Genomic DNA, 57,671 nt, shown 5'->3' with positions numbered 1-57,671 from the left:
AGAGCTTGATCACGGCTTGCGGCTTTTGGAAGACCTGCCTGCTCAGCCGGATGATCGCCGCGATCTCATGACCTGGATTCGCGGGGTGCTCGTCAAGCCCGTGGCGTTGGCTGTAACAGGCCACACACGTGAGGCAGTTGCCCTGGCCGAGGAGGCGTACGCTTTTCACCGTCGGATCGACGGGGGGTCCCCGTCCTTCGACCCGCTGATGCAGCGATGCTCTTTGGTCCTGGCTCTTACAGAGACCGGCCGTCTCGACGATGCCATCTCGATCGGTGAGCACACTTACAACAATCTGACGACCACCGACATACATGTGCGTTTCTGGGCCGCTGCTTTTCTGGCACGTGCTCTTTTTATCGCCGGCCGTCCCGCGACAGCACGGGGCTGGTGGGCCGAGGCGGCGTCCTTGGCTCGTACCGCGACCCTCAGCCGGACACTTCCGGTGGCATTGGGTGGTCTGGCAGCCTGCGCCGCGCTGCTTGGAGACCTGAGCAGTGCCAGATCCGCCATGGCCGAGTGCGAGAAACTTACACCGCTCAACGGTGAAGACCGTATGGGCGAGGCGTGGCTTCTTGTGGCCGACGGGCAGATAAGAACCGCACGTGATGTGCTTGAGCAGGGGGCCGAGGAGGCCCGTAAGGACGGCCGACTCACCAGTGAATCTTGGCTGCTTACCGAAATCGCTCGATTGGGGGGAGCGAAGGAAGTGGATCTTCGGCTCGCGGAGATCGCCGAGCAGTGCGACGGGGATATGATCCCCGCCCGAGCGCGTCTGGCGCATGCTCTTGCCACTGATAGTGCAGAGGATCTTCAGAAGGCCGGGCAGATACTGGATTCGCTTGGGTGCCGTCTGCCGGCTGCGGAGGCTGCTACAGCTGCTTCAGCAGCATGGACCCGAGCAGGCCAGTTCAACAGAGCAGCATCCGCAGCGGCACAGGCTAATGATTGGGCGACTCGTTGTCAGAACGCCCGCACTCCGCTTCTGGGCGGTCTGTACGGCGTCCCAGAACCCGTGAAGACTCCCGACATCTGGAACGCACTGACGGAACGAGAACGGGACATCGCACGACTCGTCGGCATGGGATGGACGAATCGCGAGATTGCTTCAGAGCTGTACCTCAGCGTCAAGACCGTTGAATACCACCTGGGGAACACTTTCGCAAAGTGTGGCCTAGCAAACAGGCGGCAACTGCGGGACATGCTCCAACGGGGCCCGGTCGCGCGGTGAGCGATGGCGACCTTCGTTCGGCCGACGCTCACGACGTTGACAGGGCCGGCTGGTCGGCCGCCGAAACGTGAACGGAACCGGCCCTTTGCGGGGACCTGCGGCAGCCCGGACGCCCAGCCGCACAAGTCCTGGACGCAGGCCTCGAGTGACGCCATCGTGCTCTGGACGACACGGTGCATTGATGCCACCGCTCACCAAGAGGCAGGCCGAGAGCCGACGAGGACGAATGGGACACCTTCTGGGCCGGGCGGTGATGACCGGGACGGGGCCGGACGGCCAGCAGGACGCGGCGCAGCTTCGACGGCCCTGCCCGGCGAGGCAGTCCTCGCCGGGCTGCTTCTTGAGGTCCAAGGGCGCGGTGTGGGTCAGCGCAGTTGGAAAGAGCGTTTTGAGAGCCCGACCATATAACCGTCGATGACGGTTCGCGCGGGCTGTTCGGGGTCTTGCGCGGTGCCGAGGGTGATGAAGATGGGGAGGTAGTGCTCGGGGGTGGGGTGGGCGTAGGGCATGCCGGGGGCGTGGGCGGCGTAGGAGGCGAGGGTGTCGACGTCGCCGCGGGCGAGGGCGTCGGCGGCCCAGGCGTCGAAGTCGGAGGACCAGGAGGGCACGGTGTTGCGGGTCATCATGTCGCGGGTGATGTGGGGCAGGCCGTGGACCATGAAACCGGAGCCGATGATGAGGATGCCCTCGTCGCGCAGGGGGGCCAGTCGGCGGCCGAGTGCGAGGAGGCGCTGCGGATCCTGGGTGGGCATGGACATCTGCAGGACGGGGATGTCGGCGAGGGGGTACATGGCCATGAGCGGGATCCAGGCGCCGTGGTCCAGGCCGCGGGTGGGGTGCTGGTAGAGGGATTCGGTGTCGGGCATCATCGCGGCGATGCGGGCGGTGAGGCCAGTCGCGTCCGGAGTGTCGTAGCGCATCTGGTAATAGCGGCGGTGGAAACCGCCGAAGTCGTAGACCAGGGGGGTGTGGGCTGCGGGGGCGGACAGCATGAGCGGAGCGTCCTCCCAGTGCGCGGAGACGATCACGATGGCCTTGGGCTTGGGCAGGGAGAGGGCCCAGTCGGAGAGTGCGCGCAGCCAGGGGCCGTCGTCGAAGAGGGGCGGGGCGCCGTGGCTGAGGTAGATCGCGGGCAGGGGCCCGTCGGCGGGGGTCCAGGGGCGGTGCGCGACGGCTCGGGTGAGCGCGTCGGGGAGGAAGGCGTCGTAGGCGCCGGCGGGTGTCGCGGGGTTCGGCAGGTCGGGCACGGTGGCCTCCGGAGGCGGCGGTGTGTGGGGTGGGTGCGGGGTGGACGCTGGAGGCCGGTGCGCTGCCGGTCAGGGCTTGAGCATGGGGGGGCAGGTGCGGTCGGGGTGGATGGAGTCGACGATGCGGCGGCTGATTTCGCGCAGCTGCCGGGCCTGCGCCTTGGTCAGGGGGTCGATGACCAGGCGGCGCACTTCGGCGACGTGGCCGGGAGCGGTGGTGGTGACCTTGTCCCAGCCGGCGTCGGTGAGGACGGCCAGGGTGAAGCGGCCGTCTTCGGGGTCGGGGGTGCGGGTGAGCCAGCCCTTGCTCTCCAGGCGTTTGGCGGTGTGGGACAGGCGGGAGAGGGAGGCTTCGGCGAACTCGGCCAGGTCGCTCATCCGCAGGGTGCGGCCGGGGGACATGGAGAGTCCGGCGAGGACCTGGTACTCGAAATGGGAGATGCCCGCGTCGCGCTGCAGCTGTGCGTCCAGGGCCGCGGGAAGGCTGACCAGCATGCTGATCGTGGCGAGCCAGGTCTCCTGCTCTTCGCTGTCCAGCCAGCGGGGCTCATCGGTGTTCATGCTTTCACGGTAACTTGACGGTTCAAGCTCAGTGTCCGAGGCTCCAGCGGCGCGGGCGAGCAGGGCGATGACCGCGTCGGCGATGCTCGCGGTCGCGACGCCCGCGGCCAGCCACCCCGCGACCGCAACCCGCCCGGGTGTCTGCGGTAGGGACTTCGAGGGGGCCTCGCTGGTGGGGGAGGGGGCGTGGGCATGGACGGACTCCTTGGACGAGGGACGGGCGAGGGCGGAGTTGCTCCGGGCGCGCTTGACCTGCGCCCTGGCGCCGTCGGCCCGGCGCCAGGGCGTTTCCCCAAGGGACGACAGGGTGGCTGTGGACCGGGTCTCAGTTGCCGAGTGCGGCCGCGAGGGTCGCGCGCAGGGGGGTGGTGGGCCGGCCGATGAGCCGGGACAGTCCACCGGTGGTGTCGGCGAGCTGCCCGTCGGCGGTGCCTGCGTCGATCGCGACGAGCATCTGCACGAACTCCTCGGGCACGCCCGCCTCGGTGAGGGCCTTCGCGTGGACGTCGGCAGGCAGGTCCTGGTAGACGACCGGAGTGCCCGTGACGGCGGCGGTGTCGGCGGCCAGGTCGGCCATGGTGAAGGCGGTGTCGCCGGACAGCTCGTAGACGGTGTCGGCGTGTCCGTCGCCGGTGAGGACCGCGGCCGCCGCGGCGGCGTAGTCGGCGCGAGAAGCCGCAGCGACACGGCCGTCACGGGCGCTGCCGATGATGGTGCCGACGGCCGCGCCCTGCTGGGCGGTGGGGATCTGGTTCTCGTTGTACCAGCCGTTGCGCAGCAGGCTGTAGGTCAGGCCACTGGCTTTGATCGCTTCCTCGGTGGCCCGGTGCTCGGGGGCTACGGGCAGGGTGGAGGTGTCGGCGTGCAAAACGCTGGTGTACACCAGCAGCGCGACGCCGGCCTGCCGGGCGGCGTCGATGACGGCCTGGTGCTGGGGGACACGGCGGCCGACCTCGCTGCCCGAGATCAGCAGCACCTTCTCGGCGCCGTCGAAGGCGCTCGTGAGGGTCTGGGGGCGGTCGTAGTCGGCCTCGCGGACCTGGATGCCGCGCTCGGCGAGGTCGGATGCCTTCTCCGGGGTGCGCACGGCCGCGACGATCTGATCGGCGGGGACGCGGGTGAGGAGGTCTTCGATGACGAGACGGCCGAGCTGTCCGGTGGCACCGGTGACGACGATCATGAGGATTCCTTTTTCTGAGTTCTTTCGGGGATCACTGCCGTCCTTTGCTCCATTGGGGAGCGAAGGGCGCGGATGGAGGGGTGGTCCACTGCGGGCGGGGTCAGTCGGCGACGCGTATGAGGACCTTGCCGCGGGTGTCGCCTGCGGTCAGGGCTGCGAGAGCGTCGGCGGCTTGTTCCGGGGAGAGCGTCTCGGCGATGTCGGTCTTGAGCGTGCCCGCGGCAGTCAGCGGGCGGCCAGCGGCTCGACGGCCTCGTGGACGGGAGCACCCATGATGTCGACGTCGGACAGTCCGGCAGCGGTGAGGGTCTGCTCGTCGGCGGCGTTGAGCGGGCCGGCGACCTTGACGTTTTTGCGCAGAGCGCCGAGCGGGAGAGCGTCGGGGCTGTCCTGGCCCACCATCAACGGGTAGGAGTGAGGAGGCATCTCGGTCATCACCCTCGAGACCTGAGCCTTGTCGAAGGGGGTCAGTGCCGCGTTCTTCACCCGGACCAGGACCGTGCCCTCGGCGACCTACGGGACGGGCAGGTCGGTGACGACGGGCAGGTCACCCGACTCGGGAACGTTGAAGGCTCGCATGACGATCTCTCGCGGAACGAGGGGAGTTCGAAATGATTCGAGCGAGATCAGAAGGCGTAGGGACCGAAGCGGCCCCATGCCACGACGGCGGCCAGGATCAGCAGGACGGCGTTCGCGCCGATCATCTGGTTCTCCTTGCGGCGGACGTGAACGACCGCCGCGCCGGCCATCGTGATCGCCAGCCCCGTGGCCGCCAGCGGCACCAGTACCGGCGCGATGTCCAGAGCCGCGGGCAGGATCAGGCCGAGCGCGCCGAGTACCTCCACCGCGCCGATGGCCTTCACCGCCCCCGCGGAGAAGTCACCGGTCCAGCCCATGCCGGACGCGGCCAGCTTCTGCTTCGGCTGGACGACCTTCATCAGACCGGCGAGGAAAAATGCGGCGGCCAGAAGGCTTGAGATGATCCAGAGGGTGACATTCACGGTGTCGGACCTTTCTTGATGACTTGACGCTTCAAGTGAAAGTAGAGCATGTTCGACTTGAAGCGTCAAGTGAACTGCTTCGCGGACCGCCTCCGCCTCCCATCCAGCGCCCCTGTCGAACGCCTCACCCTCGACCAAGCAGGCCTCCTCCACGAAGCCGCCGCCCGCCGGCCACCGTCCGTCGACACCGCCGCCCAGATCCCCACCACCGCCGTCGCAGCCCTTGTCGCCGCCACCGGCCGCCCCGTCAGCCCTGACCGCCAACGACCTGATCCTCAAAGGCCGCGCCCATGTCCTGCTCGACGGCGGCCCCGTCCCCCTCGACACTGAGCCCGCCGAAATCCTGTGCCGCTGGATCCACCGACGCGACGCCATCGCCACCATCTCCAGGGCAGTGACCCACGCCACCGGTGGATCACTGTCGCCCGGCCGCCCCCGCAGCGGCATCGAACCCCCCCCCCGGAACCCGCCGCCCGAACCCTGCGCGCCGCCCACCGACGCCTTGCGAGCTGGTGCATGACAGCGGTTGAAGGGTGATCGCGCGAGGAGGGGATGATCCAGCCCGTGGCGATCATGGTCGACCGGCACATCCTCGCGAATCAGCTGTTCACAAGGATCTCCCGGCGGCATCTGGCTTGCCTGCTCGAGGAGTTGGCCTGTCCGTGGCAGGCTGCGATCGAAGGAGGTCGTCACGAGGCACGCGGCCGGGCCAGGAAACGTGAGGCCGGTGCCGGGCGCCGGCTGGTGTCGGTCGACCGGCTGATCGTCACGCTGATCCACCTGCGGCACGATCTCTCGCACCCCGTCCTCGCCCTGTTGGCCGGTGCCGACCGCTCCACCGTCAGCCGCGCGATCGGGGAGATACGCGGGCTCCTGGCCGAACGCGGATGCGCGGCCCCGACCGGCCCGGCTGCGGCTGCGGACCCCGGCGGGCGTCTTCGCCCCTACCCAGGTTGAGGGCATCGAGCTGAGGCTGGACGCCACCGAGATCCAGGTCCGCCGGCCCGCAGCCGGTCGCGGTGAACGACGCGCGTTCGTCTCCGGCACGAAGAAGCAGAACACGATGAAGGCCACTGAGCCGTTTTCATCCTGAATGGCTGCAGGTCAGCAGTGTGTGGACGGCTTGGACGGCGGTGCCGACGCGGCGGGTGGAGCATCTGGCTCGCCGGAGCGGTCGCCAGGACTTCGGCACGGCGAAGGCGCGTTCGCCCGGGGCTCTCAGCCGGGCATGGTCCCGGTTGAACTGCTGGTGGTGATCGGGCTGTTCGTGGTGGCGGTGGCAGGGGGTGCGGACGGTGGGGATCAGGGTGCCGTCGAGGATGACGAAGTCGCCCTCGCCCAGCCCGGTCAGGGCCTCGTGCAGGTCCGGCGTCCAGGCTGCGAGGACGTCCGGGGTCTCGTCGACGTAGCGCCAGGCCGTCGCGGTCGGGATGCCGAATCCCGCCGCGAGCTGGGCGAACGCCTCGTTCTTCCGGAGGTGGGCCAGGACGAGTTCAGTTCGTGCCTTCGGGCGTGGATGAGCCGGGAGACATGCTCGACGAGCTCGTACGGTACGTCGAGCGTGGAAGGATGCGGAAACCTTCAGGGCCCCTTCGGTCGCCGGTGTGATGAGTGGGATCACCACGCGAACGACCAGGGGCCCTGCTCTGTCACACCCTCGCCCATCAGGCCATTTCATCCTTCCGGCACAGGCTGAAAGAGGTCCGGTGATGCCGGGATCATCGACCCCAGTACGATCCGTGCGAGCCGTCGCCGCAGGCGTCGCTGAAGTCGCCCGAAAGCCGTCGAGCCTGCTGATGGACGGAGGGCCGCCGTACTTCGGGTGCCTTGAATCGTCGAGGCCGCACCGTACTCGACGGGGCCTTGGCGACAGGGTGATGTCATCGAGAGTGCTCCCTTGTGAGAAGTGTGTCGGTGGTTCAGCAGCCGAGCCCAGCCGAGCCGGCCCGGGACCGCGTACGCGGTCGTCGTCCGTAGGTGTCGGCCGAGCCTCTGAGGGCGGTCGCTTGTGCCCCTGGTGCCCGACAGGCCGTGCCGTATCAGTCGATGGTGAGCGAGAGCAGGGCCCAGCGCATCGTGGTGCCATCGGGGTACGAGTGCGTGCCCTGCACCTCGGAGAGAGCTTCGACGATGTTCAGACCCCTGCCGTGCTCGTCAGCGGTACACGATGAGGTCCATGGCCCTTCCTGGGGTGCCGAGCCGCTGTCCGACACGCCCACCCAGATGTGTTTCCTGGCCGGGTTGCCGTGCAGGTGGAGTACGAGCGAAGGGAGTGCGTGCTCGACGGCGTTGGCCACCAGTTCGGAGACGGCGAGTATGACCGCGTCGGCGTCCGACTCCGCGATCCTCCACTGGCCGATGAATTGCCGGGCCAGGGACCGAGCGACGCGGGGTGCTTGAGCGCAATGGTCCAGAACATGCGTCGCATCCGCGGCCGTCCGATGTGCGGGCTGCGTGCCGCTCAGTGGTCCATCGCCGCTCGTATCACTACGGCTGGGATTACCAGAAGCGGTGACGTGCATGCGATCTCTCCGAGGGATGGGCTTTTATCTGTCGTTTCCGGGTCGATTCGGGCGAGTGTGCACTCCATGAGAGGTCTGGCGCACACTCCCACGTATCAGGGAGAACCCCTAGCGTCGTTGTCGACTCCTCGGTACCCGTCGCTCGGAGTGCGGCGTCGTGGGCCAGTCGGGCGCTGTGGTGCCGTCTCCGCGTCAACTCTCCAGCCGTGCAGGGAGATCGACACGATGGAGGTGAGTGAGGTGCGGGTTCAGGAGAGGCGAAGCATGCCGGCATCGGTCACTGAGGCGGCACGACGGCGTGCGCGGCCGTTTCGAACCGGAGGGACCGGTCGAGCGCGGTCTCGCTTGCCTGTCGGCCCGGCCGGAGACTCCGGCCGGCGTGTCCTGTCCGGAGCCGGATGACGCGGCCTGGAGGAGGAGTCAGTCGACGCCCAGATCGGCCCAGTGGTCGATGAGGCCGTCACCGTCGAGGTCGGTACCGGTGTCGTGGGTGAGAGCGGCGACTATGTCGGCGCCACGACCGTGTTCGTCGTCGGCACGGTTGGCCGCCCAAGTGGTGGGGGTGGTTTGCGGGCCGCCGTCGCTGACGTGGACCTGCACGTGTCCGGCGTTCTCGTGCGTGCTGCGAAGGTGAAGGATCACCGGGGGCCGGGCGTGTGTGACGGCATTGGTGACGAGTTCGGAGATGACCAGCAGGGTGATGTAGATCTGTTCGTCGTCCAGTCCCCAAGAGGTCAGTACGGGGCGGGCTTCATGCCGGGCCGTCGCCGACGCACGGGGGCTGTGCTCCAGCAGCAGTCCGAAGTCCCATGAGCACGGAGTGCGCCGCGAGGAGCGTTCGTGGCTGGTGTGGTCGCCGCCTGTCTTTCCGGCCGGGCCGGTGGAACCGTTCAGGACAGTGGCGCACATGATGATCACTTCCGGGAGAAGAGCTTCCTCGTACTGCTCACTCCATAGAAGATGAGTCGGACATTTGGGGTATCAGGGGTTTTCCCTAGACGCGGCCCCTTGCCTGCCGCCGCCCGTAGGCCCCGGGCCGGAACCGTGTGGCGTCGAGACCGTCCCCCTGTGAGGCGGGAAGTCCCGGGCGGAGGGTCGCGCCGGGGCCGGAGTGCCGGGCACCGGGTGGCGGACGAGGAGGCGGGTCCGCCGCCCGGTGGGCCACCCATGGCAAGCCCGATGACCGGCTCCGTACCGTCGATGCCGGCTGGTGCACCGGGTGCAGGCGTGCATCGAAGCGAGCCGCAGGGCAGAGCTTTTCTGGGCGCAGGGTTCCGATCGCTCGGTCACCTGCTGACAGTCCAGGAGGCATGTCCGCGCGGAGGACGTGTCGAGGGGGCGCGGAGGGCAGGAGCGTGATGCCTTCCGGGCGCGTGAGCAGGCCTCCTCGCGCCCACGAGCCCCGGACGGCTCGGACGAAGCCGTGGCGACCACCCTTGCCCGGACGGTTCCCCCACCGGGGCGCGCAATTCATTCGATGAGGCTTTCCGGACAAAGGTCAGCGGCATCGCCAGGATCGCCTGCGGCCTCAGCGACACCTTGACGCTGGATTTCGTCGAGAAAACCTCAATGGACTGGTCTCCGCCCTGGCGAACCGACGTCAAGCCGCTGTCGGGCGGCGTGTTTGTTCCCACTGGGATTCTTCAGAGTGGCCACCGATCGGGCGACGGACTGATCCGTGAGGGCCGAGTACTGCCGTAGATCAAAGGCTGGTCAACCTCGCAGGGTCATTCACTGCCTGGGGTGGCCGCTGAAGAAGCTTACTGGAGTAAAGGGCATACCCTCTCGCGGCCGCTCCTGCAGCGGGACTGGCTTTCGCAGAGTGGTCACAGCTACGGCGCACTGGCGTGGCCCGGAAATTGAGAGGCCCCGCCACGGAGGTAAGGGCGGGGCCGTGGCCTGGGCATCTACATCGCCCGGATTTCACGGACGATGCCCTCAGAGGGGACAGAAGGCAGCCGTTTCGCGAGCGGCCATGCCGAGGCACAGAGACCAGACTGCCATGTCAATCAGTCCACGCCTCCCTGAAATCCTCGATACTGCCCTTATGGGAACTCGCTGCGGCCCGGGCGTTCAGTCACTCGGACCATTCGATTTACCTGGCTCCAGGAATTCTCGGGTAGTTCCGATGAAACTACTCGGCCTTGCGTTCGCAGCGTCGGTGGAGCCGTCGGCAGGCCGGCGGCCCCGGACCTCCAGATCGGAGATTCGGGGCCGCCGTGTACGTGGTGACGTCATTCCGCTACCACGCGGGAGGAGGGAGGAGGTTCTTGCCGAACGGGGTTATCCGGCGTCACTGAATTGTGCTGCGGAAGCCCTGACGAATCCGCCGGTGGCCGCGGTGATGGACACCTTGGGTGCCTGGCCGGCCGCGAAGTCATAGGTTCCGAGGTTGATCCAACCGGTTCCCGCGGTGCTCTGGTTGATGGTCTTGGTCTGACTGCCTGTCGCAGTGTCGATCGTGTAGGTCACCGACGTCGCGCTGCTGCCGCCGGGAAGAGCGACCTCGATCTTGTAGGTCGAAGCGGCCGTCTTGGCCGGAGCCGTCCACACGACGCGGGGCGCGGGTGATGACGCGGGATCGGCGTAGACGCTGACGTATCCGTCGGGGGTGATGAGGGCACTGGGGGTCCAGGTGCCGGTGGTGGTGAAGGGGCGGATGCCGTCGCTTCCCGGAGTGGTATCGGCCGGGGCGACGACGGCACCGCAGGTGCTGGTACCTCCCACGCCCAGGGGGGCGGTGGCGGTGGACAGGATGGTTCCGGTGCCCGCCCTGACGGTGTAGGAGCCGCCGTTGTCGGCGAGGGAGAACTGCGTGGTGCCGCCGCCGGCGACCTTCGTGGTCGTGGTGGTGCCGCAGACGGTCCGGTAGACGTTGTAGAAGGCCGGTGCGGGGACCGGGGCTGTCCAGGTCAGGGTCCTGCTGCCCTGCTCGCCGGTGATTTTTGCGTCGGTCGCGGGGGCCTGGGTGGTGGTGAGGGTGCCGGACCAGGCGCCCGAGGTGCCCTTGGCGCCCACGGCCTTGATGGACACGGAGTAGCTGGTGCCGGGCTTGAGGTGGTTGATGGGGATCAGGTCGGTGGCCGAGCGGTTGACCTGGAACGGAGCGCCACCTGCGACGGAGACCTCGTAGCGGATGGTGCCGGGGGCCGGGGTGAGGGCGATGGCTCCGGAGGTGGGCCCGCCGATCGTACCCGTGGCCTCCAATGCGGGGGCCTGGTCAGTCTCGGGAACAGTGCCCTCGACCTTCTCGCTCCAGGCGGTCGACGCGGTGCCGTCGGCGTTCAGACGACGGATCTGCAACGCGTACGTGTGTCCGGGCGTCAGGTCCTCCACGCGGGTGCCGGGCCGGTTGGTGGTCTGGTAGTCCTTCACCGTGGTGCCCGTCGCGGTGTCGGTCACCTTGACCTGGAACGTGCCGTTGCGCTGAGCGCCGGCGGCGTCACTGGTCTCGGTGAATCCGAGGACCAGTCCCTGATCGACGGGGGTGACCTTCACGGGGTTCGGACCATAGGGCAGGGTGCCGCTCGGGGTGAGCTTGGTGGTGGCCGGGGTGCTGCTCCCCACCGTGTTGTCGGTGGTGACGGAAACCGTGTACTCGGTGCCGTTGGCCAGACCCGTCAGGTCGGCGAAGGGCTCCGACGTGGACTTCGTCGCGGCGACCGTGCCGTCGGGAGCGGTGGCCTTGACCGTGTGCTTCAGGCCCTCGACAGCGTCACTGAAACGGACACGTACGGAGCCGGAGGCGACAGCCGTCTCGGTGATCTCCGGCTTTGCCGGAGCCTTGAGGTCCTTGAAGGACACAGCTTCCTGGTATCCGAGCGGGGACAGCAGCGAGACACGGACTTGCGCGGCGTCGTCGCTGTGCTTCCAGGCCGCCGGCACCTGCAGCGCGGCGTCACCCGGCTCGATCTTCGGCAGATCCACCACCGCGCCGCCCACGACGGTGCCGTCGGTGTCGGTGACCTTCACCGCCAGCTTGTAACCGGACAGCGTCCACGAGGGACCGGCCGTGGCCAGCGGCCCGCGCGGAGTGACCGTGACCACCGTTTCGTCGGTGCCGTTGTCGTTCTCCACCCCGGACACCGCGATGCTCTTCACCGGAGCGTTCGCCGCCTGCATGGCCCCGTAGGAAGCCTTCGGCCGGCCCCACACGTCCACGTCGCCGTAGCCGCGCACCTTGTTCGGGCTGCTGTCCGGGTAGGTGCTTCGGTAGTCGTTGTAGGTCCACTGCGACCAGCCGAAGAGGTAGTCCTTGTTCGCGAAGTACGACTGGGCCCTGTCACCGGTGTTGGTCCTCTGGTCGACGCTCTCCTGGCTGGCCAGGTATCCGCCCTGATTCGAGAACCTCATGTCGGTGCTGTATTCCGAAACGAAGATCGGCTTCGTCGGGTAGAGCTTGTGGGCCCACTGCACGCCGCCGTCGAAGTTGCCGTAGAGGTTGATGGCGGCGAAGTCCATGTACCGCGTACCGTCCTTGAGGCCGCAGTCGGTCTCCCCGGTCGCGCAGGGGACCTGTCCCGATTCGTTGATCTTGTTGTTCACCTGGGTGACGTACCGGGTGGGGTCGATGTTCCGGGAGAACGTGGCCATCCGCCGGTCGTACGTCATACCCGCCGTGGTGTTCGAGGCCAGCTCGTTGCCTACGGACCAGGCGAAGATGCTGGGGTGGTTGAAGTCCTTCTGGACCTGCTCGGTCATCTGCTGCTTGATGTTGGGCAGAGCCGTCGTCAGGTTGGCGTTGTTACCCCAAACGGGGGTCTCGCCGATCAGGAGCATGCCGATGCGGTCGGCGTAGTCCAGCACGGCGGGCGCCTGGGCGTAGTGCATGAGCCGGGTGACGCTCATGCCCGCGGCCTTCATCATGTCCAGGTCGCGCCGGATCTTCTCGACCGGCTCGGCGCTGCCGTCGACCGGGTCGTCGGAGACGCGGTTCGCGCCCGCGACCTTCAGCTTCTTTCCGTTGAGCAGCATGTTGGTGCCGTCGATCTTGACCTGGCGGATGCCGAAGGCGTCGCTGATCGCGTTCACGACCGTGCTCGGAGCGGAGCTGTCGGCGACGGACACGCCAAACCGGTAGAGGTTGGGGTCGTCCAGCTGCCAGAGGGAGTAGGTGTCCGCGTCCAGGTTCGCGTGGAGCGTGACCGGTGCGGTCTGCCCGGCGGGGATGGTGGCGGTGGCGGTCAGCCCGGTCGCTCCGGGGACGTCTGCGCCAGTGGCGGCCGAGGTGATGGATCCCTTGACGGTCACCTGCTGGTCGGTGGCGCTGGTGTTGCGCACGAAGACCTTGCTCGTGACTGAGGCGGTGCCGTCCGTCAGATTCGGCGTGGCCGTGATCTCCTGCCGTGTGGCGGACAGCGGCTGTGTGGTCGTGAGGCTCACGTCGCGGGACAGGCCACCCCAGGGGTACCAGGCGCCCGTGGTGACAGTGTTGTCGGCCTTGACGACGACGGTGTTCGTACCGGTGGTGTTGATGACCGAGGTCACGTCCATCTGGAACGCCGTGTATCCACCGGTGTGCGTGTCGGTCTCGGACCAGACGAGGCCCGTACCGTCCTTGCCGTTGTCCGCGTCGTTCGACGCGTCGCTGAGGGCGGGCGTCTTGACCGGTTTGCCGTTCACCCACACCTGGCAGGTCCGGTAGCAGGCCTCGAAGTTGAGCCAGTATCGGGCGTTGGCGTCGCCGGCGTGGGCGACGGTGAAGGAACGCTGGTACCAGGCAACGCCGCGGTAGTCGTTGTAGGCGTCATGCACATCCCAGTTTCCGGGAACCGGCAGGGAGTCCCATCCGGCCGTGTCCGCACCGGGAGTGGACAGTTTCACCGGGTCGACTGGACTGGCAGCGTTCTCGGTCTTGAAGTTCCAGGTCCCGTTGAGGCTCTGCGTGGGATCGCCCTGCGTGACCTGGTGCCCGGGCGCGTCCTGATCGGGTGCCTTGAACGTGCAGCCATCGGCAGTGGTGGGATGACCTGCGGGAGTACTGCTGAGGGAACGGACCGTGACCGGGCCGACGGCTATCTTGCTGTGGTACGACCCCAGGGCGAACGTGCCCCCGGCCGTGGGAGAAGTCTCCGCCGCCACCAGGCGTCCGCCGAGATACACCGCCGTGATCCCGCCCGCACGCACGATCCGCACGTCGAGCCAGTTCCCGGTGGTGACGGGAGAGTCGCCCGAACACTTCACCGCTCCGGCCAGCGGAGCGGTCACCTGGATCCCCGCTCGCCCATTGGGCTTCACGCCCGTGATCTGAGCGGCGATGTTCTTCGTCGTCGGCTGGTCGGCGTCCTGCATGTCCATCACGAACGACACCGTGCCGTCCGGACGGATCTCATCGACACGAACCCTGGTCGTCAGCTCATAAGCCGCAGGCAGGCTCAGCGGACCGGAAGGACGCAGATAGCTCCCTCCCGCCGTAGTGGTCGTATCGACGGAAGCAGCTCCGTCGCGCACCGCCCAGGCGGCGCCACCGGCAGGAGCCTGAGTCTTTGTCCAGGCATCCAGACCGCCGGAGAAATCATCACTGAACACAGCGTCGGCAGCGGCCTGAACCGAAAGCATGCCGGGCAGGGCCGCCGAAGCGGCGAATACGGACGGAGCCGCGAAACCGACGACCAAAGCCGTCACAGCGGCGCATGCGCCGATCGCGGGACCTCTCATCGAAGAGAACAAGGCTGGGCCTCCTTGACAGGAAGATGACTCCCGAGTGCGATTACGCCCTCAGGTACCCGCCCAACCGGACGATTCGATCCGCATATCAGATCGACCGTGCAACAGTGGGCATTTCAGGAGCCTCTTAATGAAACCCCTGTGAATATGATGAGAAGGGTGTCCGCCGTTCGCTTGCCCGTCAAGTGTCCTTTGGGGCAACGTACGGAGCCCATCCGGCTCCCGGAGCGATCAGAACACGCTCTGCGCCGCGAGCGCTCCCACCTCGCATGACCCCAGCGGAGCAGCTGCGTTCGGACGGGCCGCAGACATGTGTCGGCGGCCGCGGATTCCTGGTGGAGATCCACGGCCGCTGGGCGGAGAGCGTTCCCTCCGCATGACATGCGGAGGGAGGCGCGGTGATATCCGGCATCGCCCCGATCGTGCTGCGGACGCCCTCAGCGAGCCGATGTTCGCGGCTGTGGCGGACCTGCTGGGGTGGCCGGTTGCCGTGATGAGGACGGAGCTGCCCTCGGGCGGCGTGCTCCAGGAGCCGGGGAGTAAGTCGCCCCGTCATGCCGTGACGGGGCGAAGCGAGGGGGGGAGGCCGGCCCGCTCCCCACATCGAGGAGGAGAGGCGGGAGCGGGCCGGCGTCGGTGCCGTGGGCGTAGGGGCCCACGGCACCGGTCTGGGGGTCAGTCCTTCAGCAGCTGCGTCGCCTGCTCGCGTGCCGTCCTCATGGCCTCCTTGGGTGAGGACTGGCCGACGAGGGCCGCCTGGACCTGCTGGGCGACGGCGCTGATGATCTGGGCGTTCTTCGCGTACGTCCAGAAGGGCCCGGGGGTCGCGGTTCCCGTGATGCGGCGCGTCCAGTCGGTGATGAAGGTGTCCGCAACGATCTCACGGGTGGCGAGCCCCTTGCCGGTGGCGGGGGGCAGACCGACGGCCTTGAAGTACTCGGTCGTGGTGGCCACGTCGGAAGTGGTCTTGAGCGCGAACTGGCTGGCCGCGTCCTGGCCGTCGCCCTTGAGCACCACGATGACGTGGCCCCACAGCTGTGCCTGCGGGGAGTCGCCGGCCTTCAGCACGGGCCGGGAGAACGGCGTCATCGCCGGACCCAGCTTCTTCGGGTCCTTCGCGTTGGCGAGCGTGCTGGCCTTGCCGACGACGGCGTCGTCGTAGAAGCCGACGGTGCCCCGGCCGAACAGGGCACGGGCGGCGTTGCGGTCCACGTCCTTGGCGATGAGCTTTTCGTCGTACAGCTTCTTGTACCAGGTGACCGCGTCGATGGAGGCGTCGTCGCCGAGGACGACCTTGCCGGCCGTGATGATCGGGGATCCGAAGGTCTGCATCCACGGGAAGATGTCACCGAGCTGCGCGATCGCGGTGGAGGCCGCGTAGGGGGTGACGCCCTTGAGCTCCTTGAGAGCGCGCAGCGCGTCCTCGAACTGGGCGATCGTGGTGGGTGCGGTCTTGACTCCGGCCTCGTTCAGCAGGTCCTGGTTGCCGATGAGTCCGATCGCGCCGGTGGTCCACGGCAGTCCGTACTGCGTTCCCTCGTACTGACCGCTGGCGAGGCCGGTGGGCGTGTAGCCACCCGAGGTCGCCAGTTTGCCGAGGTCCGCGAGGGTGCCGGTCTGGGCTATGGCGGCCAGCCAGGCGATGTCCAGCTGAACGGCGCCGGAGACCTGGCGCCCGTTGAGCTTGAGGCTCAGCTCCTGGAGGTACTGGTTGTACGGCACCGCGGTGGTGCTGATCTTCGAGCCGTGGCTGGTTTCCCAGGACTTGATGAAGCGCTCGATGATCGGCTTGATGGCGGGCTCGCTCAGCGACCACGAGGTGAACTCGAAGTCCTTGGCGGCGGTGTTGCCGCCGGAGCCACTGCCGCCGGCGGCGCAGGCGGAGAGAACACTGGATCCGGCGATGCCGACGGCGCCGATGCCGGCGGCGCGCAGCAGGCTGCGGCGGGAGAGGTCGGAGAGGGACATGGCGCCTCCAGGGCGAGTGGGTGTACGGCGGATGAGGGGCGGCCCGCGGGGGCGGCGGCTACTTCACGGAGCCGGCGGTGAGACCGCCGACCAGGAAGCGCTGGAGGAACATGAAGGCGACGACGACCGGGAGGGAGACCACCAGTGACGCGGCCATCAGCGTGGGCCAGGAGGTCTGGGTCTCGCCGATGAAGGTGTGCACCAGACCTGGTGGCAGGGTCATCGAGTTGTTGTCGGACAGGCTGAGCGCGAAGATGAAGTCGTTCCAGCCACGTACGAAGGCGAAGAGTCCCGCGGCGGCCATACCGGGTGCCGCGAGCGGTGCGATCACGGAGTGCAGCGTGCGCCAGCGCGAGGCGCCGTCGATGGCGGCGGCCTCGAGCAACGCGTCGGGAATCGTGTCGAAGATGCCCTTCAGCATCCAGACGCACAAGGGGAGCGTGAACGTGCTGAACGACAGCACGAGTGCGGTGTAACTGCCCAGCATCCCGAACTGGCGGAACAGCGCGTAGAGCGTGATCAGCAGCAGCGACTGGGGGAACATCTGCGAGGCGAGCACGAAGTTCATGAGCGAACGACGGCCGCGGTAGCGGAACTTGGAGAACGAGTAGCCCATGTACGTCGAGATCACCACGCTGAGGAACGCCGTGGTCAGCGAGACGATGACGCTGTTCTTGAGGTAGAGGAACAGCGGGCCGTTGTCCAGCACCGCCCGGAAGTTCTCGAAGGTGATGGCGCTCGGCACGAAGTCCGGAGGGAACTGGAACACCCGGTCGGCCGGGCTGAGCGCCGTGACCAGCATCCAGTACAGGGGGAACAGGGCGAACAGCCCGATCACGAGGAGCGCGGTCCAGGCCAGTGCCCGGGAGCGCAGGAGGTCCGGGCGGAGCCGGGGGCGGCGCGTGCGCTGCGGCGGGAGGGGCCGCTCTTCGGTACGGCTCGGCTCCAAGGTCGTCGCGGTCATGAGCGGTCCTCACGGTGAGACAGGAACAGGTAGCCGCCGACCAGCACGAGCAGGAGCAGCATCCACAGACCGCCGAGGGCGCTGGCCCGGCCGAGGTCGAAGCCTTGGAAGGCGTCCTGGAAGACGGCGACGGCGAAGGTCTGCGTGGAGTTGGCGGGGCCGCCTCCGGTGAGCACGTAGATGGTGTCGAAGTGCTGGAAGTTCCAGATGAACTCCAGCAGTAGGGCGAGCAGCCCGATGGAGCGCACGCTGGGCCAGGTGATGGAGCGGAAGCGCCGGAACATGCCCGCGCCGTCGACGGCCGCGGCTTCGTAGAGCTCGCCGGGCACCGTCTGCAGGCCGGCCAGCATCATGACCATCATCCAGGGGAAGCTCGCCCAGGTCTTGGTCACGATCACCGCGAGCATGGCCGTGCGCGGCTCACCGAGCCAGGACACCGCCTCGTCCATCAGGCCCAGCTTGATGAGCACCCCGTTGAGCAGTCCGTAGTTGGCGTTGAAGATCCACATCCACAGGAAGGAGGTGACGACGCCCGGGATCACCCAGGGGAAGAGGAACAGGCCCCGCATGAAGCCGCTGCCCTTCAGGCCCGCGTTGAGGGCGAGGGCGAGGGCGAAGCCGATTCCGAAGGCGGCGAGGGTGGTTCCCCCGGCGAACACGAGGGTGTGCTCGAGCGTGGGCCAGAAATCCCGTTGCAGCACGTCGGCGAAGTTCGACAGACCTACGAACTCCCGGCCGGGGAACCGGAGATCCTGGCGGAAGAAGCCGGTGGTCAGCGAGGCGAGCAGCGGGTACATGAGGATCGCTGTGAACAGCGCCAGCCCCGGCAGGACGAGCAGCACCGCGAAGGTGCTGTCGGGCAGTCTGGGGCCGTTCCGCTTGGTCTGCCCCGTACGCAGGATGGTCAATGCGGCTTCCTCTCGGGAGGGGCGGCAGATGGGCCGCTCTGGTGCGGCTGTCCGCCCGCAGCGCATGGCAGGTGGGGGCGGGGATGCTTCCCAGGGGACGTCGGGAGAATAATCTGATTCCGACGTGCAATATGCGGGATCATCAGTCACATGATGGTTGCTGTCAACCGTCATGACGAAGTGCTCCTGGGGTGATGAGTGCGAGGCCCCTGCCCTTCCGGGCAGCCCTGATTTCCCCATCGCTCCTTGTCGGAGCGGGTTCAACTCAGGCCGGATCGAGCCCTTCCGTCGCGCGCCACGGATGTCAGCCGCGCATGGTTGTGAACTTTGATCTCATTCTCTGCATCTCTGTTCCATTTAATGGTTCCTAGGTGCACACTGAACCCCGCGACGGCTCGTCATGTCGTCGCACATCGCAAGGGAGCCGCTGAGGATGCGACAGGAAGAGTTCCACCACGACATCGCGGTCATCGGCGGCGGCCTCGCCGGCGTCTGCGCCGCCATCGCCGCCGCCCGACTCGGGCGGCGCGTCGCACTCGTGCACAACCGCCCGGTACTGGGCGGCAACAGCAGCAGCGAGGTGCGCGTCTGGGTCTGCGGCGCCACAGCTCACGGCGTCCAGCGTTACGCCCGTGAAACGGGCATCATGGGCGAGCTCTACACCGAGAACCAGTACCGCAACCCGGAGGGCAACCCCTACTACTGGGACCAGGTGGTACTGGACGCCGTCCGCTCGGAACCGCTGATCGACCTGTTCCTCAACACCGACGTGCGGGAGGTCGAGGCGGACGGGCCCGACGACGAGCGCACCATACGCTCGGTCACCGGCTGGACCATGGGATCGGAGCGTCTGATCACCTTCCGTGCCCAGTTCTTCCTGGACTGCACCGGTGACGGACTACTGGGTGAACTGGCCGGGGCCCGCAGCCGCATCGGCCGCGAATCGGCCGCCGACTTCGGCGAGCCCTGGGCCCCCGAGGAGTCGGACGGAGCGCTGCTCGGCTCCACCATCCTCTTCTACACCAAGGACCTCGGCCGGCCCGTCCCCTTCGTCCCGCCCTCGTACGCGAAGGACATCTCGCAGACCCCCATCCTGCGCAACCGCGTCCTGCGCAGTGGCGACAACGGCTGCGACTACTGGTGGATCGAGTGGGGCGGCGCGATGGACACCGTCCACGACAACGAAGTCATCCGGGACGAACTCCATGCCGTGATCATGGGCATCTGGGACCACATCAAGAATTCCGGCGAGTTCGACGCCGACAACCTCACCCTGGAATGGGTCGGCAGCGTTCCCGGCAAGCGCGAGTACCGCCGCTTCATCGGTGACCACATCCTCACCCAGCAGGACATCCTCGCGCAGCGGCGCTTCGAGGACCGGATCGCCTTCGGAGGCTGGTCAATCGACCTCCACCCCGTCGAGGGCATGTACGCCGAGGGCCCCGGCGCGCTGCAGCGCTTCACGGACGGTGTATTCCACATACCCCTGCGCAGCCTCTACTCGGTGAACGTCGGCAACCTGCTCTTCGCCGGCCGGAACATCTCCGCCACCCACATCGCCTTCGGCGCCACCCGCGTGATGGCTACGTGTGCCACCCTCGGCGAGGCCGCCGGGACCGCCGCCGCGCTCTGCGTCCAGCGTGGCCAGAGCCCACGGGCCTTGGCCTCGGACGACCCCGGACTCGTCGGACAGGTCCTGCTCCTCCAGGACGGCTCCGTCATGGGGATCGCCAACGAGGATCCGGACGACCTCGCGCGCACGGCCAGGGTCAGCGCCTCCTCACACCTCACCCGTCTCGCGGCGGAACCCGGACCCGGAACACCGGCGGAGCCCTACCCTCTCGGCCGTGACTACGGCGTGCTCCTGCCCGTCGACCCCACGCTGGAAGGCGTGGAACTGCTCGTCTCCGCCGAGCAGGACACCGAACTCACCGTCGAGCTCTGGAGCACGAGGCTGCCCGAGAACGCCGTGCCTCTCGACGCACTGGGAACCGTCCAGGTCCCCGTCCCGGCCGGCGGACCCACGTGGGTCACCGCCGCCCTCCGCCACTTCCCCGACGCTCCCGAGAACGTGGTCGTCATCGTCCGCGCCAACCCGCATGTCTCCTGGCACCTGATGGCGGGGGGAACCGAAGGCGTGCTCGCCCTGCGCAGCCGCGTCGCGGGGGACCCCGGCGTCGACAAAGACATCCCCGAGCAGGAGGGGCAGCCGGTACTGGACTGGTCCGCGCGCGAGCTACGCCGCCGGTCGTTCTGCTTCCGGGCCCTACCGGCCACGGATGCCTTCGCGCCCGGCAAGGGCGTGAGCGGCTATCAGCGTCCGTTCGGCGGCCCGCAGATGTGGGTGTCCGCAGATCCCGCGCCAGGCTCCCACCTCACTCTGGAGTGGGATGCTCCGCACGAACTGCGTACGGTCCACCTGGTCATGGACGACGACGTGGACACGTACCTCATCAACCTGCACCGGGACCGCGTACCGGACGCGATCGCGCCGCAGCTGCTGCGCGACTACCGCATCGAGGTACGGGACGAGTCGGGGGAGTGGCGCACCGCGGTCACCGTGCGGGACAACCGCCGTCGCCATCGCGTCCACCAGCTGGACGGTGGGGCCCCCGTGCGAACCGATGCGCTGCGGATTACGGTGGACGCCACGCACGGCGCGCCACGAGCGCATCTCTTCACGGTCCGGGCCTACCAGGACTGATCCCGCCACCCGGGCCGGGGCGGACGCACAGGACCTCGCTCCGGCCCGTGACATGCGAAGCTTGCCGGAAGACCCGAACGCCCGGAGTGCGGAACCCGCACTCCGGGCGTTCTCCACTCTCCGGGCACCGGGCAGTCAGTACGCTCCCAGCGCCTGGCTCACGGCGTCCGCCGCCTCGATCACCTGGCCGACCAGCTCCGCCTCCGGGGCCCCGGGCCTTCCGGGCGCGGAGACTCCTCCGAGTACGGAGGCGGGACCCCACAGCGAGATCGCGGCGACCACGCCGCCCCGTGAGTCCAGCACGGGAGCCGCCAGTGAGGACCGGCCCAGTGCGCGCTCCTGCGCCTCGACGGCGTAGCCCGACCGCCGGACCGCTTCGCACTCCTCGTCCAGCGCGTCGTGCGTGGCCACGGTGTACTCCGTGTGTGCCTCCAGCTCGGGGCCGAGCAGCGCACGGCGTTCGTCCCCCGTCATGCGGGAGACCAGACACTTGCCCATCGCCGTCGCGTGCAGCGGGGCGGTACCGCCGGCCTGCGTGTACGCCTTGGGGGTGCGGACGCCCTCGAAGTTGGCGAGGAAGAGCAGTTCAGCCCCGCGCAGTATGCCGACGTTCACGCCCAGCCCGGTACGGGCGGCCAGTCCCTGCAGCACCATCCGGGAAGCCCGGTGGACGGGGTGGCCGTTCAAGGCCATGGCGGCGAGCGGCAGCGTACCCAGTCCCAGCCGGTAGAGCCCGCTGATCGGGTTGCGCTCGACCAGGTCGAACTGCTCCAGGGTCGCCAGCAAACGGGAGGTGGTGGAGGGACCCAGCTCGGCATCCACGGCGATGTCGGAGACTCGGCGCTCCGCACTCCCCGAGCCGAGGGCCCGCAGGACGGAGACGGCCCGCTCGACGCTCTGGTTGGTCCCCTGCTCAGCAGGCATGTCGGAGTCTCCTCATCTGCGTACGCAACGGTAGGGCAAAGGGTAGATCGTATCTTACATGCAGATCTTGCAATGAGGTTGCATCATGCGGGTTGTCTGTTCTCCATGGCCGCTGTCCGCTGACTCTCTCAGGGCTGGAATGCAAGTGGTGGCACGCACCCTAGCCGCAGAACAACGAGGCGTCGACGTCCTCGTGGACGAGCGCTCGCGGCGAGACAGAGGGGGAAGAGCCTCGCGGCGACCCGTACGCCAGGGCGACGTCCTGGGGGTGGGGAAACTGCCGCCACGTCTGGCGTGCGCCGTTCCATTCCCTTGAAGCGGGTGGCCCTGACGACCGCGCCTTCCGCTGGTCGATCACGGTGAAGGCGAGCGACGTGCGCCCCTCCGCTCCGTCCTGGCCCGAACGACGTGTGCACGGGTCCCGGCCCGCCCCCGGGGCACCGGGGTGAACGGGGAGGTGCCTGAAAGGGCGGCCTCCGCAAGCCCCTTCACGCGCCGCATGGCCATGGGTTCCAGACGGACCGACGTCCCACTGAGTACGGTCCCCTGCGCCATGAGCCCCTCCCGATGTGTCCGCCTCCGGCAGTGGAGGGAGCCGATTCTGGGACGGCGCGCGGATCCGCGCCATGGCCCCTCGGGCAGCGCCGAGGGCTGCCGGAGCGTCCGGAAGCAGGCCTCCGGCCGAGTGCCGGTCCGTCCGCGCTGTCCGTGTGTCAGGACTCCGTCCGCTCGAGGCCGCCCGGTCGCGTGGGCCGTCGGCCCTTCACGCCCGGTGACAAGGACTCGGGATCGACGGCTTCGGCCGGAGCGCTGCTTGCGTACAGCCCGTCGGGCGCGCTGTCGCGGTCATGGGGGAGCAGCCAGAACACCCGCCGGCGGAAGGTTCCGCTGTTGTGAGACGCCTTGGCGTCCGTGCCGAGAACGGCGTAGCCGACCATGCGGCCGGCGCGGTGGTAGGCAGGTCTTCCCCGGCGAGTGGGGAGCCGGTCCAGTGACTGGCGGACGTAGTCCAGCACGCTGATGTCCTCTAGCCAGACGAACTCGCTCTCGTGGTGGAGCTCGCTCCTGGAGATGAGGGCGCTCACGCCTTTGCCCCTTCGGTGGGCAATCCGATGCCCCGGTAGTACTTTCGGGAGTTCGACAAGAGCATTTCGTGAGGCGAGGTCATCTTCAACAGCTCTCTGACACGGGCGGCGAAGCCGCGCGACGACAGCGGCTGGGCCCCCTCGTTCTGACACCAGTCACGATAGGCGGCGTACAGATCCGCCTGCCCACTGCGCTGCTGTGGGTCCACCAGGCAGCACTCCTCGAAGAAGCGACCGGTATGGTCCTCGGTCTCGGTGTAGGCATTGGTCGCGATCCGGACGGCGTCGGGGCCGCCGAGGTCGCGGTCGCCGGAGAGATAGAGGCGGGCGCCGTCGACCAGCCAGGCGAGGATGCCCTGACCCTCCTCCGCGATCAGGACATCCGACAGGTTGTCGACGCGCCGTTCGTCGGAGACGATCCGCTCGAAGGGCAGCAGCCGCATACGACGCCAGAAGGCGAAGCCACCCGTACCGACCTCCGGGCGGTGGTTGCCGATGAGCCACAGTTTGTGCGTCGGGCTGAAGGAGAAGAAGTCTTGGCGCATCCGGCGAGCCTTGATGCGGTCCCCGCCGGTCAGGAACTTCACCCGGGCCTCGTCGAAGCGATCGTCCGGTTTGACCTCGGAGCACACGATGAGCCGTCGACCGTGGAGTTCGGCCAGGTCGGTGGGATGACCCTCGAACGGCTTCGCCATGAGGAAGCCCGGCGGTGCTGCGTCCGCGTAGTCACCGAGGAGCTTCACCACGACATCGAGCAGCACGGACTTGCCGTTCTTGCCGGACCCGTAGAGGAAGGGCATGACCTGCCCGCCGACGTCCCCGGTGATCGAGTAGCCCAGCAGGAGCTGAAGGAATCCGACCATCGTGAGGCCCGCCCGGTCGTCGCCGAAGGTGTCGGTGAGAAAGCGGTTCCAGCGGGGCGTGGGCTGCTGTCGTGACGGACCGACCGTGGTCGAACGGGAGACGAAGTCCCTGGCGGGAAAGGCGGTGCGGGTAATGCCCGTCCGCAGATCCACGATCCCGTTCGGCGTGCAGAGGACGTACGGGTCGGCGTCGAGCGCTTCGGCCCGCAGGAGCATGCCGGGAGCCGACTTCGCCTGTCCCAGCATGGCGTTCTGACCAGCCGTGCTGAGGGATCGACGGCGGTGTTCGAGGACCGCCTGCCGAGCGTGCAGCCCCCGGGGGTCGCGGGTGGAGAGGGCCTCCGCGAGGTCCCCCGCCGCCCACACCACCGTGTCGTCCTCGTCGGGGCGCCACCGGGTGCTGTCCCAACGGAACCAGCCCAGGCCTGGCACGTACCGGTATCGGTCCGCGTACAACTGGACGAAGAGCTTCGCGTTGCCTCGATCCGACAGCGTGTCCGGCAGCAGGGAACCGTCGACCGGACCGGCGTCGTCCCCCTCTTGCCCGATGGGCGCGGGACGGTCGGGGACGGCGCCGTCTGCAGGGGCGGCGACGGGCGCCCTGCTCGTGTTCTGACCCTGTGGCCGGGAGGCGAAGGTCGTCGCGTCGAACGGGGCGAGGGGGTCGCTGCCGTACGGCCAGTTCATACGACTCCTCCCAGGCACGACAGGCAAGGGCTCCTCGAGATCACGCCCGCGCGGGCGGCCGAGGAGATCCGGCCGGACCGCCCCGGCGGGTGCCGCCGGCGTGCGGGTGTGCGGGGCGGACGCGTCCGCCGCAGTGTTCAGGTGTCCGGCCGGGGAGAACGGGCGCGCCTCGGGCGGCCGTATGTGGCTCGGCATGCCGTTTCCCCCTTGAAGCGCTCGAAGACTCCGGAGCGCACACCCTAACCACACACGCTGTGTCCGAAAATGGTGCCCGAGTGCCTTCTGTGCCCGTGCGTTCGCGAATCCGCAATCCGCCGGACCTGCTTTCCTCTGTCGAATGCGAGGAATTCCCGACGCATGCGATCTGCGTGGAGCGGCCGAAGCGACCGGGGTTGCGGAAACGACTCACCCGATGGCGGTGACCACCACGACAGGGTGCTGTCGGCGACGGCCGGTCGATCATCGGCTCCTGCCCTGACCGGTGCTGTCGCGGGTGCGCCGGGCGAAGGGAAGGGGAGCCGACCGCGTCCGGCCGGCGAAGCGCTTCGAGAGGGTGTGCCCCCATGCGGAAAACCCCGGAATTCGAGAGGGGAGGCGTTCGGGTTTATTCCGCGATGTCCACGCGACATCGTTCCGAGGAGCGAACCGAAGGGGTGATCTTCGGGTGCGGTGGGTTTGGCCGCCGGCACCGACCGCCCCTCGGGGCAGGGATCGAGTCCCCAAAGGGCTGAGGTCGGTCCGGGAGCCGCCGCGAAGCGCTACGGCTGCTCGGTGCCGGATCCGCCGGCCGGCGCAGTGGGCGCGGCGGGGGAGGGAGGCGGCGGCGTGGAAGTCGAGGAAGAGGGAGACGGCGGCGGCATGGACGCCGAAGGCGGTGGACTCGATGTTCTTCCGCTTGGGGACGGGGTGGGCGAGGGACTTGTGGAACGCTTGGGGGGCGGGCTCGACGAGGGAGGGTTGCGCGTGCCGCCCTGTGGCCTCGTCGACGCGCTCGCCGAGGGCCTGGTCGACGGCGACGCCGTGGAGTCGGGGACCAGGTCGGCACCCGCCTGCGCGTAGCGGGTGATCCAGTCCGTCACGGTGTCCGCGTACTCGGTCGACCGGTTGTAGCTCAGGATGGCGCTCCGCAGCTGCTTCGGATCCGACAGGTCCCGTCCGTTCGCGCACAGGTAGCGACCCGTGCTGAGGGCGGCGTCGAACATGTTGTGCGGGTTGGCGACCCCGTCGCGATTCCCGTCAGTGCCCCAGACCGCCCAGGTGGTGGGGATGAACTGCATGGGGCCGACGGCACGGTCCCACCGTGTGTCTCCGTCCAGCCTGCCACCGTCGGTGTCCGCGATGGAGGCGAAACCGTCACCGCTGAGGGCCGGTCCGATGATCGGCTGCAGCGTGTTGCCAGATGCGTCCAGGGCACCGTTCCGGGCCTGGTGGGACTCGACCTGCCCGATCCCCGCCAGCACCGGCCAGGTCAGGCGGCACAAGGGCTGACTTGCCGCCAGCATCGTCTGCGCGTTCAGGTACGCGCGGTGGACGGTGGCGGGCAGGCCGAGGCCGGTCCCCTGGGTCGATGCCCCGCCCGCCGGGGGCTGGACGTTCGGAGCTATGGCGGTCCCGTTCGGGGCCACGAAGGGGCGTTGGACCGCCTGCGAGCCGTTCTCTTCTGGTGCGTCGGCCGCGGCGGCGGTCGGTGAGGAGGACTTCTGCATCCCCAGCCCCACCGTGACCAGTGTTGCCGCCACCGCCACCGCGGCGAATCCCTGTGTTGCGCGTTGGAGCGCCGACGCCATGTTCGTCCGTTTCCCCGGAACCTCGACCGGTGCGGGCGGGTTCCCCCGGCATGCCGCTCCCGTGAAGGAGCAGCCCGCATCTGTGTCCTGAGCACCGTCATCCCATCGCGTACCACCGGCTCCCCGGGAGGCCCTCCGGGGAGGGCGACCGGGCAGCGCCGCTGCCCCGACAGTTCGCGCTGCTTCGAACCGGCCGGATCCGTGGACGAATTGCCCCCCTTCCTGCCCCGACACACCTGCTTCGGCCTCGTCCGGGTGGTGTGCTGGGCGTACCCCGTGCGTTCCGGCTGGGCCGACGGGTGAACAGGCCGGACCCGGCGGCACCCAGGCGGACGGGCGGCGAACCTTGGGAGTGATGACATGACGAACCAGGTTGTCGAGTCCGGTCTCCGCGGAACCGCGAAGCGGTTCGACGCGGAGAAGGACGGCGGCTTCGCCCCATCGAATGCGGGCAACGAAGGAAAGCGCCCCGCGGACGCGCCCGCGCACGGCACCGCGGTCGTCGGACGGGGTCTCAGGGCGCTGAAGGACGACGCACGCGTCGTCCCCGCCCGTGCCCCGGGCAGCCGGAGCTTCCAGGCGGCCGATGCCCGTCGCGCGGGCTGAGCGCCGTGGATCTCCCCGACGGGGTCTCGGGCGACGCCGGGCACATCGGCTCCGCGGGTGCCCTGGCGCGGGCCGCGGCCGAGGCCATGCGGGCCGACGACCCGGTCTCCGCCTCCGCCTTCACCAGCCTTGCCCAGGTCCACGCCACCCTCGCCCTCGCCGAGACGCAGCAGCAACTGCTCTGGATCACGGGCGACCTCCGCGACCAGCTGGAACTCCTCCGGACGGACGGTCTGGGCGAGATCGCCCGCGTGGTGCGCGAACGCCCGGCCTGACGACGTCCCCGCCCGCGGGCGGAGACGCCGAGAGCCGAGGGTGCCTCCCCTCGTCAACGGCCGGTCCGGGAGTGGCCGTCAGGCTGCCGCCTTGCCCGCACCACAGCTCGATAGGGCACGTCCGAAGGGCCGTATCGCCGCCCCCGGGCAGCTACGCCGCAGGTCACGAGCGCCCCATTCTTGCCGGGTGGGAGCCATCGTCTTGCAACTCGAGTCCGACATCCTTGCGATTCCTGGGGAGGAGAGCAGACAGTCCGTTCAGGTACTCAACACCGGAAGCCTCGTCGACCGCTTCGAACTGGACGTTCTCGGTGAGGCCAGTGAATGGATCCAGGTCGAACCGGCCAACGTCAACGTCTTCCCGGACCAGACGGCAGAGGTCGAGCTCGTGTTCCGCCCCCCGCGCGCCTCGAAGCTGCCCGCCGGACCGATGACGTTCGGACTGCGGGTGATGTCCCACGAGGACATCGAGGGGTCGGTCGTCGAAGAGACGACCGTCACCGTGGGCCCGTTCACCGAATTCGAAGTCAAGCTGGTCCCGACGACGAAACGCAGTCGTGGCGCGGGCCGCTTCAGCGCCGTCGTCGACAACCGGGGCAACGCCCCGCTGAAGGCGCACCTCTACGCCTCCGACCCGGACGCGAAGGTCAGCTTCGTGTTCAAGCACGAAGAGGTGGAGGTCGCCCATGGCAAGGGCGTCGTCGTCCCCCTGAAGGTGAAGCCGAAGACCCGGTTGTGGCGCGGCGCCGACGGGAGCCTGCCTTTCCAGGTCCTGGTGGTGGACGAGGACGAGCAAGAGGAGCACACCGCGGACGGCGCGCTGATCCAGGCGGCGATCATCTCTGACGGGCTGGCGAAGTTCACGCTGTCTGTGGCGGCCGCCGTGGTGGCCCTGCTAGCCCTGTGGTTCTTGGTGCTTCAACCGAGCGTCGAGTCCGAGGCGAAGAAACAGGTGGCGGTGGCCACCGGGCAGGACCCCGAAGCGCTGGGCGGCGGGGGAGCGAAGGGCGGCGCGGCAGCCGGCGGCGCGAATGGTGGGGGAGCGGCCGCCGGCGGCGCCGGCGGCGGCGCCGCCGGAGGCTCCGGCAGTGACCGGTATCCCGCCCTCGGAGGCGGGGGCGGCGACTCGGCGGGCGGGAAGAGCGGGGGCGGCGACTCGGCGGGCGGGAAGAGTGGGGGCGGCGACTCCGACTCCCAGCTGAACGCGGTGGACTTCCGGATCCAGACCGACGTCAAGGCCTCCGACGACTTCGTCGTCACCCGATTCAAGGTGCCACGGGACAGCACGTACTACATCAGCGACATCCTCTTCGAGAACGCGGCCGGGGACACCGGCGTCGTCCGCCTGCAACGCGGCGAATCCGTCCTGATGCAGATCAGCCTCGACACCTACCGGGACCGCGACGACCACTTCGTCGAGCCCATCGAGTTCGGTCCTGGTGAGGAGGTCATCCTCTCCGTCCGTTGCCAGGCCCCGGGCGGACAGACCGCGACCACCTCCGGATCCTGCACACCGGGCGCGTTCTTCTCCGGACGCGCCGTCACCCAGGCGGGCTGACCCCCGCTGATCCTCCCTCCCACCGATCGGGGCGACATGACCGACTTCGTCATCCGGACCGGGGACACGGTCCTCGTCACCATTCCCGGCGCGATCATCCCGTCCGTCACGGCGCCCGTCCCCCTGCGGGGTTCCGCCCTCAAGGGGACGGCCGTGAAGTCGGCCGTCTGCCTGGAGGGCGACGAGCTGCCGACACAATTGAAGATCCCCCTCGCCTACACGACCCCCCTCTGCACCATTCCCGGCACCGGCACCCTCTCGCTGACCCTGGCTCCCGCGAACAAGACGGCGAAGCTGAAGTGCGAAGGCAAGGCGGTCCTCCTGAAAGGCGGCAGCTTCACGGCTAAGTTCGACGCAGGTACCAACCCGGCCAAGCAGCCGTCGCCCAACGGGCCCATCCCGGACCCCATGCCCGTGAAGAACGGGACCGCGACCTTCGCGACCACCAACGGCGTCTGCACGGCGGGCTGAGGACAGGCCGGAACCCCCGAGGTCCGGCGCCGTCGCACGCCAGCCGAGACCGCGGTGCGGACGGGCCGGAGCCGGCGGTCCAGAGGTACGGCGCACGGTCGACGCCGGCAGCACCACGCATGAGAAGACCCCGGCCGCTGCAGCGCGAGTGCGCGGGACCGGGAGATCCACAGCGGCCGGGGTGGAAGGCCGTAAGGCATTACGGGGGGAATGCGCCGCCTTGACCGGCCGCCTCCAGACTAGGACGCCGGACCCGGGCCTGAACGGAGCCGAGAGGGCAGCGTCCGGGGCAGCGGCGGCGCCCCGAGGTGCGGCCGACACGATGCTCCCTTCGCGGTCACGTGCCCACCGGGACCGCCACGTGCCGCGCCACGTCTCACGCGACCCGCACCCAGACCCGGTACCCGCCACCGGGCGACGTTCCGTACAGGGCCGTTTCGGCCCGGAGCCGGTAATGCGGATTTCCGCGCAGAGCGGCCCGGACGGCCTCCTGCAGGGCGGGTCGGGTCACGCCGTCGAGGACGATCACCCGGAACTCTCCCGCGCGCACCGCCCGCGCGCACGCGCCGACCAGGTCGTCGGAGAGGTGCGCACGTCCCCCCTCCGCCGTCCCCGCACAATCCGTCCACTGTCCGGGCCTGACCGTCCCGCGCAACTGGTACGCCGGGATCTCGGCCGGCACCCCCAGATAGGTCTCGGAGTCACCGGCGTACGGCGCGATCACCCGGACCAGCCGGGCCGGATCGGGATTCCCGGCGAACCAACGGTCTGCCTGCGGCACCCCCAGACAGAGCAGGGCCGTCCACAGCGCGATCCCGACTTGCGGAAAACGGACGTGGCGCCCCATCAACCGACTTGCCCCGACCCCCGCGAGCGGGGCGGCGAACCAGGCCAGAGCCGCCGACGGCCCGAAACCGTACCCCGTCGCCCCGGCCGCCCAGGCCGTTGCGAGCGGCGCTGCCGCCGCGACGAACAGCGCCACGACCCACACCACGCGCCTGCTCCGCCCCGAATCCCCTCGTGCGAGCGCGACGGACGGATGCTCCCCCATGCGCGCGCGGACCAGGAGGCATCCGGCACCTGCCGTCGCCACCACCAGCAACAGGCACGTCGCCGCCCCCGCACCACCCCGGAAGGGGGCGATATCGCCCGCCGCCGAGGGCAACAGCGGGCCGCCGGGCAGTCCCGACGCGTACAGCCCAGCCGCCACCGCCACCACCGCGAATGGCACCACGACGCCCATCGGGGCCTTCCGGCCACCACGGGCCCGCCCCCGCACAGCCCCCCGTGTCCGTCGCCCCGCCAGTCCGTCGGCCCGCCCACCGAACGGGCCCGCAGTCCCGTCCGCCCGCGCCGCCGCCAGGAGCAGGACTCCCGGGAGACAGAGCACCGTCCAGTACTGGGTGACCACGGCCGCGCCCATCGCCACGACGGCGGACAGTGCGGCCCACCGCACCGCCCGCCGGGCCCCCACGAGCAGCCGGGCCGACATCGCCAGCAGACACAGCCCGGCCGCTTCCGGCGTGGCCGAACCGCCCAGGACGAGGGTCGACGGCAGCACCGCGAACAACGCGGCCGAGCACAGGCCCGCCCGCACGTTGAACAGCCGGGTCGTCAGCCCGTACAACAGAAGCGTGGCCAGCAACATCAGACCCAGGCTCACGGTCCGGGCCGCGTCGACGCCGCCCAGCGAGTCGGTGAGCGCCGCGAACAACGGGTACGACCGCGATGCCCCGGCGAGGCCGGGTACGCCCGGCGGTCCGGGCGCACCGCCGGACAGCACGGTGTGACCCGCCGTCAGGGACAGCGCCTCCGCGGAGGAGACGGAGGGTGACCGCCGCAGGGTGAGTAGGGCCTGGACAGCGAGGATCGCCGCCAGCGTCGCGCGGGCGACGCGGAGCCTGCGTCCGCTGCCGGCCGCCGACCAGGCCGCGTCGGGCGTCCTTGGAACGGAGTAGGACCGGGCCTCCCGCGCCCCGTCCGGGAGGACTCGCAGAGCGAGGGTCGGTACGTCCGGGGCGGAGGACGCGGCTGCGGCATCCGGCGCCCGGCCCGGGGCCAGTGCGCGCGGCGGACCGGGGGCGTACCGCGCCGAGGGGGACGGGCCGGTGGGGCGGGTCACGACCGGGCCCCCGTCCGCTCGCGGACGTCGAACCCGTACCGCGCTCCCGAGGCGAGACGCCGGAACTCCGCGCGGGAGGCCGCGGAGCCGGCCTCCAGCCTCCAGTCGGTCCGCTTGTCGTAGTCGAACCAGACGAAGCCGACGATCCCGTCGTCGCCGGACACCCCCGCGAACAGCTCGCGCACGTCGGCGGTGCGGCGGACTGTCGGCTCCGCCGCCGTCTCCACGATCAGCACGGGCTTGTCGGCGAGGGCGCGCAGCTCGGCGAGCGTCCGGCCGAACACCGCGTCGAAGGTGTCCTCGTCGCGGGTGAAGTAGCCGACCACCCCCATCCAGTCGACGTATCCGTCCCCCGGGTAGTACGGCGCGAGCGCGACGTCCGGGACCGGGTTGACGATGTTCGGCGCCCACGCCCAGATGACATTGGCGACGCCGAGGTCGGTGAACACGTCGTGCACGTGCCGGTACGCGGCCACGTACTGCGCCGCCGTCGCGTGCTTCGGCCCCCAGGTCTCCCAGAAGCCGTTCATCTCGTCCGCGAAGTCGAGGACTACGGGCAGGTTCAGCCGGCGCACGGCGTGCGCGAACTCCCGGAGGTAGGCGTCGCTGCGACCCGCCGCGATCTCCTTCGTCGTCGTGCCCCGCGGCTCCCACGACACCAGCGTCAGCGCGCCGCGCGCCCAGGCCGTACGGACCCCGGAGGAGTCGAAGCCATGGCCCCAACCCGCGTACTGCTCCACCAGGTTGGGCTGCTTCCCGGTCATCCGAGCGTACTTCTCCAGCGGCTCCGCGGAGGTGGGAGCCCCGTCGACGGCGACGCCCAGGTACTTGCCGGAGGCGGGGCGGATCAGCGGTTCCAGGTCGTACGGGAGGTAGTCGCCTCCCGTGGACACGGCGGGCGCCGGCGGGGACCCGGCCGCACGGGGCGCGGGCGGACGTGCCACCCCCAGCCCCCAGGGGGAGCAGCCCGACACGAGAGCCAGTGCCGCCAGGAGGACAAGAGTCCGCACGGAGCCGCGGCCGAGGCGCCTCACGGGGCCACCTCCGCGCGGGGCTGGACCAGGACCCGGCCCACCACGACGGCGTAGAAGAGCCCTGAACCGAGGACGAGGGCGAAGTCGGCCGCCTCCAGGGTCGCGGCCCGCCAGAGCGCGGCACCGACCCAGAGCGCGGCCGTCCCGCCGCTCCACACCCACATGCCCCACCAGAAGCGCCCGATCCGGCCGCCCTTCGCGGTGTTCGCTCCGGTCGGCCGCCACTGCTGGCGCCTGCCGCGCACCGCGTCCCAGATCGCGAACGCGTGCGCCCAGCCGTACATCACGCGTGCCGCCCACGCCTCCAGTCGGTAGGGGGCCCGGTGCCACAGCGGAACCACCAGTGTCGCGTAGACGATCCCCGGCATCAGCAGGAGCAGGTGCTCGGCGCGCAGCAGACCGGGCGCCAGCAGCAGAGCCATCGGCACGAGGGGCGTCGCGAACGTGAACACCGCCGTGTGCAGGTAGTAAAGGAAGCCGGAGGCGTAGCAGAGCCGAGTGGTGAGCGGCAGCCGCGCGGACCAGAACTTACGGCTGCTGAGAAGACTCATCGACCCCGTGCACCAGCGGTACTGCTGGTTCACGAAGGCGGGCACGCTGTCCGGACAGACACCGGCCGACACCGCCACCGGGACGTAGACCAGACGCCAACCGAGAGTGCTCAGGTCGAAGCCGGTGTGCACGTCCTCGGAGTGCTCGATCAGAGTGGTGCCGCCGTTCTCCTCCAGGGCGGTCCGCCGGTAGACGGCGCAGCTTCCCACGCAGATCGCTCCCCCGTTCACCTGCCGGGACACCTGTACCGAGCGGTAGAACAGCTCCTGGACGGCGCCTGCGCCGCGCTCCACCCAGTTCTGGGCGTCCAGCACGCGGAAGTACTGGGGAGACTGCACGATGCCGATCGACGGATCCGTGCCGAAGTACGGCAGCAGCTCATGCAACAGGTCGGGTCGGGGCGTGAAGTCGGCGTCGAGGATGAGGACGAACTCTCCGCCGGTGAGTGCGAAGCCGTGGTGCAGGTTCCCCGCCTTCTTGAACCACCCGGCGTTGTCGCGGGTGTCGTAGCGGAAGCCGAAGTCCCTTGCCATGGCTGCGAGTTCCGGGCTCGCGGAGTCGTCGAGGACGAACGGTACGCAGCGGCCCGGGTAGTGGTCGGCGAGTGCCCGGACATGGGTCCAGGTGTTGTGCAGTACGGCGACCGGCTCACCGCAGACCGGCAGGAAGACGTCCACCGACGGGTACGCGTCCGGCCGCCAGCGCCGCACCAGGCGACGGTGGGCCCGGAGGTCGAATTCCCTGCCGAAGCCGTTCGCCCACAGTGACACCAGGTAGTAGACGAGCGAGAGCCCGCTCAGCGGGAGCAGCAGCCACGACACCGCCGTTGCGCCGATGAGCAGGCACTGGCTGACCGTCAGACAGCCGAAACCGATCAGTGAGGCGAGGGTCATCCACCGTAGGCGGCGGACGGCGTAGGAGTACTTCTCCCGGTCGGAGGGCGGCGGAGGCAGCAGACCGGGCGGGGTGGCCGGAGCCCGACGGGGCTTGTGGGGTCCTACCGGGCGGCCCGGGGAAGTGGCGCCGGCGCGCCGTCCGAGTCTCCGGGGCGCCGGCCCGCGGCGCCGCGGCGCGCGCCGACCGGACATGTGTGCCGGGACGGCGGCGTGCACGTCGTCGCCCTTGACAGGGAGCAGCTGCATGGAGCGCGTCCTTCACCGTGGGGAGTGCCTCGTCGGCGGATGTTCGGGAGGAAGGGGCGGGGGCTGGCGCCGGAGGGCGCCCGAGCGGGGCAGGTGCGACTGGACCGCCGGGCCGGGGTGTCGCGGTAGTCCCTCGGGCCGGGCCCTGGACCGGCCGTGTTCGAAAGTGAGGCGAGGGCTGCGTCAACGTGCGCGGTACGTCTGCGGAGGGACGCCCATCACGGATTTGAACTGTCGGCTGAACAGGAAACTGTCCTGGTAGCCGTATGCGAGGGCGACCTGCGCGATGGACCTCCTGCTCTCGTCCAGGACGGCCGCCGCGTGCTGGATGCGCCGCCGGACCAGCCACTCACGGGGCGGCACGCCGAAGGTCTTGCGGAAGGTGCGCGTGAAGTAGTCCGGTGAGAGCCCGGCCACCGCCGCGAGGTCGGCGACGGTGGGCCGGCCCGTGATGTGATCGTCGACGAACCTCTCGATGGACTGGCGGGCCGAGAGACTGAGCACACCGCCGTCGACAGGCTGCTCAGCCCCTCGGAAGAGCGTCGTGAAGATCACCAGCAGGAGACCCGTGACGCGATCGCCGCGGTGCGGGAGCGTGTGGTCCACCAGCTCGGCGACCAGCAGGTCGAACATCCCCCGCACCTCCCACGCGGCGGGGAGGTGCAGCGCGGGCGAGAGATGCCTGTCGGTCTCCTCGTCCGGGGCGAGCCGAAAACGGTAGACGACCGTCCGTCGGTCGTCGGGCGTGGTCATCGTGAACGGCGTGTGCGGACGGATCCACACCACGCTCCCGGCGTCCAGAGTCCAGCGCGAGCTGCCCACGGTGGCCGAGCAGCTCCCGTTGACGACGAGGTACAGCAGGTGCTCGTCGAGCCCGTTGGGGAAGTCGAGACGCCAGCCGGTCTCCAGCGCGTGGTGACCGAAGAGCCCGGGCACGTGCACCACGCGTGTGTGGCTCAGCCTTCCGAGCCAGCGGTCGACCGCCCCATTGCCGGTGTCGTCGCGGTGGGAGGTCGTCTCCACCGTTCCAGAGGGCCGCTTCGTGTCGTGTGTCAGCATCTTGTCAACCCATGCTGATGAGTCCGTGGCTTCCGCGGATCAGGGGAAAACCCCAGTCCTGTCGCCGGCGCTCCGTATGGAGGAAGATCCGACTGACTTCAGCATTCGTTGTCGCGAGACACAGAAGAAGCCCGATCGCGCAGCCGAGAGGGCGGTCGGTCTAGTACGGGGACGTGCCCCGTAGTGCCTCGGCCTCCAGGGACTCGGGAGGGAGGCTGTACGGCACCAAAGGTGCTTGAGGTGTGAGCTGGAGTGACGACGATGAACACGGACGAAGTCTGGAACTATCTGGCCGATCTCTGGGAGCGTGGCGGGCGTGAGCACTGGTGGGACTTCACCCAGGACTGCGCTCTCCAGGAGGATGCCGGGCTGAACCGGATGATGCCGTACTTCAGCGACTTCGCCGTGTACTCCGCCCATCACCAGCGTCCGGATCATATGGAGCCGGCCGACTACCGGGTCGCCGTGGAGCTGCTCTTCCGTGACTGGTACGAGAAGATCTACGTGCCGTACACGGTCGAGGAACAGGAACAGCAGGCCGCTGCCGCAGGGTCGGAGCCGCAGGAGCACGTCTTTGACGAGCACTGAAGGAGATCGCCCAGAAGCTGCGTGATCTCGGTCGCCGATGTGGCGGCGATGGAGAGGATGCGCGTCGACCGTGCGCAGCGCGAGAACCGCGCGGCCGCCGCGAAGGCGGCCAAGGAGCATGCGGAGCGGGAGCGCCGCCGCGCGGAGGCGACCGAGGCACAGAGGGCCCGGGAGAGCGTCGACGGCGCCCTGCGAGATGTGGCCGACAGGCGAGAGCGACGGTCGAAGCAGCAGGAGAGGCACGAGCGTTCGGGCGGCAGGGTGGGAGGGGAGCGAGAAGAGAAGGACGGCAGTGGGGCCGGAGGAGCGGGACGGTGTCCCTGACGCCTCTCGGTGGTGGGACGTGTCGGTGGCGCAACGGGGCCTTGGCCCGGCCGGCTCGGGACGAGTGGATCCGCTTAGGCGGTCGGGACGCCGTGCGCTCCGCTCCGGACCCATGCCGTGGGGTTGTCGTGTCCGGTGTTCCGGTCGTTTCGGACCAGGAGCTCTGACGCGGCTCACCCGAGGTGCTCAGTGTCGATCTGACCGGCCGGGCGTGGCACGGAAGTCGGACGGCCTGCGAAAGCAGGGGTTGCCGTCGCACGGACGGGGGACCGCTTACCCAGCGGAGTCTCTACGTGCTCTTTCACCGGGACGCCCTCAACGGAGCCCCTCAGCCCTGGCGTGGAGCCCCGCCCGGTGCGCCGTCGAGGCCGCCTGCACGCTGTTCTCCGCGCGCAGTTCGCCCATGATCTGGCTCGTGTGCCCTGTGGCGTCGACTCACTGAGCTCTTTCAGAGTGGCCACTGATCGGGTGACGGGCCAGTGCCCCGCAACTCATGAGGCTCCCGTGCCGTTGAGAGATGTGCTCGACGTCTCAACTCGCCACCGCGGGAGCCTCGCTGGTTCCCCGGCCTGCAACACTCGACCTGCCGCACGCCTTGATCGAGTGGGCATCCATGCTCATCGTCATCCCTGAGGGCGACCGGCGCTGCAGGCTCCCGCCTCACCGGCGTGCTCTCGTCGGTCAGCTGTCCCGAAGGGCACCCGGCCTCCTGCGTGTCCTGTGCGAGACCGACCCCGATCACATCCTGCTCGACGGGACGCTCGCCGAGTGCGACCGCGTCGGCGACAGTCGGGCCGACTTCTCCCATAAGCACCGCCGTCACGGCGTGAACGCGCAGGTCGTCGCCGATCCCACGGGCAAGCTGCTGTGGATCTCGCCCGCGCTGACCGGCCGCACCCACGACCTGACCGCGGCCCGCACCCATCGCATCATCCGGATCTGCGAACGCCAGGGCGTTCCGATCCTCACCGACCACGCCTCCATCGGCGCCAGCACGTGGGTGACCACACCGATCAGACGGTTCCCCAACCGGGATCTCACCACGACTCAGCATCCGCATCCGCCGCGACCTCTACCCCTTACGAACCGGCGACGAGATGGTCACCGATCTGAAGATCCTCACCGGGCGTCGCATGGACCTGGTCGCCGACCGCACCCGCACCGTTAACCGGCTCCGAGCCCAGCTCGCCGGCATCTTCCCCGGCCTGGAACGGGTCCTCGACCTCACCAACACCGGCCCGCTGGTGCTTCTGACCGGCTACCAGACCCCAGCCGCCCTGCGCCGGACCGGCAAGAAACGGCTCGAGACCTGGCTGCGCAACCGCAAGGTCATGCGCGTCGACCGACTCGCTGAGACCGCACTGGAAGCGGCCGGGCGCCAGCACAGCAGCCTGCCCGGAGAAAAGCTGACCGCCCAGATGGTGCATACCCTGGCAGGGGAGGTGATGGCCCTCAACCAGCAGGTCGCCGAGATCGACAAGGCGATCGAGGCCCGGTTTCGCGAACACCGGGACTTCGCCGTGATCACCAGCATGCCGGGCCTGGGCATCATTCTCGGCGCCGAGTTCCTGGCCGCGACCGGCGGCGACATGGCCGCCTTCGGCACCGCGGACCGCCTCGCCGGCTTCGGCGGCGTCGCACCCGTGCCTCGCGACTCCGGCAAGATCAGCGGCAACCTCCGCCGCCCGCGCCGCTACAACCGCCGCCTCCAACGCGTCTTCTACATCTCCGCGTTGTTCAGCATCCGACGCTGCGAGGACTCGCGCCGGTTTTACGAACGCAAGCGCGCCGAAGGCAAGCATCACATCCAGGCCGTCCTTGCTCTGGCCCGCCGCCGTGTCAACGTTCTCTAGGCCCTCCTCCGCGACGGACGGACCTACGAACCCCTGCCACCCACCACACTCGCGGCTTGACAGACCGCATTAGGAATCACTGGTGTGGAGCGAGTGGCATCGAGGTGTCGGACAGGCCTTTCGCCACCAGTCCCAGGGCCCCTCCTCCCGCGCGGTCGGTACCTCCAGCGCCCGCTGTCTCCCGACCGTCAGGCGCACGGACGTGCAGCCGACGGGGCGGGCGGCCGTCGCAGTACCGCCGGGATCCGGGGCGCCCCTCACGCGCCGTCCTTACCACCTGACGAGGTTCTTCGGGGACGTGTCCTTCGGACCGGTCGTCACCGGCCCGCGCCCCCCAGACGGTGGGAGCGGGCCGACGGCGAGGACACGCGCTCAGGAGAGCAGGGAGAAGAACTCCAGCTCGGAGATCGCCACGTCCTTCTTCTTCTCCGAGGGGAAGACCGTGGCGACGGTGATCTTCAGGCTCGTGATCGCCGTCGCGTCCGGCAGCGGGAACTTCTGCGTCTTGCCACTGTCCAGGAGAGTGATCGAGGTCTTCTTCCGGTTCGAGTACTCCACGATGAGGGCGCGCGGCCGACCGTGGTCGGTGAAGGTGTCGGCCGTGCCAGGCGTGACGATCAGCTGGTTGAGGCTGACGAGCCCGTCGAACTGGACGTTCAACTCGACCCTCCCCTTGATGTTCTGGTTCTCCGGGTCGAACGGGCTGGCCCAGTAGCTGGCCGTGTTCAGGTCGATGGTGTTCTCCGGCCCATGGCCCTTGAGGGATTTCACGGCGGTCACCTTGGCCGGCCGGACGGGCGAGTACTGCGACTGGACGAACCCCACGACGGACTTCTTCACGGTGGCGACCCTCTGGTCGACGGCCTCCCTGAACTGCTGGGACGAGGCGTAGGCGACCATGCCGAGGGCGACCAGGAGCGCGAGGACGATCTTCAGCTTGGCGAAGAACGCCTGCACGCGCGAGCCGGGCACGACCGCCGCGTTGTCGCCCCGTCCCGTCCCTGTGCCCAGTGGTACGACCCGCGGTCCGCGCCGCAACCTCAGCCTGTGCCACCAGGGGGCCCTGGCGACCTCGGCCTCACTCAGCTCGGAACCGCACCGTGCGCAGAAGCGGCGGGTGGGCGTGTTGCCCTGACCGCAGGCGCCGCAGATCAGGTGGCCGGGCTGAATCGCATTGGAGCGGGCCGTACGGCGGTTCTGCCGAGTGGCCCGTGGCTGGGGCGTCTGCGGCAGCACGGCGTCCGGTTCGTCGTCCTCCCAGTCGTCGTCCTCGTCGGCCTCCGGCGGCGAGGGCAACGGTGCGATCAGGGCGGCGTCCCGGGCACGCGCATCCCCCGGACGGACCGTGAGGGTCGGTACCGTCCGGTCGTCGCCCGCGCCCGACGTCGACAGCCGGAACGGAGCCGCGAGCGACGGAGGAACGGCGCCCCCGGCCCGGCTGCTACCGGAGTCTTCCTCGTCCTCCTCGTTCTCCTCCTCGTCGTCGTTCCAGTCGTCGTCCTCGTCGTCCCAGTCGTCCCAGTCGTCAGCGGGATCACCGAGCCCGGGCGCTCCCGGACCACCCGGGCGCGACAGCCCCGGCGGTGCCATGAGTCCCGACGCCGCGGCGGACGGACCCGCGCCGCCCAAGCCCGGTAGGGGCGGCGGTGCACCGGGACCAGGGGGTCCGCCGAGCCCGGGTGGCCTCGGTGGTCCGCCGAGCCCGGGGGGTCCGCCGAGCGCAGGTGGCCTCGGTGGTGCATCGGGACCAGGGGGTCCGCCGAGCCCGGGTGGCCTCGGTGGTGCATCGGGACCAGGGGGTCCGCCGAGCCCGGGTGGCCTCGGTGGTCCGCCGAGCCCAGGGGGCCCGCCGAGCCCGGGTGGCCTCGGTGGTCCGCCCAGACCACCGGGCTTCGGCGGTCCGCCGAGCCCACCCGGTCTCGGCGGACCGCCGAGACCCCCGCCCATGCCGCCGAAACCGTTCGGCAACTCCACCGGGCTGCCGGTCGCCGGCGGCAGGACCGCCCGGCGCGTGCCCTGCACGATCCGTCGCAGCAGTGGAGTGGACGGCTGCTCGGTCGCCGCCTCGGCCTCCGCTCGCACCTCCTCCGAGATCTCCGGCACGGCACGCTCACCGGACCACTCCAGGAAGGCCCCGCAGGACCCGCAGAAATCGTCGTTCTCGCGGTTACGCCCGCCACAGCGGCGACAGACCATCATCGGCGGACCACCTCCATGCGGTACGGGACGTGTGCGGGAACGCACTCCCGGACCAGTGCCTCCAGATCGACGGGATCGCCGTCCTGCTCTCGTTCCACCCGGATGCGGATCACCGCCACGGACGGCAGCCCCTCGGGGAACGGTGTGTCGGGCGTCGGCGACGTGAAGACGCCGCCGGAGTCGAACAGCTCGACCTCGCCGCCCGTGGCGAGCGCGACCCGCGCCCGCAGGCCCTCGACCGTGCCGCGGGTCCGATGGCCCCGTACCGCGTGCGCGGTCGCCGCCCGCTTGCGGCCGATCGGCCAGTCCTCGTCCAGCTGCGTGCCCATGCGGTCCGCCAGCCAGTCCAGGAAGTCCGCCGGGGCCAGCCCCGGGTCGACATACGCGTCGAGACAGTCCAGGGTGCTGATCACCGGGGCGATCACCTCGTCCCAGCCCGCCGTCAACCGAACCGTGAACGGGTCGTCCTGGTAGACCGAGGGGAGCATGTCGGCGAGTGAGTAGGGGCTGCCGAGCCCCTCGACCCAGGCCCTCATCGGGCACCGTCCACGCGGATGTGGTGGTCGTAGGAGATCACCAGACTGTTGTCGGCCAGGTCGATGCGGCGGGTCTCCTGACCGCGCTCGCCGGTGACCGGGTTGGCCGCGAAGAGCCGCACGTCGTCGACGAGGTCCACCCCGTCGACCCGCTGGAGCAGCGCGAAGACCTCACCGACCTGCACGGGTCGGCCGAACGGCCATCCCCGGCCCTGGGGCCCGCCGCCGGGCAGGGGGCTGAGGAACCGGTACAGCGCCTCCTCCACGTCCCGGCGGACCCGGTCCGGAGTCGCCCGGTGGTGCGCGGTGATCTTGGAGACGACGGTCACGCCCCGGTACAGCGGCGGTTCCACCATGATCCGCGTCCCGACCAGTCGCACCTCGTCCAGACGTCGGGCCACCCGCTCCAGGGTCTCCGGGGCGGGTACCAAGTGCTCCAGACGGACGCGCTCGCCCTCCGGGGCCGCCGGGACGACCAGAAGCTTCACGCTCCCGTGGTCCTCGCTGGGCATGCACCGGATGCGCGCCAGTTCGGGCGCCGCCTCATGTGCGAGGGCCTCGAAGTCCTCGGCCGTCACGGCCCGGTTGCTGCTGCGCAGCGCCAGGGGGCCACGGGCCACCGCCTCGGCGAGCGTCTCGGCGTTCGCGCCGCCCCGGCCGGGGTGCCGGTTCTCCACCCCCGCCACGAAGGGGAGCGAGGACATCAGGGAACGGACCGCGCCCGCGCCCACGTTGCCGCGAGCACCGCCGCCGACGGCGAAGTTCCGGATGCGTACGGTCGCGCCGTCCGGGGGGACCGCGCCGTACCGACGCAGCCCGCCGTCCGGCTCGCGAACCGCCGGCCCCAGGCAGACCTCGCCGGTCACGGCGTCCAGGACGAAGTGCCGGTCGTCGGGGCCGCTGGCCGTGAAGTCCTCCACCCGCGTCCAGGTCTCCCAGGTGTCCTCCGCGCCGCGCACGGCCGTCTCCAGGACGGGATCGCCGTACGGGGCGAGTACGGGGGAGCGGGAGAGGGTGAACCGCTGGCCGGGAACGCCTTCGGCCGGGTCCAGCACCTCCCCGTCGACGATCTCCACGTTCGTCGCCGTCACGGTGGCGCCCACGGTCGAGGTCACCAGGCCGTGCACCACGGGGCTGGCGGTGTACCCAGGCTGGCCGTCCCCCGGTTCGAGGACGCGGGCACGCAGCCAGCCGGCCCCGTGCCCGGCCAGCACCGACGAACGGTGCTCCGCCGGCACGTGCACCACCACCTCACCGGATCGGTTCAGACCGCCGGTGCCGTCCGACGACACCTCGCAGGCCGACCACTCGGCGCCGTCCCAGGCCTCCCACGCCAGGGGCGGGGCCTCCGGGTCGACGCCGATGCCGTCGATCCGACCGTCGAACTCGATCCGTATCGCACAGCCGGGGACGGCGTTCTCGAGTCCGAGCAGCAGCGCGTCCCCAGGCCGGGGCGAGGTGCTGAACGCGGGGAAGGGCGCACGCACGCCGTGGCTGCCGTACTCGACCTCCTCCAGCCGTTCCCCGGGGCCGGCGATCCGCAGCAGACGGGACAGCGGTCCGGGCACCATGGTGACGTCGTCGTCCGTGCAGAAGCTGACGGCCTCCTCGGTCTCGGTGCGCAGTGTCGCCACCCGGGTCCCCCTGCGGATCACGAGCGGAGCCGCGGTGATCGGTGTGGTCGACCAGAAGGTGACCGGGGTGCGCGCCGCTACCGGCGGCAGCATGCGGACCCCGATGAGGTCGAGGAACTTGACGTAGAGCCGGTCCGGCACCTGGTTGAGCCGGTACAGCATCTGATCGGTCATCATCGCGAAGGCCTCGACGAGCGTGACGCCGGGGTCGGACGGATTGTGGTCGGTCCACTCCGGGCACCGGCGCGCGATCAGCCGGAGGGCTTCCTCCATCAGGTCCTGGAAGCGCCGGTCGTCGAGGTCGGGGGTGGGCAGCACGGCTACAGCGCTCCTGCGTCCTGGTCGTCCGGAGCGGTTTCTTCGTCCGGGAGGGAATAGAAGGGGAAGACCATGTTCCGGGGATCGTTCCCCTCCTTGGTCCGGTAAGTGATCACGATGTTCACCAGGGTGGGGCGTTGCGGATCGGGTTGTACGCCCACGGCCTCCACGACCACCCGGGGCTCGCAGGCCGTGAGAGCCGAGGTGACCTCGCGGCCCAGCTCGTCCAGGGTGTCGGGGTCGGTGCCGGCGAACACGTAGTCGCGTAGGCGCGAACCGAAGCCCGGCCGTGCCCTCCGCTCCCCGGGATAGGTGGTGAGGACCAGACGCATGGCCTGCTCCAGGAGGGCGCTGCCGCCGACCGTGCGGATGCCCCCGTGGCTGCCCGCCCCCAAGGGGAAGGCCCAGCCTTTTCCGATGAATTCGTCGCTCATGGCGGCTCTTTCCTCCTGGACTCAGTTCAGCTCGATCGTGGAGCCCTTGATGGCGACGCTGCCGGTGCTTTCGATGGTGACGGAGGACTGCGCGCGCATGGTGAGCTTGGAGCCGCCGTCGATGTTCAGCTGGCCTCCGCTGCCTGCGGTGATGTTCACCGTGCCTCCGTCGCCGCAGCGAATGTCCAGCGTTCCCGCGGCCGCCTTGCTGTTCGGCGCCTTCGGCGCGCAGGTCAGCGTGAGTGTCCCGGCCACCTGGTCGACGGCGAGCCCGATGCTCACGTCGCCGGTGCCGAGGACGAACGCCGACTCCGTCGGAGGCTGGCCGGCACCGGGCGGAACCTTGTCGTGGAAGGCCAGCATGTTTCCCGACGGGCTCACGATGCCCCTGCGGACCACCTCGGCCGTGCTGCCCGTCGCCTCGACGGCCGGCCCGCCCGGCTTGTACGTGCTGGCGTTGCTGAGGACGCCGCCGACGACGTACGGCCGCCTCGGATCGCCGAGTTCGAAACCGAGCAGCACCTGGTCGCCGATCTCCGGCAGCAGCAGCGCACCCGCCCGCTTGCCCCCTGCCATCTGGACGACCGGAGCCCAGTCGGTCTCGTGGTCGGGCGCCAGCCACGGGAGAGTCACCTTGACCCGGCCGTTGGCCGCCGGGTCGTTGACGTTCGTCACCACCCCGCACACCAAGCCCTGCACACGTGGCGCCTCGTGCAGACCGCCGGTCCCCGATGCCAGGCCGAGGAGGGTCCGGTCCTCCGGATTGCCCACGCGGAAGGTGGTCCGGTAGCCGTTCTCCAACCGGTCGAAGACATGCTCCGCCGCCGTCACCGTCCACTGGCCGGCGAACGGCTCCGGTACCTCCGAGACCCGTACCCCCACACCCGCCTGGACGCGGGGGTCGCCCCAGGCCACGCCCTGCGCCTCGGCGAAACTGCTCGCAAGCCGTCCCGCCGGTCCCTGAAGCGCCTCACGGGAGGCTGCGCCGATGGCGGCGCCCGAGGCAGGGGCGGTCGAAGTCACCACCCGGCCGTTCGTGGTCGGCGCGGGCCCCAGCGACGGGTCGCCGGACGCCGGGGCCGGAGGACGGCGCGGGCCGGACACCCCGCGCAGGGCCTCCGAGACCGAGGCTCCCGACAGCTCGGCGAGCTCGCCGGTGGTGTTCGCCTGGGCGGACACCACCTTGGCCTCCAGCGGGTCCCAGACCCGCATCTCGACCTCGGGAGCCAGGTTGCCGGCCGTCACCCGGGGGCGAAAGGCCAGGAGGTTCTGTCGGAGCCGCAGCTCCACCGTGCTGCGCGTCGCGGCGGTGATCGGCCGGAAGAAGAAACCGTCCCCGTCGACGCCGAACTCATGGCCGATCTCGCGGCACCGCCAGGAAAGGAACTCCCAGTCCGTCTGGTTCAGCTGGCCGAGATGGGCGTGCGAGGTGCGGGTCGTGCTGATGTTTCCGACGGGCAGTCCCGCCTCCCGGGCGATCTCCTCGGCGATCTCGGAGTCTTTCCTGTTCATGAAGGTACGCGTGCGTGAACTCCGGTGGAGCCGGTGACCGAGGTCGTATGCGCGGACCACGGTGAGCATGGAGTCGTGGGAGTAGCGGCCCTCGATGGCAACGACCTCACCGGCACCGACCCGGGCGCCGCGGACGCCGTCGTCGTCCTCCGTCCACACCTCGATCGGACTGCCGAACGTGAGGCCCGCGCGGTCGAGGACGTCGGCTTCGCCGTCGCCGAACGTCACCTCGATCATGGTGGGCATGTTGACGCGGGTGTCGACCACGGCCCTCAGGACCCTCTTCGCCAGATCGTCGGCGAGCGGCCTCGGACTCCGGCCCACCCGGATGGAGGGCCGGTGGTGCGGAGGCGATACGGGGATGTCCACGGTCATATTCCGTTCCTGCGCAGGGGATCTATGTTGGGATTGCCCTGGCGCTGTCCGCCCGTTTCCGGTCTGAGGCCCGGTCCCTGCCGCGGCTCGGACTGGTGTGCGTCCAGCACATGGAGGGTCAGGTTGCGGATCTCCGCCCGGATGGGCGTGCCCGCGCGAGTGAAGCGCGTGTACGTGCAGTCGAAGCGCATCAGCTCGACCTCGTAGTGGAATCCCCACCCCACGGCTCCCCATTCGAAGACCAGCCGCTCACGACGCGGTTTCTCCTGGGAGTTCTGCTGGAGTGGCGCGACCCACCTGACGAGGAGGTCGACCGTCGGCTGACATCTGTCGCCGGTGAAGATGAGCGAGGACAGGATGAGCCGCGTCGAGCCGCGCGTGGCGAGGTTCGCCAGGATGTCGCGGCTCTGGTCGTCGCCCTTGTTCACCGGGTCCGCGTAGCCCTCGGCGTTGTGGGAGAGGCTGATCTCCGTCGGGTTGTACTGGAACTCGATGCTCCCGCTGGAGCCCTTCAGCTTGGCCTTGGCGACCACGCGCTCCAGGGAGGAGCCTTGGCCCGGTCCGGCCGACGGGTGGTTGCCGAAGGAGGTCTGGTTCGTCATACGAGGAATCCGCTGTGCTCGAAGGAGATCTTCTCGGTGGCCACCGTGTTGCTCTGGGCGTTCAAGTCCGGCCCGGTCCATTCCTTCGGGACCGCGTTCTTCAGCACCCACTGGGTCACGGGGCGGCCCTGGTGGTCGAAGAGCGTGATGGTGACGTTCTGGCCCGGGTACTCCGACGAGCTGTCGTACTCGTAGCCGGTCCAGCGGGCCGCGACGTCGGTCAGCCACCGCTGGACCTTCGGGGAGTCGTCCTGGGTCATGACGCGCTCCAGAGTGACCGGGCTGAACTTGAGCCTGTCAGGTAGCAGTTCACGGTCGAAGTACTGGCCGCCCTCGGAGATCTCCTTCGAGGTGAACTGGACCTGGAGCCCTCGGCAGCTCGACCACAGGCCGAGGTCCCCGTCCCAGTCTTCCAGGGCCACGTGGAAGCGCATCGCCATGCCGACCCGCGGGTTCGTGCCCGGCCTGCTCCTCTGCCGGGGGTCGAGCGCCGTGCCCACCATGTTCGGCACCGCGCCGACACTCGCCATGGGGCTCGCCAGGATCTTGCTGGGCAGCTTCATTTCCGTACCTCGGTGGGAAGAAGGAAGAGGTGATCGCCTCTGGAGGGAGGGCCGCCTCCGGGGCGGTCAGAAGGCTCCGGGTCTCCCTGGGGCGAAGTTGTCGTTGAGGAATCCCGTGTGGACCAGCTCCAGGGTCTCCATCGCGACCTTCCCCTGGCCGGCGTTGAACTCGCTGATCCCCCAGGCGGCGGGAAAGAACTCCCGCAGTTCCCAGCTCACCGTGCGGACGCCGACCGCGTTCACCAGGGCGATCGACCCGCTCAGCAGCTCGCTCTTCAACGAGGTCTCGGTCAGCCACTGCTGGACCGTCTCGGAGTCGGGGCAGGCCGCCCGGGAGAGCTTGATCTTCTGGTACTTGGGGACGCCCGGCAACAGCAACGGGTGGTTCCAGTTGTCACCCGTGCGGTACTCGGTCGTCTGCCACGACACGTTGAGTCCGGAGACACTCGCCCAGTCACCCAGTTCGTAGTCGTACTGGTCGATGGCGACGGTGAAGTTGAACGCCATGTTGACCGAGCCGAAGAACCAGTCACCCCACTTGCTGGCGCCCTTGACCACTTTGTTGAGCTGCATCTTCTTCCTCTTCCGGAGACCGGCCTGAGCCGGAGGGGACTTCTGGTAGCGACGTCGTCAGGGGCGCGGGGCCAGCAGACCGTGCCGCTCGCGCTCCACCACCAGCTCCTGACGGACGTGCGCGAGGATGCGGTCGTAGAGCCGTGCCGCCAGCGCGTCCAGCACGACCGGATCGTCGAAGCGGGCGTAGATCCGGTCGCGGTCGGCCAGCATGTCCAGCAGCGCCGCCCACTCGGGGGTCTGCTCCAGCGGCACGCCCGACTGCCCGACGGGCACGGCTTGCGGAGGCCCGCCGAAGGACGGCCCTCCGCCGCCCGGCCAGGCAGGGTGTCCGACGCCTGCGGAATACGTGACGGGTGGCTGTTCCGTCACCCCGCCGTCGCCCGCTTCCTCGGAGGGGGGGACCGCCGAGGCCTCGGGCGGTGCGACGGATGGGGAAGGCAACCGCCCGTCGGCGCTCTCGGTGACGGTCCGGTCCGCGACGGTGTTCTGCGGTGCCCGGGTCCGGACGTGGTGGAGTGAGCTCGTGTCGCCGAACCACCGCGCGTCGGCCCTGGCCCGGGCGCCCGGCCCGGGCAGGGACGGGGCGTCCAGGATGGGGATCAGGTCGCTGCCCACCGCCGCGCGCTGGACGGCAAGGGCCATCGCCGTGGCCGACACCGCCTCGGGTTCGTCCGTGTCCGGCGCCCATGGGCCCGTGCCGCCGGGTGCGGCCGAGCCGGGCAGGGGCCCGGTGGCCGAGGACGCAGCCGCGAAGAGGGAGGCGACGTACTGCGGGACCGCGTACAGGGCCGGGGGGGTACGAGGTGTCCCGGCGGTGGTCGGGACGTCCGTGACGGGGACGTCGGCGGGTGAGGAGGCCGAGTGGACGAGGCGTAGGGAGGGAGCACCGGGGACATGGGCCGCGGGATCGCCCTGTTCCGGCCCGGCGGTGCCCACGAAGGACGCCGCCGCGAAGGCAGCGGGGAGCCCGGGGGCGGTCGCGGACGTCGTCGCGAACGGGGGGGCGCTGTCGGTCGCCGGATCCGGAACGACGCCGGGGAGCACGGGCTCCGGGACCCGCTCCAGGATGAGGACGCTGCCCGCGGAGCCGGGGTGGCGGTGTACCAGAAGGGACAGACCCTCCTGGGAGGGTCGAGGCGGTTCCGGGGTCAGGGGGAAGCGTACCGGTGGGGTGCGGTACGTCGTCCCCGGGCCGGCCGCGTCGGGCGTCTCCGCCCTGCGGATCGTGTCGGACGCAGGGGAGGACGGGGCGACGCGCGGAACGACGGCGGACGCGGCCGTCGGGACGGGGCCGGCCGCCGGTTCGGGTGTGGAGGGCTGTGCTGTCTCCGGCTCTCCGGCCGGTTCTTCGGAGGCGGGGGAGGTGCCGGTGGCTTCGGCACCCGTGGCCGCTGCGAAGGTGGCGGCGGCGCGGGTGGCGACGGAGGTCGTGTGAGAGGCGGAGGCTGCGGGGCCGGTGAACGGGGAGGTGACCGCCGGTTCGGGTGTGGAGGGCCGTGCTGTCTCCGGCTCTCCGGCCGGTTCTTCGGAGGCGGGGGAGACCACGGTGGTTTCGGCACCAGGCGTCGCGGGCCGGGGGCGCGCGGGCGTCGTGTCCGGAGCCTGTGCCTGGTCCGTCGTAGAACCCGTACCGGACGGGTCCGTGCCCCGGATGGCCGGTGCGTGCGCGGGGGCGGACGGCGTCCCGTCCGGGGACGTCGGCTCGGATGACGCTTCCGCCGCCCGCGACGCGTCCGACACCGTCAGCGGGGTCGTCGCGGTCCGCGGGTGCTCCGGATCGGCCGCGGACCAGAGCACGGCGGTGCGGTGGGCGAGCTCGGGCAGGGTGCGGGACGGAGAGGTGGTCGCTCCGCGCCCGGCGTTCGTTGCGTCGGACGGCCGGACCGTGTCCTGAGCATCCAGGGGGTTTGGGGTCGCGTCGAGGAACACGGCGGCGGGTGAGGACGCGCTGACTGTATCGGCCTCCTTCGGGGCGTCGGAGTCCGGCGCGGCCGAGGGCGCGGGGCCCGACGAGGAGGGACGACCGGGGTGCGCGGGCGTACGCGTCTCCGGCGAGTGCTCCGAGGCACGGGGCGCCGTGCCGTGCGGGGAGCGGCGCGTGCTGTGCCGGGCTCCCTGCTTGCGGCTCCATTCGGCCTCCCAGCTGCCGGACACCGCCCCGGACGTGCCCGTCGTCGCGTCCGAGGTGCCGTCCGCGCCGGGTGAGGCCGGGGCTCCGCCTCCGACGGGTGCGTCGGGGCCCTCCGACGCGGCGGCAGCGGGCAGCGGGGTAGCGTCCTCCACCGAGGTTCCGGTGGCGGAGCGCCGCTGGTAGGAGTCGGGATGGCGCCGGGACCGGTGTGTCCGGTCACGCCGCCGTGACTCCGCGAGGCTCGCCCGGGGCTCGCCCGGGGCCGTGGGAGGCAGGGCGGGCGAAAGGGTCGGGGCGGGGAGCGGCTGCGGGTCAGGCGCGGCGGTCGGCTGGGGTCCGTTCCCCCGGCGTGCCAGGACGTACGAGGGCAGGTCTCCCCCGGCGTTCTCCAGCTGTGCGACTATCCACGCGGGACGGAAGGCGTCGAGCTGCCGGTCGAACTCTGAGCGGGCGGCGGGAGGTGTGACGGGCCGGGGCTCGCCGACGTACGCGTCGGTGGCGCGGGTGAGCGGGAGCGGAGCCGCGCCGATGTCCTGCCCGGCACCGGAGGAATCGGACGAGCTGCGGTCGGCGGCCGGGCGGGGGGCGACTACGGGGACCCGGCGCGGGGCTTCCACGATCGTGGACGTGCTCTCCTCCGCGGTCGGCTCCGCGGAGGTGCCGGCGGTGGCGTCGGGGGCGGCCCCGGTGTGTTCCGGCGTCCAGGGACGCCGGGACGTCGGACGGACCGTCAGGAGGTCCGCCATGACGGCCGTCGTCCTGACGAGGGAGTCCACCCGGCCCCGGGGAGCGGTCCCGGGGAGGGCGGGGGCGGGCGCCCGGTGGACGAGGGACCGGGTACCCGCCTTGGCGGTCGCCGTCCGGGCCATGGCGGCCACGGTCCAGGGCGAGACCCGAACCGTGGTGTGCAGGACGGGCAGCCGACGCCAGGCGGTGGAACCCTTGCGCGGAGGCACCGGCGCAAGGTGTGTCGGCCGTGGCGCGCCGTCAACCGCCGGTCGGGGCGCATGCCTCGACAGCCACGTGCGTACGGTTTTCCACGACCACCGCATGGTCGCCTCCTTTCAGGAGTCCCTCAGGGACGTCAGACGTCCGGCCCGACGGGCTCGGAGATCTTCTGGTTGATCCGGCCGATCTCCTCGATCACCCGCAGGCGCGCGGGATGCTCCAGGTCGAGGACGGAATCGGCGGACCAGTGCAGGTAGTAGGCGACGTACACGACCTCCTCCCAGAGACGGTCGGCCGTGTACGTCAGGATTCCCCCGGCGCCTCACCGGCGATGTCGACGAGGAAGGAGTGGGAGCAGGACGGGCAGTCGACCTCGGCCTCGGTCCGCCCCTCCTGGTTGATCCGCCGGTAGAGGTCCTGGAGGAACGCCAGGTCCGACGCGAACAGGTTCTCGATCGTGTCGGTGTTGACGTCGGTCACCGAACCCAGCCGGGTGACGGTCCTGCTCAGCAGCAGGACCGTCAGGTAGGCGGGGTTCTGCTGGACCTTGGGGTCGACCTGGGGGGCGATCTCGTCACGGGCGGTGGCCAGGCGCATCAGACCGTTGCGATGCACCTGCCCGTTCGAGTCGACGTACCCGCGCGGAAGAACGAACGGATATTCGGTCTTCATGGTCATGCCGTCGTTCTCTGCTGTCATGGTCATCACATCGGGGTCGTCGTGACCTTGGAGCAGGTGAAGGTCACCGTCTCGATCACGATTTCGGACGCGCCGGCCTTCAGGTTGCCGACCTCGATCTTGCTGGGCCAGGCATCGTGCAGGTAGTACGTGGCCAGCGTGGGCCGCTCACTGTCACTCGCGGCGGCCTTGTGTCCCAGGATCTCGAGCGTTCCCGTGAGCCGCGCGGCGCCGATGGCGCCACGGGCCAGTTCGTGCCAGGCGAAGATCGTGGCGCTGCCGTCGACACCTCGCTTCAGCGTGACGGTCGGCGGCTTCACCTTGCCGAACTGCTTGGTCATCATCGGCTCGCCGGTGGAGGAGTCGGCCGCGATGTACTCGACCGGCTCCACCTCGCTCGTGATGCCGGAGAGCTCGGAGAAGTACGCGTCGAATTCCGTGTTTCCCGCGAACGAGACCTTGAAAGCGGCCGCCGAGAGGGCGATGGGTGTTCCGGACTTGGGGGTTGTCATGGTGTGTCAGGTCCTTTCTGCTACTCGTCGAGCGAGGAGCCCTGGGCGTACTGGGAGAGACGGAAGACGACGAACTCGGCGGGCTTCACGGGGGCGATGCCGATGTCGATCGTGAGGATTCCCGCGTCGCGGTTCTCCGGGGGGTTGTTTGTGTCGTCGCAGCGGACGAAGAAGGCCTCGGAGGGGCTGCGGCCGAAGAGCGCGCCGCTGCGCCAGACCCGCGTCAGGAAGGCCTCGATGGTGCGGCTGACACCGGCCCACAGACGGGGCGTGTTCGGCTCGAAGACCACCCAGCTCGTACCGTCGAGAATGGACTTCTCGACGTAGTTGAACAGGCGGCGCACGTTGATGTAGCGCCACTCGGGGTCGCTGGAGAGGGTGCGAGCACCCCAGACGCGCACACCCTGGCCGGGGAAGGTCCGGAGGCAGTTGACGCCGAGCGGGTTGAGGATCGCCTGCTCCCCCTTGGTCACGGCGAGCGCAGGGTTCAGGACACCGCGCATGATCTCGTTGGCCGGGGCCTTGTGGACCCCACGCGTGTCGTCGTTGCGAGCCCAGACACCGGCGATGTGGCCGCTCGGCGGGATCAGTTCGGCCTTCTTCTCGGCCGGGTTCATCACGTTCACCCACGGCCAGTACAGACCGGCGTACTTGGAATCGAACGCGGAGTATTCCTGGCGCCACTCGCGGACCTGGGAAGCATTGAGATCGGGCAGCGGGTCGAGGATCGCGACCCGGTCGCCCATCAGCTCGCAGTGCGCGATCAGCTCCAGCTGGACGGCCTTGACGCCCTCGGCGTCGACGGCACCCGCCTGGTACGCGGCCATCAGGTCCGGGACGGCGACCATGGTGATGTCGTCCAGGGCCTCCAGGCCCGACAGACCGGTGCGGGCGGCGGTGTCGCCGATGTAGAGACCGGGGGAGACGTCGGATCCGCTCGCCGCGGGCACGCCCGACGGGCGGATCGGGGCCAGGGACGCCTTGGCGCCCTTCACCGGACGGGTGAGCGCAGCGCCCTTGATCTCCTCCACCGTGATCAGGGAGGACTGCTTGACCGCCGTGAGGACGTTGGCCGGGCCCTTCTTGGTGGAGACGTTGTCGTAGACCTCTTCGACCTTCCCGTCGCGGCGCACGACCAGCTTGAAGGCGTCGTCGCCGCCGTCGGTGGCGTCCTCGACCTCGACCGTGACGGGTCCGCCCGGGGCCGCCGAACCGGCCGCGCTCAGACCGACGGTCAGCGCGGGGCGCGCGCCCCCGGGTCCGGCCAGCTCGACGCGCGCAGGGGCCTCCAGCTCGGCGGGAGCGGCCTTGTCCGTGGTGGCGACGCCGCTGCCGAGACTCACGACGTAGGCGTTGCCTCCACCGTTGAGGAAGTATCCGTAGACGGCCTGGGGCAGGTACGCCCCTGGGACGAAGTCGCCGAAGAGGGTCGTGTACTGGGTCCAGCTTGTGACCAGGACGGCTTCGTTGAACGGACCTTTCTCGGTGAAGCCGACGAAGGCCGCCGTCGCGGTGCCGGCCCCCTGCAGGGGCTTGATCCCCGATGAGGTCTCCTCGACGTAGACACCCGGGGTCAGGTAATTGGGCACGCTTTCCTCGCTTTCGTGGGGCTCTGCAAATGATTCCGGGAGAACCAGTGGTGAAGGAGTGATGGTCAGCCAGCCGATCACGCATCGACCGCTGCCCCAAAGGGAAGGGGGGAGCGTTCCTCGTTCTGCCCCTTAGCGGGGTGGAACAGAGGGAGCGGACGGCGACGATGAGCGGATGATGGATGCTGTCACCCTGTCGCTGGAAGCCTGGCTGCGCCGTTGTGTCCCGGAGGCCGACCTCCGGTTCGACTCACCGGTCCGGGGTTTCTCCGACGATGCCGGGCGGAGCGTCGTCCGCGCCTTCCTGTACGACGTGCGGGAGGAGGAGAACGGCCGCGTCGGCAGCTTCTACGTCCGCGACGCGGACGACAAGGTCGTGGCGCGCAGCCAGCCCTCGCGGCTGTTCCAGTACTCGTACGAGCTGACCGCTTCCGCGGCCGACTGGCGGGGGTGCTACGGACTGCTCGGGGAGATCATGCGGTCGGCCGCGTACTGCGCGGTGATCCCGGACGATCTCCTGCACCCGTCCCTCGCGGGCTTCTGCACCGGAGCGATGCGGCTCATTCCCGCACCGTTCGACCCGGTGCCGATCCCCTGGAGCGGTGCGCGGGTCCCGGACTCGCCGGTGCTCCACCTCGCCGTCATCGCGCCTATGCCGTTCGATGTCGACCAGCGGATCGAACCGGCGCCCGACCGGGTCGAGATCGGAGTGGGCCGGGGCTCAGCCGTCGCACCCCCCCCAGGGGGCACCCCCCGACGGCAGGGCCGTCAACGTCCCCGGGGACGGATCGAGGAGTAGTGGAACCACTGCGGGCCGCAGCCACGCGTCAGATGAGTCCCTCGCGGATGGCGTACGCCACCGCGTGGGACCGGTTGCGCAGGTGGAACCGGTGGGTCACGTCGTGCAGGACGTTCTTCACGGTGCGCTCCGAGTAGGAAAGCTGCTCGGCGATCTCCCGGGTGTCCATACCGTCCGCGACGAGCTTGAGCACCTCGCCCTCGCGGTCGGTCAGACCGTTGAAACGCAGGCCGCGCGGGGCGAGGACCTGGCGCTGCACCTGCGAGACCTGCTTGAGCAGCCGGCCCAGCAGATCGGGCGGGACGACGCCCGCGCCGCGGTTCACCGAGGTGATGACCTGGACCAGCCGGTCCGCGGTGGCCTCCCGCCGGCGGACCAGACCGGCGACTCCGGCCTCCACCGCCACCATCAGCCCGGCGTCGTCGAGCTCGGAGACGACCACGACGGCCCGCTGAAGGCCCTTGCCCCGAGCGGCGCGCAGAAGGCGCAGCGCTTCGTCGTCCATCTCGTCCGAGACGATCAGCGCGACGGTGCTGGGGGACAGCTGGCTCTCCTCGGTGATCCAGATCTCCGCACGTGATTTCAGCGCGGCCACGATCCCCGCCTCGGAGATCGGATCCGACGTCTTCACGTGGACGAATATGCGTTCAGTGGTCATGGAGTGCCCCATCTGTCATTTCCAAGGCCGGGCTATTTGTGCACCTGCCAATCCGAGGACTTGGCCGGTTTTGCCCAAACAGCCTCCCTCTCCGCGCCAGGGCGAAACCATGGCCGGTGTCGGGGACTTCATGGACTGAACCGGTGTTACTTCCCCGTATTTCATCCACTTTTGGGGAAGATTTGAGGGATACCGCAGAGTAGTGGGTCTGGGGGAATCCATCCGGGCAACCTCCTCGCCTGCCCGGCAGGGCGGGGCGCTCGGCGGCCCCCCGGCCCGGTCCCCTCAGGAGGCGTCAGGCTCCTTCTCGAAACCGGGCCCCGGCGGACCGGCCGTCGCGCTGCCGCGTTTCCCGGGCCGGGCCCGGGTGCCCACTCTCGACCGTTCCCACAGCAGCGAGGCGGCCACGGCCATGGCACCCGTCGCCAGCAGGACGGCCAGCCCCCAGACCTGGAACGTGAGACTTGCCCGCAGCGCAGTCAGGGCTTCGTCGACCGTGTTCACGCGACGACCTCCCGACGGCAGGCGGCCGGACCTGGGGCCGGCGGGTCGGTGGCGAAGGCGAGGGGTACGGCCGCAGCTGCGGCGGTGAAGACCAGCATGCGCCCATGCTGGGCCACGGAGGCGGGCGCGCGGGCCTCCGTTCGGGCGACCGATCGAGCGTCGCGCCCGCCCGCACGTCTGCCTACGTGCCCCCTGAACCGACTCCGGCGCCAGCGGGCCGTGTCGCCTTCGCACGGGGCGGGCCCGGGTGCCCCGACGGGAGTCTGAACGGGAGGCGAACTCGGCCCGTCTAAACCGTTCGCGGACAGCCGTGTGGCCGGATCCTTGCGGAACACTAGGGAGATGGAAACGGTGCGAGCGGTGGGAGTTGACAAGGAGATGGTTCCCGACGCAGGTGTCCTGTACGAGCGCCTGCTCCAGACCGTCAACGCGGTGGTCGAGCGGTGCTGGGAAAGCGCGGACCCGGATGCGGTCGCCCACGCGCTGTCCGAGACGCTCGCCGCCGACGACTTGTTCTCCGCGCGAACCGTCACGCGCGTGACCGAGGCCTACTTGCCCGACACGGCGGAACTCGTCTTCCGCTACCTCACGAGCTACGACGGCATGGGCGAGCGCCCGGCAAACGACCCCGTCACGGCCCGGCTCTACGAGACCCTCGGTGACTTTGCCGACAACCTGGCGGCGACGTACGCCGCCACCGCGTGGGCCGTCTACGAGTCCCCGTCCCTCACCGGCCCGGTCCACGAGGTCCCCGAGACCTTTCCCGAGGAACCCCGCGCGGCCCGCGAGCCGGAGCGGCCACGTCCCGGCCGGCAGCCCGGGGCCGCCGCCCTCCGCAGGGCGGAGCGCGCCGAGCGCGCCCTGAACGCGGCGCGCGAGACCCTCAGGGCCCTGGACCGGGCTCGCATCGACGGGGAGAACGCCCAGCTTCTCAAGAGCCTCAAGACGGGCGACCGTCGCAAGGTCCTCTGGGTGCGGACCCGGGGCATCATCGTGATCGGCAGGCACAACAGCGCGTTCGACGCGGTCGACCGCATCCGGGACGTCCCGGGCATCGGCGTCCTCGCCGGCTCCCTCCAGCTGATCGGCAGGCCGAAGCTACTGAGCGCGCGGCGGCAGGCCGTGCTCACCGACATCCCGACGGAGGATGCCGAGGAGCTGGTTCCCCTCCTCGCCGCCCACCGGATCGACGTCTCCCTGGCCGGCGGCTCACCCTGGGTCGGCTGACGCCCCGCCAACGGTCCCCAGCGCCCTCAAGAGCAAGGCCCGAGACTCCCCGTGGCGCGCTCGACCACGCTGGCGGGGAGCTGGGACGAGATCCATTCGGACGAGGGCTCCCGAACTACACTCCCTACGGCCCTTCCGCCTTTGCCGAACGCGAGTTGACGCCTCATCAGGATGCTGGAAGAGGTGACCCGGAGAGATCATCGAGAAGCTGGGACGAGCCGTGAACGCCGAAGGACACTCATCGGAGGAGGTAGAGCACGAGTTCCACGCCGTCCTCCCCAGGGTTCCACAGGAAGTCATCGAGGGCCATCGCGTCGACGAGCACGCGTGCCCACTCCCGTCGAGATCACGGAAAGCGCCCGGGACGAGCCCTTCGCGAGTCGTTGGTGAAATGGAGCGCCCCTCTGCGCCCGGAGGGGCGCGGCGCCGGCGCGGCGGTTCGGCCCGAGGCCGCTGCGTCCGCCCCGAGCGCCGCCATTGACGGCCCCACGACCCATACGACCACGACTGAACCGTTCCCACTCCTCTGCCGCTCCGTTGTGAGCCATCAGAGAGGATGGGACGCCTGCCCCCAGCGCGCGGGACGGTGTTTTCCGCGCCTGGAGACCTGTGCGGCACGAGCCGGCATCGGGGTGCGACTGCGCGAGGACACCCTGACATCGGCGGGCGGGGGCGTTCCGTCGCCGTCAGCAGAGGGCGCGTGGCTCTTCCCGGCCGCGCTTTCGCCCTCGTGTCCTGCTCGGCCACCTGTATGAGGGAACCGGTTGGAGTTGCAGGTCGGGAGCCGTTCCGAACACCTTCCAGCCGTTGGCGCCGTTCGTATCCGGTGCGAGAGCAGGAGTACGAGGTCCGCACGTGTCAGTGAGCTCTTTCAGAGTGGCCACTGATCGAGTGATCCAGGTCGAGTCGGGATGAGGCCCGCAACGCACAGGGCTCCCGCGCCGTTGAGGCAGGTGTTCGAAGTCTCAACCCACCGGCACAGGAGCCCTGTTGGTTCCCTATTCTGCCGCACTCGACCTGCCTCATGCTCTGGTCGAGTGGGTATCCATGCGGGTCCTGCGCGAGGCCGATCCGGACTAGGTCCTGCTCGACGGGACGCTTGCCGAGTGCGACCGCATCGGCGACAGCCGGAGCGACTTCTCCCAGAAGCACCGCCGTCACGGAGTGAACGTGCAGGTCGTCACCGATCCCACCGGCAATCTGCTGTGGATCCCACCCGCGCTGCCCGGCCGCACCCACGACCTGACCGCCGCCCGCACCCACCGCATCATCCGGATCTGCGAACGCCAGGGCGTCCCCGTTCTCGCCGACCGCGCCTCCATCGGCGCCGGCCCCTGGGCGACCACACCGATCAGACAGCTCCCGAACCGGGAACTCACCACAACCCAGCAGACGGTCAACCGGGCCCTGTCAGCGGCGCGGGCACCCGTCGAACGAAGCGTCGCGCGACTCAAGTCCTGGCGCATCTTCCGCAAAGCCCGCTGCAGCCCCAACCGCATGACGGCCATCGCCGCCGCCGTCCTCACCCTGGAGCGTCAACGCTGAAAATCCTCAATGAGCCTCTTTCATCCTGTGCTGGAGGGTGAAAAGAGCTGATCAGCGAGGGTGGTGACGAGGCAGGGCCCCTGGTCGTTGGCGTGGTGATCTCACTGAGCCTCTTTCATCCTGAATAGCTGCAGGTCAGTAGCATGAGGATGGCTTGGACGATGGTGCCGATGCGGCGGGTGGAGCATCTGGCTCGCCGGAGGATCCGCCAGGCCTTCAGCTGTGCGAAGGCGCGTTCGCCGGGTGCTCTGAGTCGGCCGTGATCGCGGTTGAACTGTTGGTAGTGGGCGGGTTGTTCGCGGTGGTGGTAATAGGGGGTGCGGAAAGTGGCGCCGGCGCCCTGATAGGCGCGGCCCGCGAGGACGAGGATCTGGCGGGTCAGGCAGGCCTGGACGATGCCGTGGGCCCGGGCCGCGGTCAGGTCGTGGGTCCGGCCCGGCGTCGCACGG

At 69.7% G+C, this 57,671-nt stretch carries 44 protein-coding genes and 5 pseudogenes (1 of these 49 running past the window's edge); 13 read left to right on the top strand and 36 right to left on the bottom strand.

Annotated elements, in window-relative coordinates:
• A protein-coding gene (locus ACZ66Z_RS33245; protein ID WP_469939407.1) for a helix-turn-helix transcriptional regulator crosses the window boundary here: on the top strand, window positions 1-1,231 show its 3' portion. Its footprint begins 1,451 nt before the window's first position; 1,231 of the gene's 2,682 nt are visible here — the last part of the coding sequence; its start codon lies off the left edge, out of view; the stop codon is at window positions 1,229-1,231.
• A 365-nt stretch (window positions 1,232-1,596) separates the two neighbouring features.
• Here ACZ66Z_RS33245 and ACZ66Z_RS33240 read toward each other — a convergent pair whose 3' ends face one another.
• From ACZ66Z_RS33240 to ACZ66Z_RS33220, 5 genes are all read right to left on the bottom strand, one after another.
• Window positions 1,597-2,478, bottom strand: coding sequence for a dioxygenase family protein (locus ACZ66Z_RS33240; protein WP_469939405.1), 882 nt, complete (start codon window positions 2,476-2,478; stop codon window positions 1,597-1,599).
• A 69-nt stretch (window positions 2,479-2,547) separates the two neighbouring features.
• Window positions 2,548-3,039, bottom strand: a complete 492-nt coding sequence (locus ACZ66Z_RS33235) for a MarR family winged helix-turn-helix transcriptional regulator (protein ID WP_469939403.1) — start codon at window positions 3,037-3,039, stop codon at window positions 2,548-2,550.
• A 325-nt stretch (window positions 3,040-3,364) separates the two neighbouring features.
• Window positions 3,365-4,219, bottom strand: a complete 855-nt coding sequence (locus tag ACZ66Z_RS33230) for an SDR family oxidoreductase (protein WP_469939401.1) — start codon at window positions 4,217-4,219, stop codon at window positions 3,365-3,367.
• 225 nt (window positions 4,220-4,444) lie between these two features.
• Window positions 4,445-4,645: a hypothetical protein gene (locus ACZ66Z_RS33225; RefSeq protein WP_469939400.1), complete on the bottom strand. Its 201-nt coding sequence runs from the start codon at window positions 4,643-4,645 to the stop codon at window positions 4,445-4,447.
• Window positions 4,646-4,845: 200 nt separating this feature from the next.
• A complete protein-coding gene (locus ACZ66Z_RS33220) occupies window positions 4,846-5,220 on the bottom strand; it encodes a DoxX family protein (RefSeq protein WP_469939398.1) in 375 nt (124 codons plus the stop codon).
• A 573-nt stretch (window positions 5,221-5,793) separates the two neighbouring features.
• Between ACZ66Z_RS33220 and ACZ66Z_RS33215 the strand changes: the two are divergent.
• Window positions 5,794-6,295, top strand: a pseudogene (locus ACZ66Z_RS33215) (helix-turn-helix domain-containing protein); the annotation flags it as partial.
• A gap of 9 nt (window positions 6,296-6,304) precedes the next feature.
• Here the strand turns inward: ACZ66Z_RS33215 and ACZ66Z_RS33210 are convergent.
• From ACZ66Z_RS33210 to ACZ66Z_RS33180, 7 genes and pseudogenes are all read right to left on the bottom strand, one after another.
• Window positions 6,305-6,844 (bottom strand): annotated as a pseudogene (locus tag ACZ66Z_RS33210) (transposase family protein).
• A gap of 415 nt (window positions 6,845-7,259) precedes the next feature.
• Window positions 7,260-7,742: an ATP-binding protein gene (locus tag ACZ66Z_RS33205; protein WP_469939396.1), complete on the bottom strand. Its 483-nt coding sequence runs from the start codon at window positions 7,740-7,742 to the stop codon at window positions 7,260-7,262.
• A gap of 420 nt (window positions 7,743-8,162) precedes the next feature.
• Complete coding sequence (locus ACZ66Z_RS33200) at window positions 8,163-8,651, bottom strand: ATP-binding protein (RefSeq protein WP_469939421.1); 489 nt, start codon at window positions 8,649-8,651, stop codon at window positions 8,163-8,165.
• Window positions 8,652-10,025: 1,374 nt separating this feature from the next.
• Window positions 10,026-14,039, bottom strand: coding sequence for a glycoside hydrolase family 2 TIM barrel-domain containing protein (locus ACZ66Z_RS33195; protein ID WP_469939420.1), 4,014 nt, complete (start codon window positions 14,037-14,039; stop codon window positions 10,026-10,028).
• A gap of 1,044 nt (window positions 14,040-15,083) precedes the next feature.
• Window positions 15,084-16,376: an ABC transporter substrate-binding protein gene (locus ACZ66Z_RS33190; protein ID WP_469939395.1), complete on the bottom strand. Its 1,293-nt coding sequence runs from the start codon at window positions 16,374-16,376 to the stop codon at window positions 15,084-15,086.
• A 58-nt stretch (window positions 16,377-16,434) separates the two neighbouring features.
• The gene (locus tag ACZ66Z_RS33185; RefSeq protein WP_469939393.1) at window positions 16,435-17,340 is read right to left on the bottom strand and encodes a carbohydrate ABC transporter permease; all 906 of its coding nucleotides are present in this window, start codon (window positions 17,338-17,340) and stop codon (window positions 16,435-16,437) included.
• Window positions 17,337-18,248: a carbohydrate ABC transporter permease gene (locus ACZ66Z_RS33180; RefSeq protein WP_469939391.1), complete on the bottom strand. Its 912-nt coding sequence runs from the start codon at window positions 18,246-18,248 to the stop codon at window positions 17,337-17,339. The genes ACZ66Z_RS33185 and ACZ66Z_RS33180 overlap by 4 nt, the downstream gene beginning before the upstream one ends.
• 433 nt (window positions 18,249-18,681) lie before the next feature.
• On the opposite strand from ACZ66Z_RS33180, the gene ACZ66Z_RS33175 reads away from it, so the two are divergent.
• Entirely contained in the window at window positions 18,682-20,952 is a 2,271-nt protein-coding gene (locus ACZ66Z_RS33175; RefSeq protein ID WP_469939389.1) for an FAD-dependent oxidoreductase, read from the top strand.
• 135 nt (window positions 20,953-21,087) lie between these two features.
• Here ACZ66Z_RS33175 and ACZ66Z_RS33170 read toward each other — a convergent pair whose 3' ends face one another.
• From ACZ66Z_RS33170 to ACZ66Z_RS33155, 4 genes are all read right to left on the bottom strand, one after another.
• Window positions 21,088-21,876, bottom strand: coding sequence for an IclR family transcriptional regulator (locus ACZ66Z_RS33170; RefSeq protein WP_469939388.1), 789 nt, complete (start codon window positions 21,874-21,876; stop codon window positions 21,088-21,090).
• A 713-nt stretch (window positions 21,877-22,589) separates the two neighbouring features.
• Window positions 22,590-22,961 (bottom strand): DUF6009 family protein, encoded by a 372-nt coding sequence (locus tag ACZ66Z_RS33165; protein ID WP_469939386.1) that lies wholly within the window; start codon window positions 22,959-22,961, stop codon window positions 22,590-22,592.
• Window positions 22,958-24,511, bottom strand: a complete 1,554-nt coding sequence (locus ACZ66Z_RS33160; protein ID WP_469939384.1) for a DNA primase family protein — start codon at window positions 24,509-24,511, stop codon at window positions 22,958-22,960. Before ACZ66Z_RS33160 ends, ACZ66Z_RS33165 begins: the two co-directional genes overlap by 4 nt.
• Before the next feature lie 758 nt (window positions 24,512-25,269).
• Complete coding sequence (locus ACZ66Z_RS33155) at window positions 25,270-26,298, bottom strand: lytic transglycosylase domain-containing protein (protein ID WP_469939383.1); 1,029 nt, start codon at window positions 26,296-26,298, stop codon at window positions 25,270-25,272.
• A 360-nt stretch (window positions 26,299-26,658) separates the two neighbouring features.
• Between ACZ66Z_RS33155 and ACZ66Z_RS33150 the strand changes: the two genes are divergently transcribed.
• The 4 genes from ACZ66Z_RS33150 (at window position 26,659) to ACZ66Z_RS33135 (ending at window position 29,208) form a co-directional block, all read left to right on the top strand.
• Window positions 26,659-26,904: a hypothetical protein gene (locus ACZ66Z_RS33150; RefSeq protein ID WP_469939382.1), complete on the top strand. Its 246-nt coding sequence runs from the start codon at window positions 26,659-26,661 to the stop codon at window positions 26,902-26,904.
• 5 nt (window positions 26,905-26,909) lie between these two features.
• Entirely contained in the window at window positions 26,910-27,179 is a 270-nt protein-coding gene (locus ACZ66Z_RS33145) for a hypothetical protein (protein ID WP_469939381.1), read from the top strand.
• A 202-nt stretch (window positions 27,180-27,381) separates the two neighbouring features.
• Window positions 27,382-28,737 (top strand): COG1470 family protein, encoded by a 1,356-nt coding sequence (locus ACZ66Z_RS33140; protein ID WP_469939380.1) that lies wholly within the window; start codon window positions 27,382-27,384, stop codon window positions 28,735-28,737.
• A gap of 36 nt (window positions 28,738-28,773) precedes the next feature.
• Window positions 28,774-29,208: a hypothetical protein gene (locus tag ACZ66Z_RS33135; RefSeq protein ID WP_469939379.1), complete on the top strand. Its 435-nt coding sequence runs from the start codon at window positions 28,774-28,776 to the stop codon at window positions 29,206-29,208.
• A 376-nt stretch (window positions 29,209-29,584) separates the two neighbouring features.
• Here ACZ66Z_RS33135 and ACZ66Z_RS33130 read toward each other — a convergent pair whose 3' ends face one another.
• The 4 genes from ACZ66Z_RS33130 to ACZ66Z_RS33115 all read right to left on the bottom strand — a co-directional run bounded on the left by ACZ66Z_RS33130 (window position 29,585) and on the right by ACZ66Z_RS33115 (window position 35,117).
• Window positions 29,585-31,330, bottom strand: a complete 1,746-nt coding sequence (locus tag ACZ66Z_RS33130; protein ID WP_469939378.1) for a glycosyltransferase family 39 protein — start codon at window positions 31,328-31,330, stop codon at window positions 29,585-29,587.
• Complete coding sequence (locus tag ACZ66Z_RS33125) at window positions 31,327-32,223, bottom strand: glycoside hydrolase family 26 protein (protein WP_469939376.1); 897 nt, start codon at window positions 32,221-32,223, stop codon at window positions 31,327-31,329. Before ACZ66Z_RS33125 ends, ACZ66Z_RS33130 begins: the two co-directional genes overlap by 4 nt.
• Before the next feature lie 137 nt (window positions 32,224-32,360).
• Window positions 32,361-33,809 carry a glycosyltransferase family 2 protein gene (locus ACZ66Z_RS33120; protein WP_469939374.1) on the bottom strand — a complete coding sequence of 483 codons (1,449 nt, stop codon included), beginning with the start codon at window positions 33,807-33,809 and terminating at the stop codon, window positions 32,361-32,363.
• 432 nt (window positions 33,810-34,241) lie between these two features.
• Window positions 34,242-35,117: a helix-turn-helix domain-containing protein gene (locus ACZ66Z_RS33115; RefSeq protein WP_469939373.1), complete on the bottom strand. Its 876-nt coding sequence runs from the start codon at window positions 35,115-35,117 to the stop codon at window positions 34,242-34,244.
• Window positions 35,118-35,378: 261 nt separating this feature from the next.
• On the opposite strand from ACZ66Z_RS33115, the gene ACZ66Z_RS33110 reads away from it, so the two are divergent.
• The 3 genes and pseudogenes from ACZ66Z_RS33110 to ACZ66Z_RS33100 form a co-directional block, all read left to right on the top strand.
• A complete protein-coding gene (locus ACZ66Z_RS33110; RefSeq protein WP_469939372.1) occupies window positions 35,379-35,705 on the top strand; it encodes a hypothetical protein in 327 nt (108 codons plus the stop codon).
• A gap of 880 nt (window positions 35,706-36,585) precedes the next feature.
• Window positions 36,586-37,080: pseudogene (locus tag ACZ66Z_RS33105) on the top strand (transposase family protein); the annotation flags it as partial.
• Between the two features lie 4 nt (window positions 37,081-37,084).
• Window positions 37,085-37,882, top strand: a pseudogene (locus ACZ66Z_RS33100) (IS110 family RNA-guided transposase); the annotation flags it as partial.
• Window positions 37,883-38,254: 372 nt separating this feature from the next.
• On the opposite strand, the gene ACZ66Z_RS33095 reads toward ACZ66Z_RS33100, so the two are convergent.
• From ACZ66Z_RS33095 to ACZ66Z_RS33035, 13 genes are all read right to left on the bottom strand, one after another.
• Window positions 38,255-39,472, bottom strand: coding sequence for an NADase-type glycan-binding domain-containing protein (locus ACZ66Z_RS33095; RefSeq protein WP_469939371.1), 1,218 nt, complete (start codon window positions 39,470-39,472; stop codon window positions 38,255-38,257).
• A 605-nt stretch (window positions 39,473-40,077) separates the two neighbouring features.
• Window positions 40,078-40,617, bottom strand: a complete 540-nt coding sequence (locus ACZ66Z_RS33090) for a phage tail protein (protein ID WP_469939370.1) — start codon at window positions 40,615-40,617, stop codon at window positions 40,078-40,080.
• Window positions 40,614-42,569: a putative baseplate assembly protein gene (locus ACZ66Z_RS33085; RefSeq protein WP_469939369.1), complete on the bottom strand. Its 1,956-nt coding sequence runs from the start codon at window positions 42,567-42,569 to the stop codon at window positions 40,614-40,616. Before ACZ66Z_RS33085 ends, ACZ66Z_RS33090 begins: the two co-directional genes overlap by 4 nt.
• 2 nt (window positions 42,570-42,571) lie before the next feature.
• Complete coding sequence (locus tag ACZ66Z_RS33080) at window positions 42,572-43,003, bottom strand: GPW/gp25 family protein (RefSeq protein ID WP_469939368.1); 432 nt, start codon at window positions 43,001-43,003, stop codon at window positions 42,572-42,574.
• 21 nt (window positions 43,004-43,024) lie between these two features.
• On the bottom strand, window positions 43,025-44,890 hold the full coding sequence (locus tag ACZ66Z_RS33075; protein WP_469939367.1) for a phage baseplate assembly protein V: 1,866 nt from the start codon (window positions 44,888-44,890) through the stop codon (window positions 43,025-43,027).
• Entirely contained in the window at window positions 44,887-45,492 is a 606-nt protein-coding gene (locus ACZ66Z_RS33070; protein ID WP_469939365.1) for a CIS tube protein, read from the bottom strand. The genes ACZ66Z_RS33075 and ACZ66Z_RS33070 overlap by 4 nt, the downstream gene beginning before the upstream one ends.
• Window positions 45,489-46,055: a phage tail protein gene (locus ACZ66Z_RS33065; RefSeq protein ID WP_469939363.1), complete on the bottom strand. Its 567-nt coding sequence runs from the start codon at window positions 46,053-46,055 to the stop codon at window positions 45,489-45,491. Before ACZ66Z_RS33065 ends, ACZ66Z_RS33070 begins: the two co-directional genes overlap by 4 nt.
• Window positions 46,056-46,121: 66 nt before the next feature.
• The gene (locus ACZ66Z_RS33060; RefSeq protein ID WP_469939361.1) at window positions 46,122-46,628 is read right to left on the bottom strand and encodes a phage tail protein; all 507 of its coding nucleotides are present in this window, start codon (window positions 46,626-46,628) and stop codon (window positions 46,122-46,124) included.
• A 57-nt stretch (window positions 46,629-46,685) separates the two neighbouring features.
• Entirely contained in the window at window positions 46,686-49,718 is a 3,033-nt protein-coding gene (locus ACZ66Z_RS33055; RefSeq protein WP_469939359.1) for a hypothetical protein, read from the bottom strand.
• A gap of 128 nt (window positions 49,719-49,846) precedes the next feature.
• Window positions 49,847-50,017: a DUF6760 family protein gene (locus ACZ66Z_RS33050; protein WP_403229104.1), complete on the bottom strand. Its 171-nt coding sequence runs from the start codon at window positions 50,015-50,017 to the stop codon at window positions 49,847-49,849.
• The gene (locus tag ACZ66Z_RS33045) at window positions 50,014-50,415 is read right to left on the bottom strand and encodes a hypothetical protein (RefSeq protein ID WP_469939357.1); all 402 of its coding nucleotides are present in this window, start codon (window positions 50,413-50,415) and stop codon (window positions 50,014-50,016) included. The genes ACZ66Z_RS33050 and ACZ66Z_RS33045 overlap by 4 nt, the downstream gene beginning before the upstream one ends.
• Entirely contained in the window at window positions 50,415-50,900 is a 486-nt protein-coding gene (locus ACZ66Z_RS33040) for a phage tail protein (protein WP_469939355.1), read from the bottom strand. Before ACZ66Z_RS33040 ends, ACZ66Z_RS33045 begins: the two co-directional genes overlap by 1 nt.
• A 20-nt stretch (window positions 50,901-50,920) precedes the next feature.
• Window positions 50,921-52,489, bottom strand: coding sequence for a phage tail sheath family protein (locus ACZ66Z_RS33035; RefSeq protein ID WP_469939353.1), 1,569 nt, complete (start codon window positions 52,487-52,489; stop codon window positions 50,921-50,923).
• A gap of 175 nt (window positions 52,490-52,664) precedes the next feature.
• On the opposite strand from ACZ66Z_RS33035, the gene ACZ66Z_RS33030 reads away from it, so the two are divergent.
• The gene (locus ACZ66Z_RS33030; protein ID WP_469939351.1) at window positions 52,665-53,288 is read left to right on the top strand and encodes a Pvc16 family protein; all 624 of its coding nucleotides are present in this window, start codon (window positions 52,665-52,667) and stop codon (window positions 53,286-53,288) included.
• Window positions 53,289-53,316: 28 nt separating this feature from the next.
• Here the strand turns inward: ACZ66Z_RS33030 and ACZ66Z_RS33025 are convergent, their stop codons facing one another.
• Both ACZ66Z_RS33025 and ACZ66Z_RS33020 read right to left on the bottom strand, forming a co-directional pair.
• The gene (locus ACZ66Z_RS33025) at window positions 53,317-53,946 is read right to left on the bottom strand and encodes a helix-turn-helix transcriptional regulator (RefSeq protein ID WP_469939349.1); all 630 of its coding nucleotides are present in this window, start codon (window positions 53,944-53,946) and stop codon (window positions 53,317-53,319) included.
• Between the two features lie 285 nt (window positions 53,947-54,231).
• Window positions 54,232-54,450: a hypothetical protein gene (locus ACZ66Z_RS33020; protein ID WP_469939347.1), complete on the bottom strand. Its 219-nt coding sequence runs from the start codon at window positions 54,448-54,450 to the stop codon at window positions 54,232-54,234.
• 378 nt (window positions 54,451-54,828) lie between these two features.
• On the opposite strand from ACZ66Z_RS33020, the gene ACZ66Z_RS33015 reads away from it, so the two are divergent.
• Together ACZ66Z_RS33015 and ACZ66Z_RS33010 are read left to right on the top strand one after the other, a co-directional pair.
• A complete protein-coding gene (locus tag ACZ66Z_RS33015; protein WP_469939345.1) occupies window positions 54,829-55,677 on the top strand; it encodes a hypothetical protein in 849 nt (282 codons plus the stop codon).
• Between the two features lie 990 nt (window positions 55,678-56,667).
• Window positions 56,668-57,222: pseudogene (locus ACZ66Z_RS33010) on the top strand (transposase family protein).
• Window positions 57,223-57,337: 115 nt separating this feature from the next.
• Here ACZ66Z_RS33010 and ACZ66Z_RS33005 read toward each other — a convergent pair.
• Window positions 57,338-57,671, bottom strand: a 334-nt coding sequence (locus tag ACZ66Z_RS33005) for a transposase family protein (RefSeq protein ID WP_469939343.1), incomplete at its 5' end; no start/stop codon positions are given.

It is taken from the genome of Streptomyces sp. NPDC107498 (assembly GCF_055582805.1).
This window is presented reverse-complemented; position numbering and strand designations above follow the sequence as displayed.

Coding starts and splice junctions, on each gene's coding strand:
- ACZ66Z_RS33175 (WP_469939389.1), top strand. CDS start 18,682: ATGCGACAGGAAGAGTTCCACCACGACATCGCGGTCATCGGCGGCGGC.
- ACZ66Z_RS33170 (WP_469939388.1), bottom strand. CDS start 21,876: ATGCCTGCTGAGCAGGGGACCAACCAGAGCGTCGAGCGGGCCGTCTCC.
- ACZ66Z_RS33110 (WP_469939372.1), top strand. CDS start 35,379: ATGAACACGGACGAAGTCTGGAACTATCTGGCCGATCTCTGGGAGCGT.
- ACZ66Z_RS33195 (WP_469939420.1), bottom strand. CDS start 14,039: ATGGACATGCAGGACGCCGACCAGCCGACGACGAAGAACATCGCCGCT.
- ACZ66Z_RS33045 (WP_469939357.1), bottom strand. CDS start 50,415: ATGACCATGACAGCAGAGAACGACGGCATGACCATGAAGACCGAATAT.
- ACZ66Z_RS33070 (WP_469939365.1), bottom strand. CDS start 45,492: ATGACGAACCAGACCTCCTTCGGCAACCACCCGTCGGCCGGACCGGGC.
- ACZ66Z_RS33205 (WP_469939396.1), bottom strand. CDS start 7,742: ATGCACGTCACCGCTTCTGGTAATCCCAGCCGTAGTGATACGAGCGGC.
- ACZ66Z_RS33025 (WP_469939349.1), bottom strand. CDS start 53,946: ATGACCACTGAACGCATATTCGTCCACGTGAAGACGTCGGATCCGATC.
- ACZ66Z_RS33150 (WP_469939382.1), top strand. CDS start 26,659: ATGACGAACCAGGTTGTCGAGTCCGGTCTCCGCGGAACCGCGAAGCGG.
- ACZ66Z_RS33185 (WP_469939393.1), bottom strand. CDS start 17,340: ATGACCGCGACGACCTTGGAGCCGAGCCGTACCGAAGAGCGGCCCCTC.
- ACZ66Z_RS33135 (WP_469939379.1), top strand. CDS start 28,774: ATGACCGACTTCGTCATCCGGACCGGGGACACGGTCCTCGTCACCATT.
- ACZ66Z_RS33190 (WP_469939395.1), bottom strand. CDS start 16,376: ATGTCCCTCTCCGACCTCTCCCGCCGCAGCCTGCTGCGCGCCGCCGGC.
- ACZ66Z_RS33030 (WP_469939351.1), top strand. CDS start 52,665: ATGATGGATGCTGTCACCCTGTCGCTGGAAGCCTGGCTGCGCCGTTGT.
- ACZ66Z_RS33160 (WP_469939384.1), bottom strand. CDS start 24,511: ATGAACTGGCCGTACGGCAGCGACCCCCTCGCCCCGTTCGACGCGACG.
- ACZ66Z_RS33065 (WP_469939363.1), bottom strand. CDS start 46,055: ATGAAGCTGCCCAGCAAGATCCTGGCGAGCCCCATGGCGAGTGTCGGC.
- ACZ66Z_RS33115 (WP_469939373.1), bottom strand. CDS start 35,117: ATGCTGACACACGACACGAAGCGGCCCTCTGGAACGGTGGAGACGACC.
- ACZ66Z_RS33095 (WP_469939371.1), bottom strand. CDS start 39,472: ATGGCACCGCCGGGGCTGTCGCGCCCGGGTGGTCCGGGAGCGCCCGGG.
- ACZ66Z_RS33225 (WP_469939400.1), bottom strand. CDS start 4,645: ATGCCTCCTCACTCCTACCCGTTGATGGTGGGCCAGGACAGCCCCGAC.
- ACZ66Z_RS33060 (WP_469939361.1), bottom strand. CDS start 46,628: ATGCAGCTCAACAAAGTGGTCAAGGGCGCCAGCAAGTGGGGTGACTGG.
- ACZ66Z_RS33235 (WP_469939403.1), bottom strand. CDS start 3,039: ATGAACACCGATGAGCCCCGCTGGCTGGACAGCGAAGAGCAGGAGACC.
- ACZ66Z_RS33200 (WP_469939421.1), bottom strand. CDS start 8,651: ATGTGCGCCACTGTCCTGAACGGTTCCACCGGCCCGGCCGGAAAGACA.
- ACZ66Z_RS33155 (WP_469939383.1), bottom strand. CDS start 26,298: ATGGCGTCGGCGCTCCAACGCGCAACACAGGGATTCGCCGCGGTGGCG.
- ACZ66Z_RS33080 (WP_469939368.1), bottom strand. CDS start 43,003: ATGAGCGACGAATTCATCGGAAAAGGCTGGGCCTTCCCCTTGGGGGCG.
- ACZ66Z_RS33075 (WP_469939367.1), bottom strand. CDS start 44,890: ATGACCGTGGACATCCCCGTATCGCCTCCGCACCACCGGCCCTCCATC.
- ACZ66Z_RS33090 (WP_469939370.1), bottom strand. CDS start 40,617: ATGAGGGCCTGGGTCGAGGGGCTCGGCAGCCCCTACTCACTCGCCGAC.
- ACZ66Z_RS33040 (WP_469939355.1), bottom strand. CDS start 50,900: ATGACAACCCCCAAGTCCGGAACACCCATCGCCCTCTCGGCGGCCGCT.
- ACZ66Z_RS33120 (WP_469939374.1), bottom strand. CDS start 33,809: ATGACCCTCGCCTCACTGATCGGTTTCGGCTGTCTGACGGTCAGCCAG.
- ACZ66Z_RS33230 (WP_469939401.1), bottom strand. CDS start 4,219: ATGATCGTCGTCACCGGTGCCACCGGACAGCTCGGCCGTCTCGTCATC.
- ACZ66Z_RS33015 (WP_469939345.1), top strand. CDS start 54,829: ATGGTTCCCGACGCAGGTGTCCTGTACGAGCGCCTGCTCCAGACCGTC.